This is a genomic window from Luteolibacter yonseiensis, from assembly GCF_016595465.1.
Taxonomy (GTDB): Bacteria; Verrucomicrobiota; Verrucomicrobiia; order Verrucomicrobiales; family Akkermansiaceae; genus Luteolibacter; species Luteolibacter yonseiensis.
Genome location: NZ_JAENIK010000013.1, coordinates 460,918 through 518,588, shown reverse-complemented (window position 1 = coordinate 518,588; position 57,671 = coordinate 460,918). Strand labels below are relative to the sequence as shown.

Annotated in this window: 47 protein-coding genes and 1 tRNA gene (2 of these 48 only partly in view); 18 read left to right on the top strand and 30 right to left on the bottom strand. The window is 61.0% G+C overall.

The features are described from left to right. Window positions 1-168, bottom strand: partial view of a DEAD/DEAH box helicase gene (locus tag JIN84_RS22580; protein ID WP_200353368.1) — the 5' end (the start) only. The gene continues 1,182 nt to the left of window position 1, outside the view; 168 of the gene's 1,350 nt are visible here — the first part of the coding sequence; its start codon is at window positions 166-168; the stop codon falls past the left edge of the window. Between the two features lie 317 nt (window positions 169-485). Here JIN84_RS22580 and JIN84_RS22575 point away from each other — a divergent pair, with 317 nt between their 5' ends. Then, the gene (locus JIN84_RS22575; protein ID WP_200353367.1) at window positions 486-7,472 is read left to right on the top strand and encodes a hypothetical protein; all 6,987 of its coding nucleotides are present in this window, start codon (window positions 486-488) and stop codon (window positions 7,470-7,472) included. Window positions 7,473-7,561: 89 nt separating this feature from the next. Here JIN84_RS22575 and JIN84_RS22570 read toward each other — a convergent pair whose 3' ends face one another. From JIN84_RS22570 to JIN84_RS22555, 4 genes are all read right to left on the bottom strand, one after another. Next, a complete protein-coding gene (locus JIN84_RS22570; RefSeq protein WP_200353366.1) occupies window positions 7,562-8,368 on the bottom strand; it encodes an ABC transporter ATP-binding protein in 807 nt (268 codons plus the stop codon). A 21-nt stretch (window positions 8,369-8,389) separates the two neighbouring features. Beyond that, window positions 8,390-8,941, bottom strand: a complete 552-nt coding sequence (locus tag JIN84_RS22565; RefSeq protein WP_200353365.1) for a hypothetical protein — start codon at window positions 8,939-8,941, stop codon at window positions 8,390-8,392. 202 nt (window positions 8,942-9,143) lie between these two features. Then, window positions 9,144-11,732, bottom strand: a complete 2,589-nt coding sequence (locus JIN84_RS22560) for an ATP-dependent helicase C-terminal domain-containing protein (protein ID WP_200353364.1) — start codon at window positions 11,730-11,732, stop codon at window positions 9,144-9,146. Between the two features lie 170 nt (window positions 11,733-11,902). Further along, a complete protein-coding gene (locus tag JIN84_RS22555; protein ID WP_200353363.1) occupies window positions 11,903-12,682 on the bottom strand; it encodes a hypothetical protein in 780 nt (259 codons plus the stop codon). A 286-nt stretch (window positions 12,683-12,968) separates the two neighbouring features. Between JIN84_RS22555 and JIN84_RS22550 the strand changes: the two genes are divergently transcribed. After that, a complete protein-coding gene (locus JIN84_RS22550) occupies window positions 12,969-13,592 on the top strand; it encodes a hypothetical protein (protein WP_200353362.1) in 624 nt (207 codons plus the stop codon). A gap of 91 nt (window positions 13,593-13,683) precedes the next feature. Here JIN84_RS22550 and hemW read toward each other — a convergent pair whose 3' ends face one another. Further along, entirely contained in the window at window positions 13,684-14,769 is a 1,086-nt protein-coding gene (gene hemW / locus JIN84_RS22545) for a radical SAM family heme chaperone HemW (protein WP_234043649.1), read from the bottom strand. A 302-nt stretch (window positions 14,770-15,071) separates the two neighbouring features. Here hemW and JIN84_RS22540 point away from each other — a divergent pair, with 302 nt between their 5' ends. The 3 genes from JIN84_RS22540 (at window position 15,072) to JIN84_RS22530 (ending at window position 16,385) form a co-directional block, all read left to right on the top strand. After that, window positions 15,072-15,434 carry a hypothetical protein gene (locus JIN84_RS22540; protein WP_200353361.1) on the top strand — a complete coding sequence of 121 codons (363 nt, stop codon included), beginning with the start codon at window positions 15,072-15,074 and terminating at the stop codon, window positions 15,432-15,434. After that, window positions 15,435-15,863, top strand: coding sequence for a hypothetical protein (locus tag JIN84_RS22535; protein WP_200353360.1), 429 nt, complete (start codon window positions 15,435-15,437; stop codon window positions 15,861-15,863). A gap of 276 nt (window positions 15,864-16,139) precedes the next feature. Next, complete coding sequence (locus JIN84_RS22530; protein WP_200353359.1) at window positions 16,140-16,385, top strand: hypothetical protein; 246 nt, start codon at window positions 16,140-16,142, stop codon at window positions 16,383-16,385. Between the two features lie 75 nt (window positions 16,386-16,460). Here the strand turns inward: JIN84_RS22530 and JIN84_RS22525 are convergent, their stop codons facing one another. The 3 genes from JIN84_RS22525 to JIN84_RS22515 all read right to left on the bottom strand — a co-directional run bounded on the left by JIN84_RS22525 (window position 16,461) and on the right by JIN84_RS22515 (window position 17,746). After that, the gene (locus JIN84_RS22525) at window positions 16,461-16,802 is read right to left on the bottom strand and encodes a hypothetical protein (protein WP_200353358.1); all 342 of its coding nucleotides are present in this window, start codon (window positions 16,800-16,802) and stop codon (window positions 16,461-16,463) included. 4 nt (window positions 16,803-16,806) lie between these two features. After that, a complete protein-coding gene (gene panB, locus JIN84_RS22520; RefSeq protein ID WP_200353357.1) occupies window positions 16,807-17,586 on the bottom strand; it encodes a 3-methyl-2-oxobutanoate hydroxymethyltransferase in 780 nt (259 codons plus the stop codon). An 85-nt stretch (window positions 17,587-17,671) separates the two neighbouring features. Continuing rightward, window positions 17,672-17,746: transfer RNA gene (locus JIN84_RS22515), tRNA-Glu, on the bottom strand. Window positions 17,747-17,953: 207 nt separating this feature from the next. Here JIN84_RS22515 and tkt point away from each other — a divergent pair. The 3 genes from tkt to JIN84_RS22500 all read left to right on the top strand — a co-directional run bounded on the left by tkt (window position 17,954) and on the right by JIN84_RS22500 (window position 22,763). After that, entirely contained in the window at window positions 17,954-19,930 is a 1,977-nt protein-coding gene (tkt, locus tag JIN84_RS22510; protein ID WP_200353356.1) for a transketolase, read from the top strand. 299 nt (window positions 19,931-20,229) lie between these two features. After that, a complete protein-coding gene (locus JIN84_RS22505; RefSeq protein WP_200353355.1) occupies window positions 20,230-22,389 on the top strand; it encodes an autotransporter outer membrane beta-barrel domain-containing protein in 2,160 nt (719 codons plus the stop codon). A gap of 125 nt (window positions 22,390-22,514) precedes the next feature. Continuing rightward, entirely contained in the window at window positions 22,515-22,763 is a 249-nt protein-coding gene (locus JIN84_RS22500; protein ID WP_200353354.1) for a VF530 family protein, read from the top strand. A gap of 21 nt (window positions 22,764-22,784) precedes the next feature. On the opposite strand, the gene JIN84_RS22495 is transcribed toward JIN84_RS22500, so the two are convergent. The 4 genes from JIN84_RS22495 to JIN84_RS22480 are packed head-to-tail and all read right to left on the bottom strand — an operon-like array spanning window position 22,785 to window position 26,798. Next, complete coding sequence (locus tag JIN84_RS22495; protein ID WP_200353353.1) at window positions 22,785-23,420, bottom strand: HD domain-containing protein; 636 nt, start codon at window positions 23,418-23,420, stop codon at window positions 22,785-22,787. 10 nt (window positions 23,421-23,430) lie between these two features. Beyond that, window positions 23,431-24,393: an FAD:protein FMN transferase gene (locus JIN84_RS22490; protein WP_200353352.1), complete on the bottom strand. Its 963-nt coding sequence runs from the start codon at window positions 24,391-24,393 to the stop codon at window positions 23,431-23,433. 5 nt (window positions 24,394-24,398) lie between these two features. Beyond that, complete coding sequence (locus tag JIN84_RS22485; RefSeq protein ID WP_200353351.1) at window positions 24,399-25,508, bottom strand: formylglycine-generating enzyme family protein; 1,110 nt, start codon at window positions 25,506-25,508, stop codon at window positions 24,399-24,401. Window positions 25,509-25,514: 6 nt separating this feature from the next. Then, a complete protein-coding gene (locus tag JIN84_RS22480; RefSeq protein WP_200353350.1) occupies window positions 25,515-26,798 on the bottom strand; it encodes a Gfo/Idh/MocA family protein in 1,284 nt (427 codons plus the stop codon). Window positions 26,799-26,964: 166 nt separating this feature from the next. Between JIN84_RS22480 and JIN84_RS22475 the strand changes: the two genes are divergently transcribed. Next, entirely contained in the window at window positions 26,965-27,825 is an 861-nt protein-coding gene (locus tag JIN84_RS22475; protein ID WP_200353349.1) for an endonuclease/exonuclease/phosphatase family protein, read from the top strand. Here JIN84_RS22475 and JIN84_RS22470 read toward each other — a convergent pair. From JIN84_RS22470 to JIN84_RS22460, 3 genes are all read right to left on the bottom strand, one after another. After that, window positions 27,822-27,977 carry a DUF3309 family protein gene (locus JIN84_RS22470; RefSeq protein ID WP_345714468.1) on the bottom strand — a complete coding sequence of 52 codons (156 nt, stop codon included), beginning with the start codon at window positions 27,975-27,977 and terminating at the stop codon, window positions 27,822-27,824. The two genes, JIN84_RS22475 and JIN84_RS22470, sit on opposite strands and share 4 nt — an antisense overlap. A gap of 45 nt (window positions 27,978-28,022) precedes the next feature. After that, entirely contained in the window at window positions 28,023-28,541 is a 519-nt protein-coding gene (locus JIN84_RS22465) for a DUF6515 family protein (RefSeq protein WP_200353347.1), read from the bottom strand. A gap of 169 nt (window positions 28,542-28,710) precedes the next feature. Beyond that, complete coding sequence (locus tag JIN84_RS22460; RefSeq protein WP_200353346.1) at window positions 28,711-29,163, bottom strand: hypothetical protein; 453 nt, start codon at window positions 29,161-29,163, stop codon at window positions 28,711-28,713. 206 nt (window positions 29,164-29,369) lie between these two features. Here JIN84_RS22460 and JIN84_RS22455 point away from each other — a divergent pair, with 206 nt between their 5' ends. Beyond that, entirely contained in the window at window positions 29,370-30,818 is a 1,449-nt protein-coding gene (locus JIN84_RS22455; protein WP_200353345.1) for a cation:proton antiporter, read from the top strand. An 86-nt stretch (window positions 30,819-30,904) separates the two neighbouring features. Then, a complete protein-coding gene (locus JIN84_RS22450; protein ID WP_200353344.1) occupies window positions 30,905-32,395 on the top strand; it encodes an FAD-dependent oxidoreductase in 1,491 nt (496 codons plus the stop codon). 94 nt (window positions 32,396-32,489) lie between these two features. Here the strand turns inward: JIN84_RS22450 and der are convergent, their stop codons facing one another. From der to JIN84_RS22435, 3 genes are all read right to left on the bottom strand, one after another. Next, window positions 32,490-33,887 carry a ribosome biogenesis GTPase Der gene (der, locus tag JIN84_RS22445; protein ID WP_200353343.1) on the bottom strand — a complete coding sequence of 466 codons (1,398 nt, stop codon included), beginning with the start codon at window positions 33,885-33,887 and terminating at the stop codon, window positions 32,490-32,492. Between the two features lie 111 nt (window positions 33,888-33,998). Continuing rightward, window positions 33,999-34,931, bottom strand: coding sequence for an SRPBCC family protein (locus JIN84_RS22440; protein ID WP_200353342.1), 933 nt, complete (start codon window positions 34,929-34,931; stop codon window positions 33,999-34,001). Further along, window positions 34,928-35,272, bottom strand: a complete 345-nt coding sequence (locus JIN84_RS22435; RefSeq protein ID WP_200353341.1) for an ArsR/SmtB family transcription factor — start codon at window positions 35,270-35,272, stop codon at window positions 34,928-34,930. Before JIN84_RS22435 ends, JIN84_RS22440 begins: the two co-directional genes overlap by 4 nt. 125 nt (window positions 35,273-35,397) lie before the next feature. Between JIN84_RS22435 and JIN84_RS22430 the strand changes: the two genes are divergently transcribed. Continuing rightward, the gene (locus JIN84_RS22430; RefSeq protein WP_200353340.1) at window positions 35,398-36,258 is read left to right on the top strand and encodes a tRNA1(Val) (adenine(37)-N6)-methyltransferase; all 861 of its coding nucleotides are present in this window, start codon (window positions 35,398-35,400) and stop codon (window positions 36,256-36,258) included. An 11-nt stretch (window positions 36,259-36,269) separates the two neighbouring features. On the opposite strand, the gene JIN84_RS22425 is transcribed toward JIN84_RS22430, so the two are convergent. The 5 genes from JIN84_RS22425 to JIN84_RS22405 form a co-directional block, all read right to left on the bottom strand. Then, on the bottom strand, window positions 36,270-37,187 hold the full coding sequence (locus JIN84_RS22425) for a DUF808 domain-containing protein (protein WP_200353339.1): 918 nt from the start codon (window positions 37,185-37,187) through the stop codon (window positions 36,270-36,272). A 144-nt stretch (window positions 37,188-37,331) separates the two neighbouring features. After that, complete coding sequence (locus JIN84_RS22420; protein WP_200353338.1) at window positions 37,332-39,071, bottom strand: potassium channel family protein; 1,740 nt, start codon at window positions 39,069-39,071, stop codon at window positions 37,332-37,334. 150 nt (window positions 39,072-39,221) lie between these two features. Continuing rightward, window positions 39,222-39,869, bottom strand: a complete 648-nt coding sequence (locus JIN84_RS22415) for an HAD hydrolase-like protein (RefSeq protein WP_200353337.1) — start codon at window positions 39,867-39,869, stop codon at window positions 39,222-39,224. Between the two features lie 150 nt (window positions 39,870-40,019). Next, the gene (gene ppk1 / locus JIN84_RS22410; RefSeq protein WP_200353336.1) at window positions 40,020-42,116 is read right to left on the bottom strand and encodes a polyphosphate kinase 1; all 2,097 of its coding nucleotides are present in this window, start codon (window positions 42,114-42,116) and stop codon (window positions 40,020-40,022) included. 31 nt (window positions 42,117-42,147) lie between these two features. Then, window positions 42,148-43,620 carry a Ppx/GppA phosphatase family protein gene (locus JIN84_RS22405; protein WP_200353335.1) on the bottom strand — a complete coding sequence of 491 codons (1,473 nt, stop codon included), beginning with the start codon at window positions 43,618-43,620 and terminating at the stop codon, window positions 42,148-42,150. A gap of 210 nt (window positions 43,621-43,830) precedes the next feature. Here JIN84_RS22405 and JIN84_RS22400 point away from each other — a divergent pair, with 210 nt between their 5' ends. Continuing rightward, on the top strand, window positions 43,831-44,658 hold the full coding sequence (locus JIN84_RS22400; protein WP_200353334.1) for a PPK2 family polyphosphate kinase: 828 nt from the start codon (window positions 43,831-43,833) through the stop codon (window positions 44,656-44,658). 100 nt (window positions 44,659-44,758) lie between these two features. Here the strand turns inward: JIN84_RS22400 and JIN84_RS22395 are convergent, their stop codons facing one another. Both JIN84_RS22395 and JIN84_RS22390 read right to left on the bottom strand, forming a co-directional pair. Continuing rightward, window positions 44,759-45,913, bottom strand: coding sequence for a class I SAM-dependent rRNA methyltransferase (locus tag JIN84_RS22395; protein ID WP_200353333.1), 1,155 nt, complete (start codon window positions 45,911-45,913; stop codon window positions 44,759-44,761). A gap of 230 nt (window positions 45,914-46,143) precedes the next feature. Continuing rightward, on the bottom strand, window positions 46,144-46,845 hold the full coding sequence (locus JIN84_RS22390; protein ID WP_200353332.1) for a DUF4190 domain-containing protein: 702 nt from the start codon (window positions 46,843-46,845) through the stop codon (window positions 46,144-46,146). 148 nt (window positions 46,846-46,993) lie between these two features. On the opposite strand from JIN84_RS22390, the gene JIN84_RS22385 reads away from it, so the two are divergent. Together JIN84_RS22385 and JIN84_RS22380 are read left to right on the top strand one after the other, a co-directional pair. Continuing rightward, on the top strand, window positions 46,994-48,181 hold the full coding sequence (locus tag JIN84_RS22385; RefSeq protein WP_200353331.1) for an RsmB/NOP family class I SAM-dependent RNA methyltransferase: 1,188 nt from the start codon (window positions 46,994-46,996) through the stop codon (window positions 48,179-48,181). Between the two features lie 31 nt (window positions 48,182-48,212). Then, entirely contained in the window at window positions 48,213-48,545 is a 333-nt protein-coding gene (locus JIN84_RS22380; RefSeq protein WP_200353330.1) for a hypothetical protein, read from the top strand. Between the two features lie 50 nt (window positions 48,546-48,595). On the opposite strand, the gene JIN84_RS22375 is transcribed toward JIN84_RS22380, so the two are convergent. Continuing rightward, window positions 48,596-49,168, bottom strand: coding sequence for a biliverdin-producing heme oxygenase (locus tag JIN84_RS22375; protein WP_200353329.1), 573 nt, complete (start codon window positions 49,166-49,168; stop codon window positions 48,596-48,598). A gap of 100 nt (window positions 49,169-49,268) precedes the next feature. Here JIN84_RS22375 and JIN84_RS22370 point away from each other — a divergent pair, with 100 nt between their 5' ends. From JIN84_RS22370 to JIN84_RS22360, 3 genes are read left to right on the top strand one after another with little or no spacing between them, the layout of a single operon-like run. Next, window positions 49,269-51,569, top strand: a complete 2,301-nt coding sequence (locus JIN84_RS22370; protein ID WP_200353328.1) for an ATP-binding protein — start codon at window positions 49,269-49,271, stop codon at window positions 51,567-51,569. Then, window positions 51,566-52,009 carry a response regulator gene (locus tag JIN84_RS22365; protein WP_200353327.1) on the top strand — a complete coding sequence of 148 codons (444 nt, stop codon included), beginning with the start codon at window positions 51,566-51,568 and terminating at the stop codon, window positions 52,007-52,009. The genes JIN84_RS22370 and JIN84_RS22365 overlap by 4 nt, the downstream gene beginning before the upstream one ends. Before the next feature lie 6 nt (window positions 52,010-52,015). Next, on the top strand, window positions 52,016-53,971 hold the full coding sequence (locus JIN84_RS22360) for a hybrid sensor histidine kinase/response regulator (protein ID WP_200353326.1): 1,956 nt from the start codon (window positions 52,016-52,018) through the stop codon (window positions 53,969-53,971). Between the two features lie 9 nt (window positions 53,972-53,980). Here JIN84_RS22360 and JIN84_RS22355 read toward each other — a convergent pair whose 3' ends face one another. The 3 genes from JIN84_RS22355 to JIN84_RS22345 form a co-directional block, all read right to left on the bottom strand. Next, complete coding sequence (locus tag JIN84_RS22355; protein ID WP_200353325.1) at window positions 53,981-54,406, bottom strand: GNAT family N-acetyltransferase; 426 nt, start codon at window positions 54,404-54,406, stop codon at window positions 53,981-53,983. Window positions 54,407-54,519: 113 nt separating this feature from the next. Then, on the bottom strand, window positions 54,520-54,939 hold the full coding sequence (locus JIN84_RS22350) for a DoxX family protein (RefSeq protein WP_200353324.1): 420 nt from the start codon (window positions 54,937-54,939) through the stop codon (window positions 54,520-54,522). Next, window positions 54,936-57,671, bottom strand: partial view of an ATP-binding protein gene (locus tag JIN84_RS22345; protein WP_200353323.1) — the 3' portion only. The gene runs 108 nt beyond the window's last position; 2,736 of the gene's 2,844 nt are visible here — the last part of the coding sequence; the start codon falls outside the window, past its right edge — the gene reads right to left on this strand; the stop codon is at window positions 54,936-54,938. Before JIN84_RS22345 ends, JIN84_RS22350 begins: the two co-directional genes overlap by 4 nt.

Below are 57,671 nucleotides of genomic sequence, written 5' to 3'. Positions count from 1 at the left end.
CGCGGTTTTTCCGGTGCCGGTCTGGGCGCAACCGAGGAGGTCGCGGCCTTCGAGCAGGATCGGAATGGCCTGGGCCTGGATGGGGGACGGAGTGGTGTAGTTCAGCTCGCGCAAAACACGTTGGAGGGGCGCGGCCAATGGCAACGCCTCGAATTGATTCGGGGTCATGTTGTTTTTGAAATGCCTGCCTCGTCCCTTCGTGGGCGGCGGGCGGTGTCGATGAGCGGTTGGAGTGACCTCAAACAATCTCTCATCGATGAAGACCGGAAAAGGGCGGGTCATTCGTGAGACCCTCGACGCTGGAAACAGCGTGCGCGGCGACGCAATAGCGGAATCTCGCGGGATGGCAAGACTTTTCCATGTTGTATTTCGAATGGAACATGACACATCCGCTGAATCCCGGGAAAGGGATCGATCTAACAGGTTTAACGCCGTGTTTCGACTTCTTGCTTTCCCCTGTGTCCCGGAGGATCTAGAGATTACCCATGAGAAATCACCTCATCTGCTTCTTCCTCGCATGCGTGCCGCTGAACGCACAGGACGAACTCTTCCGGGAGCGGTTCGCCGATCCCGAGACGCGTGCCACCGCCCTGACGACCCTGGTCCCCGGCACCCGGACCGCGTATTTTTACACGGCTCTCGATCATCAGCTCGCCGGGCGTGAGGGGGAGTTCCGCAAGACGATGTCGGAATGGAAGGCGGCTGCGGAGCGTGAGGAGAACCCGGTTTCTTCCGAGGGGCTTGAGGCTCTCTCCAATCGCGGAATGCTCAAGGAGTATGCGAAAAATCCCGACGGCTCCCGTGCGGAGCTTATCCGGAAACTGGGCCTTGTCTTCACCGACACGCGGCCGGATGCGGCCGCCGCCGCGGAAAACCTGCCTACCAGGGTTGATCCCGCCCTCATTACGGAAGCAGCGTTTGAAAAAGCCACACTCGGGGAGAATCCGGAAGCTCCCTATGAACAATACAAGGGCGGACGCCTGCTGCGTGAGTTGGAGAACGTGGAGAAGTTCGATGAAACCAAGATCCGCTGGTTTTTCGAAAACATCGGTCGCGCCGATCTGCCGGGCGTGGTGCCCCTCATGGATCGCATGCTCTCGTTGAACGAGACATTCTCTTCTGCGGATGATCTGTCGTCCCGGCTCACCGCGGAGCAATTGAAAGCCCTGCTGGTCTTGCACCCGGATCTCAAACAGAACGAGTCCTTCTGCGTCGCCTACCTCGGCAAGCTCCGTCCCGGAGCGGAGACGGATTTCTCGAGCGATCCCCAGGCACATGCCGGACATCTGCGGAGGTGCCGCGACTTCGTGATCACCTTGCCGCCCGCTTTGAATTCGCTGAAGGCCCATGTGCTGTTCCATCACCTCCGGCTGCAGGCGGAGATGGGAAATTTCCCCAAGGAGGATTTCCTCGCTTACATCTCCCTGCCACGGCGGATCTCGAAAATGAATTTCTTCAAGCATCAGGATCGGTCCGCGGAGGAGGAAATCGACCTGGCTTCGGATTTTTCCTCCGCCACCGGCTGCGGGACGGTCGACAACGACAACCGGGTGGTGAATGAATATCTCCATCATTTCCTCAGCAGCTCGGACTCCGCCGCCGATTTCGCTCCCTTCATCGAGGAGATGTTCCTCAAACCCATCCACGCCCGCGCCCGCCTGCTCGGTGGCGGAGACCCGGCGGTGTGGGGGAAGTTGCTGGATCCCTCGGAATTCAATTCGCTTCAGGAGGAGGCGGAAATCGCCGTCGCGAAAAACGCGCCTGTCCAACTCTCCGCCGATGCCGCCGTCGCTCTCACGCTGGATCTCAAGAACACCCCGGACCTCCTCATCCGCATCTACGAACTGGACCTGCCGGCCCACCTCGCAAACCAAGGCGTGGAGCCGGAGGTAGGCATCGATCTCGACGGGCTTGTGCCACATCACGAGCGCCGCATCTCCTATGCCCAGGCCCCGATCCTGCGTCATCGCGAGACCATCACCCTGCCGGAGCTTGCGGGTCCTGGCGCGTGGATCGTGGACTTCACCGGCGGCCAGGTTTCCGGTCGCGCGCTCATCCGCAAGGGCCGGCTCATCGCCTACCCAGAACGCAACGCCACCGGACAGAGCGTGCGTGTGTTTGATGAAAAACACCATCCGGTCCCTACCGCCAGTCTTACTCTCGGTCGGGAGAAATTCAGCGCGGATGAGAACGGCCGCATCGTCATCCCCGATGCGGCGAACCAGCCGGTCACCCGTGGCGTCCTCAGCGCGGGCAAGCTCGCCACGGCGGTTTCGCTCGAATCCCGCGGCGACGAACTCGCCATGGACGCCCGTTTCCATCTGGACCGCGAGCAACTCCTGGCTGATCAGGAGGCGAAACTCCACCTCCGGGTCCGCCTCACGAACCACGGCCACGAACTCCCTCTGGACCGCATCAAGGACCCGGCCCTCGTTCTCAAGGCGGAGCTGCTCGGCGGGATCACCACCGAGCGGGTCATCGCGGAAAATCTGAACCTCACCCCCGTCATGGAGATTCCCTTCCAGGTCCCGGCGGGCTTGCTCAAGCTCACCCTCGCCCTGCGTGGTACCGTCACCCCGGCGACGGGAGGCGAGCCGCTCAAGCTGAGCGGGGAGACCGGCTATGAAATCAACTCCGAGCTGCAAAAGAACAACATCGGAACCGCCTTTTTTTCACCGACCACGGAAGGACACCGCCTGGAAATCCGGGGCCGGAACGGCGAACCGTTGCCTTCGCGCGAGCTCGCTCTGACGTTCATCCGCGAGGACTATGAAGAGAGAGTCCGGCTTCAGGTCCGCACCGATGCGGAAGGCCGCGTGGATCTGGGAAAACTCGATACCATAGATTTCATCAATGCATCGGGCAGTGGCATCACCGGTACCGCCTACTCGCCCAGGTCACAAGACCTGTTCCTCTCCCGCAGGCTTCAGGTTCCGGTCGGTCAGGAAATCCGGCTGCCGCTGGAACAAGCGGCCGCCGTGCTGGATCACGAGCGGATCTCCTTCCTGGAAACCCTGGAGGGAGAACCGATCCGCGACCACTTCGACAAGCTGGCCATTGAGGGAGGGGATCTCGTGATCCGCGGGCTTCCTCCCGGGGACTTCCGCTTGCAGATCTCCGGGCGGACCACTGGAATCTCCGTCTCGTCCGGAGTGGTGAAGGACGGTCTCATCCTGTCGCAAACCCGAATCCAACCGCTTCACGCGCCATCCCAACCCACGGTGGCTCATGCCGGGGCCGGGAATGGGGAACTGCGGCTCCAACTCCGTGGTGCGGGACCGGACACCAGCGTTTCGGTGGTGGGCAGGCGTTACCAACATTGGCAGTGGGGAATCGTGGCGGATTTCCGGCCGTTTTCTCCCACGGTGTCCGACACTGTTGAGCCCGGTTTCGTCGGCTGCGGCTACCTCACCGAGCGTCGGCTCAGTGATGAGATGCGCTACATTCTCGACCGCCGCGCGGCCATGACTTTTCCCGGTTCATTGCTTCCGCGTCCCGGACTCCTGCTGAACCGCTGGACGGATGCGGAACTGGCCCAGGAGCAGGTAGATGGCGGTGAAGGCGTGAGCGGAAGTGCCAGAGGTGCCCTGATCCGCGGCGGCCGCCGCACCGAAGACACGGATGCCAGCGAGTCCCGGGGCGATGCGAACCGCTTGGAAACGATCTGTGATTTCCTGCAATTTCCATCCACCGTGCGCTACGACCTCAAGCCGGAAAAGGACGGCTCCCTCAAGCTGCCGCTCGCGGATTTCAGCGGAAGCCAGTTCATCGAGATCATCGCCGCGGACAAGTTTGCCAGCGATTCGGTGATCCTGCCGCTGCCGGCGGATGACACGCCGTTGCGCGACCGCCGCATCGCCCGGCCGTTCGATTCGAAAAACCACTATCTGGCGAACCGCAGTGCCGCCGTGCTTGAGAAAAACGCCGAGGCGGCGATCGAGAACGTGCTCGATGCGGATTGGCGTGCCTTCACCACGCTCACCGAAGCGCATCAGTTCCTCTATGGCATGACCGGAGATGACCGGCTGCGCGAGTTCGTCTTCCTCACCGAGTGGCCGAATCTGACAGAAGAGAAAAAGCTCGAATTGTTGAAGGAGCACGCGTGCCACGAACTGCATCTTTTCCTCGCCCGCAAGGACACCGCGTTCTTCGGGAAATTTGTGAAACCCCTGCTCGCCGGAAAACCGGAGCCGCAGTTCATGGACGACTACCTGTTGGAGCGGGATCTCACCACCTATCTGCGTCCTTACGCCTGGGCACGGCTGAACGCAGCGGAAAAAGCCCTGCTCGCCCGGGCCATGCCCGCCGCCCGCGAGCGCATCTCCCGCGAACTCTCTCTGCGCTGGCAATTGGAAGTTCCCGCACCCGATCAGGAAACCAGGCTCTTCACCCAGACATTGCAGGGAAGCGATCTCGCACTACAGGACAGTCTCGGACTGGCGAAGAGGGATCTGAATGAAAAAGTCATCCCGGATTCCCAATTGGCGGAAAAGCTCCGGCGCATGATCCTTCCTCGCATCGACTTTCAGGATATCAGTTTGCGGGATGCCGTGGGTTTCCTGCGCGAGGAGTCGGTGAACCTGGATATCACGGAAAAGGACCCTGCGAAAAAGGGAGTGAATTTTGTCATCAATGATGCCACCGGTGTCGTGGGTCGGTTGCGTATCAGGGAGCTGAAAGTAAGGAATATCCCGTTGGATCAGGCGCTCAAATACATCTGCGACAGTACGAAATTACGTTATCGTGTCGGGGACTCCAGAGTCACGTTTGGGATCGCGACGGAAGCGGGCGACGAAATCATCACCCGCACCTTCAAAGTCGAGCCGGATTTCGCTTCAGTACTCGACGGCGGGGAGGATGCTTCGACGGATCCCTTCGCTGAGGCCGCAAGCGGCGGCGGTGCGAAAAGACTGACCGCCCGGAAACCCATTCAGGAACTGTTGAAAGCGAATGGCATTGTTTTCAGCGAAGGATCATCAGCCACATTGTCAGGCAATGGCACGCTGATCATCACCAACACTCCTGATGAGTTGGAGAAAATAGGGGTGCTCACCCAGTACATGGGGAGTGACCGGACTCACATGCCGGAACCGATGGCGGGTGGTTTTCCAGATGACGGTTCTTCGCTTCTGTCTCCATTGCCGGAACCGGCGGAGGAATCAGGCAGGTCTGGGGAGGATTTCATCAGTCCCGTGAACGGAACCTCCATCGATGGCATTCCTGCCGACCCGGCACAGGGTTACACTGATGGCATTGGTGCCGCCAATGGTATCACCAACGGTCTCCGCAGTGGTGACCAGGCGATCAACCGCAACAACATCGACGCGATCCTCAACAATCCGAGCCGGGCCGCCGCCGATCCGTTCTCGGAGGCAAGCAATGGCGGGGCGAAAAAACTCGTGGTTCGAAGATCCCCTCCGGTATTCCCGAACGGCACGAAGCTCTGGCGTGAGGCGAACTACTACCACAGCACGAAGCCCACGGACGAGTCGCTGATCCCGCTCAACCGTTTCTGGCTGGATCTCGCGGCATGGAATGGCGAGGGGCCGTTCCTCTCACCGCATTTCAATGCGTGTCACACCAATGCCAACGAGTCTCTGATGTGTCTCGCTCTGTTGGATCTTCCCTTCAAGGCGGATCGTCCGGAGGTCGCGGTGGATGGAAGCACCCTGCGCGTCAAAGCTCGTGAGCCGATGCTGCTGTTTTACAAGGATACGCGGAAGACGGAGGATGTCGTGCCTGAGTCACCACTGCTGGTCCGCCAGACCTTCAGTCCGCAGGGGGAGCCGTTCCGCAAGGTGAATGGCCGGCAGGTGGAAAATCCGGTCACGGGGGATTTCCGTCCGGGCGTGGCGTATGTCGCATCGCTCATCGTGACGAACCCCACCGGCATCGGCCGCCGCATCGATGTCCTGGCACAGATTCCCGCTGGAGCGATACCCCTTGGCGGGAAACCCGCCACCGAGTCGTCCACCCACGAGCTGCAACCCTACGGTGTGGTGACGGAGACGCTGGCATTTTATTTTCCGGCAGCCGGGGATTTCGCGGTGTATCCGCTTCATGTCAGTGAAAACGGCCGTGTGCTCGCGCATACGGATTCGCGCGCGTTGAGGGTCTCGAACGATCCCGCACCCCAGGACTCCGCTTCCTGGCAAGTGCTGGCCGCGGAAGGAACCGATGCGGAGGTGCTGTCCCGCCTCGGCACGGAAAACCTGGACACCATCCATCTGAAAGCGATCCGCTGGCGTCTGAAGGATGCCGTGTTTTTCCAAAGCGTTGCGAAACTGCTGCGTGACCGGTTGCACTTCTCCGCGGATGTCGCGTCATACGGATTCCATCACAATGACGTGGCGGCGATGCGTGAGTACTTGGAGAATTCCGACGCGGTGAAACAGCTTGGCGACTGGCTGGACAGCCCGTTGCTGGAAGTGCGGCCACGCGTCCATCTGGCGTGGGAGACATTGGAATTCGACCCGCTGGTGAATCCACGGGCACACCGCTTCGCCACGGAGTCAAGGCTGACACATGAGGCCGCCCGCGGTCATTATCTGAAATTCCTCGCCCAACTCGGGTGGAAGCCGGTGCTGGACGATGAAGACGAGCTCAACCTCGCCCTGCTGCTTTTCCTGCAGGACCGCACCGGGGAAGCATTGGCGAGATTCGACAAAATCGACCCCGCGAAACTTCCGGGCCGGATGAATTACGACTACCTGCATTCCGTCGTGCTTTTCCATCGGGAAAAGCCGGCGGAGGCCAGGGCCATCGCCGAACGCGTGCTTCCGGACCTGCCTCCGGGTATATGGCGTGACCGGTTCCAGGCTGTCATCGATCAGGCGGAGGAAATCGCCGCACTTGCTGAATCCGGGGCGGAGGAGACATCCGTGACGGAAACCGCCGCGCCGGAACTGGACCTGTCGCTGGCGGACGGTGGGAAGCTGACCATCAAACATCGCTCGCTGGAAAAGGCCACGCTGCGTTTGTTCAGTGTGGATCTGGAGGTGCTGTTTTCGAAAAATCCCTTCCTCAAGGGCGAGGGTGAGCAAGGGGGACTACCCGCGATTCTGCCGAACGGCAGCTTTGATATCGAGTTGGCGAAGGATGCCTCCGAAACCGCCGTCGAGCTTCCCGAAGGCTTGAGAAAGGGAAATGTGCTCGTTTCCGCGGATTCCGGATCAAGGAAACTGCTCAAGGTTCTCGACTCCAAAGCCATCGAACTCCGCCACATGCCGCAGGACCGCATCGTGCAGGTGCTTGGTTCGGATGATCACAAGCCGCTGCCGAAAACCTATGTGAAGGTCTATGCCGAGACGAACTCCGGCCAGGTCGTTTTCCACAAGGACGGCTACACGGATCTGCGCGGGAAATTCGACTATCTCAGCCACACCGGCATCGACACCTCGACGATCAAACGTGTGGCGGTGCTGGTGACCCACCCGGAAGAAGGCGCGAGAACCGTGATTTACGACCGCTGAGTGGCGGGCGGGATTTCATCATGCCGGCCTGATGGAGCGATCGTGAGATCGCTCCTCCCGGGGGTTCGTGTCCCCGGACCCCCGTCACCTCAAACCGGTCTCACGTCGCACCAGCCATGCGACCAGGAGACCTTCAGCGGGACATCGTAAAGCTCGCTGAGCAGGGCGGATTTCAAGACATCACGCTTCCTGCCGTCGGCGAAGATCCGACCGTCCCGCAACAGGATCACGCGGTCGATCTCGGGAGGGATTTCTCCCGGATGGTGGGTGACGAGCAGCAGGTCCCGGTTCTCCTGCAGGAGCTTCCGCAACATCCCGGTGAGCTGGATGTTCGCGGCGAAGTCCAGCGCGGTCGAGGGCTCGTCCAGGACCAGCACCTGGGGTTGATGGACCAGGGCGCGGGCGATCAGGATGCGCCGCCTCTCGCCGGAAGACAAAGTACCGAAGGCCCTGTTTGCCAGTTCCGCCACGCCCATCAGTTCCATGGAGACCATCGCCTGCTCCTTTTCCGCTTGGGAAAAGCGCATGTCCCGCGTGCGGCCGTAGGCGCCGCGCAGCGAGGAAAGCACGGCGTCACGCGTCAGCTCGTCCGCTTCGAAACGCGCGACCTCCTCCGGCATGATCACGCCGATGCGGTGGCGGATTTCCTCCAGCGACCAGAGTTCTTCTCCAAACAACCGGCAATGCATTCCCTTATCCGCAGCCGGACGCACCTCACCGGTGAGCAACTTGAGAAAGGAGCTTTTCCCGGCACCATTCGGTCCGAGAATCGCCACGCTTTCACCATGGACGAGTGTGAGGGAGAACTCCCGCAGCGCGAGCGTGTCGCCGCGCCAGACATTCGCGTTGGCGATTTCAAAAATCGCGGGTGTTTCCGGAGAATCTTTTCTTGTCATGAGAGAGGGTGGGGGAGGGGATCATTTCTGGATCAAGGAGAGCACCGGTGGCAGTGTCTCTTTCCATGCGTGGGCGATGGCGCAGTTCACCACCGCGTCCTCGTCATCCCTTCTGGGGAAGTTCTTGTCGGTGCGGAACCGTCTCGCTGTCACGGCGATGGCCCGCAGCTCGGGTGCCAGGGACAACAGTCCGAACGCACAGGAGATCGCTGTCGCGGAGGCGAAGATGGTGAAGCCACCCATCGGGATGACCCGTCCCACAATCACCGCGAAGATGGCGATGATTCCGCTCATCGGCGGCACGGCCATGCCGAAACGGCGGGAGTTCTCACGCGAGTTCGCAGCCTTCAGGTCCCGCTCACGCCATTCCTCGAGTGCGAGCAAGCGCAGTTCCCTGCCGAACTCCGCCGCGGATTTTTCCGTATCCGCATCGCCGGGGGACGGGCCTTTCCCCGCGATGCAGCGGCACTGGCGTCTGCCTTCGTCCGCAAGCACGCGCAGCCCGAACCACCATCGCGAGGCCATCGCGGCGAGGATCGGGAGGACTGAAAAAATCAGCAGCAATTTCCACATGTCAGGGAATCTGGGTAATCATCGGCGGATGACAAAGAAAATCCCGTGGGATTTGGGTTTGGAGGGAAAAAAGGAACCGTGGAATATACGGAAAAGAAGAGAATGAAGAATCGGTCTTATAGGTCCTATGGGACTTATTCTGAACGCCCCACGGAGCGGCCGTCGTCCGCCCTCCGGAGCCTCCGTGGTTACAATTTCACATTCATTTCCTCGGGCTGCCCGCCGCCACCCAGCCTTTGGGATCATCCGGCCATGGATGCCGTGGATACCTGCCCGCGACCTCTTTTTTCATCTGGGCGTATCCACCCGCCCAGAAGCCCTTCAGGTCTTTCGTCATCTGCCAGGGTTTTTGACCGGGGGTGAGGATGTGGACCAGCAGCGGCACGCGTCCGCCCGCGACGGTCGGGGTTTCCCACATTCCGAAAAGATGTGACACGCGCACGGAAATGAACGGGTCCATGCCATCGGTGTAGGTCACCTTGGCGGTTTGTCCGTTCGGCAGGTTCACGCGCTCCGGAGCATAGGAATCGAGTGCCGCACGCTGGGTGTGGCTCAGCCATTCGCGGAGGACGCGCCAGACGTTGGCCTCCTTGATTTCCTTGTAGCTCACCGCGCCATGGCAGATCTGGGCGATGGCATCCGCCCGGTCTTCATCGGACCAGCCGGGCAGTTCCAGTTCCGGCATCCAGCGGCCCAGCGAGGCCAGCCGTGCGGTCCATTGGTTCACCGAGTCATCCCAGTTCTTGAGGATCAGTTCGCCCGTGAGCACCCTGGCAGCGAGGAGTTCCGCCGCCGCGTCCAGGTTCACGCCGTGGTCGCTCTCCTTCGCCTCCAGCACGAGGTCGCGGAATTTTGTTTCCTTCCGCGCCACCACGCGCCGCCGGACATCGTCCCACGAGGCTCCGTCGCTCACCGTCAGGTCGTCGGGGAACAATTCCGCCAGCCAGGCCGGGTCGGTCGCGGTGGCCCGCCGCAGGTGGGTGATGATTTCGCGCGCCTCCACCTCGGTGATCTCCGCCGCGACGAAGGCCGGGGCTTTCCTCACGCACGAATCCTCGTCCAGCTTGCCCTTGCGGTTGCCCACCAGCTTGCAGGCGAGGGTGCCCTGGCTCAGCCGGATCGCCAGCTGATCGCTGAATGCCGCTAGCATCGCCTTTCCGACCGCCTCGTGATTCGAATGAAAATCCACCCCGCGCCATTCCCAACCGAAGCGCCGGGCCATCGAGCCCAGCCGGTCGAATCCCTGTGAGATTTCCCGCGCTCCGCGTGCCATCACGCCCACCTGGTCGCAGCGCCGGGGATCGAAGCCCATGGCACCGGCGGACTCGAAGGCCCGCCATTCTCCTGCGAAATCCGTATCATCATCAGGGAAAATGAAGTCCTTCCGGCCCGGCCCGCCACGCTTGGTGGTGAAGATCCCGTCGCCCTGCACCGTAGCGGCGATGAACGCGGTCTCCGCCACGCAGCCGTGTTCGTGCCCGGCGAGCATCAGGCGGGAGAATCTCGGCTCCAGCGGCAGGGATGCCATTTTCCGGCCTTCGTCTGTCAGGTTTCTGTCGGAATCCAGCGCGCCGAGGTCATGGAGCAACCGCTCCGCCCGGGAGAGCGACAGCTCCACCGGAGCGTCGAACCATCGGAAATCCCTTACTTCCGGAACCCCCGCCGCCTTCAACAGCAGCACAGCCTCCGCGAGATCCACGCGATGCACTTCGGGTGATTCGAATTCAGCGCGTCGCCCGTGCTCCGCCTCGCTCCACAGGCGGAAGGCGCGTCCCGATGCGGTCCGCCCGGCCCGGCCCGCTCGTTGCTCGGCGGCGGCGCGGGAGATTTTTGTGATGAGCAGGGTGTTGATCCCGCGCCGTGGTTCGAAGGACGCGGTGCGCGCCAGTCCGCTGTCGATCACGGTGCGGACGCCGTCGATGGTGAGCGAGGTTTCCGCCACGTTGGTCGCCACGATGATCTTCGGCCTCGGTCCCGGAGAGATCGCCTCCTCCTGTGCTGCGGGAGGAAGGGACGAATAGAGCGGGAAAACGTCCCAACCTTTCGCGATGCCGCTGTTTTCCAGCAGTTCCACCGTGCGGCGGATCTCGTGGGTGCCGGGCAGGAACATCAGGATGTTTCCCGGCTCCGGCATCGCCATCGCCTCGCGGCAGACGTTCGCCATTTTTTCCCAAACCGGCGTCACCTGGGGTGGTCCGCCGCGCCGGTCGTTCTGCGGTGGACGGTCCGCCCGATAAAAAACCTGCACGGGAAACATCCGTCCGCCCGCTTCCAACGAAACCGCCGGTGCCAGATAGTCCGCCAGTCCCGCCGTTTCCAGCGTGGCGGACATGACGACCACCCGCAGGTCGGGCCGTGCGGATTCCTGCAGGTCCAGACAGCGCGCCAGAGCGATGTCCACCGTCAGGCGGCGTTCGTGGAATTCGTCGAAAATCACCGCACCGACGCCCTTCAGCTCGGGATCGTCCTGGATCCAGCGTTGGAAAACCCCGTCCGTGAGATAGATGATGCGCGAGTCCTCACGGTATTTCGTATCATAGCGGATCGCATAGCCCACCTCGTGGCCCAGCGTCGCCTTCCGCAGCTTCGCCACCCAGCCCGCGAGCAACCTTGCCGCCATGCGACGTGGCTCGATGACCAGGATTTTCCCGGGAATCCCCGCATCCACCAGCATGCCCGGCACCGCCGTGGATTTTCCCGAGCCGGTCGGAGCCTTCAGCAGCACCCGGGCACGCTTCTCCTGAAGCGCCAACCGCAGCGCCGGTTCGATTTCATAAGCTGGCAACGTCACGCCGGAGGATTTGACGGAAATCAGGTGGACTGGCTATCTTAGAATCGTGGGAATTTGGTTGCTGAACGGGTGCGGGACGATACGGCGGGTGGAACGCCCCGACCGCATTCCAAACAGGGCCGGAGGCGGACCACTTTTTCTTGAGCCGGGCCTTCGGCCTGAGGGTGAGGTCAACGGGCTCGTCTCCGCCGGGCGATCAAGCCGGTCGCGCCGCAGGCGGCCAGCAAGAGCGAAGTGGATTCGGGGATGGCCTGGATTCCTTCGAGGGTCAGGTTGTCGATGAAGACCTCGCGCCTGGCGGTGGTGCCCTGGCTGTCCATGTAGAAGTAGAATGTCACGGGAGAGCCATTGTGGTCCTGGAATTCGTCAAAGCCGGTGAGGTCGATGTTGATGCTCTGGTATTGTGCGAGCTCGGCATAGGCGTTGATCATGGAGGTGGCCGCGAGGTTGGCGGTTCCGGTGAGGCTGGAGCGCACGGTGATGCCCACGGGGAGTTCGAAGAGCGGGTTCAGCGTCCCGACGCGGGCGGCGGCCTGGAAGCTGATCCGGGTGAAGGAGGTGGCCACCGTGGGATTGTAGGTGAAGGCGAAGTAGGAGGCGTTCGTCACGGCGTCGGCCAGATTCGCGCTGCCGGCATAGACGCCGGGGCCGCTGGCGGGACCGTGGTTTTTCACGCGCATCATGTTGCCGTCCCAGCCTTTCCAATAGTAGTTGGCGGGGGAGTCGGTGGCGTTGTCATATTCCTTCTTCACCCGCGGTTCGGCGGTGCTCGCACCAAAGCTGATGGAGGGGTAGACGGTGCTGATGACCGGACCGTTCGTGCCGCCGGTCGTGCTGCCGGTGATGGTGTTTCCGAGATGATCCTTGTCGAAGTCATACTTCACGAGGACGGAGGCGGAGAGGGATGTGGCGAGCAGGGGGAGGAGCGGGATGAATGTGTATGGTTTCATGTTGGCATGGGGGTCGTGTGACGGCGCCCATCCTGGGATATCCGGGGAAGATGTGCTGCGGGGTGGTTGCGTTTTATTGTCGGCGGATTGCCCGGGTGAGGATGGTTCGTGAGGGGGCGGACTCTCTTCGATGCGGTTTTGTGAAAAACAGATGAAGATCCCGAAACCGCTCGCGATCGGGAATGGACGATGCTTGGCTTGTCTGATGATACCTGGAGCCCGATCAAACAATGCCGCTCCGCCTGACGCCGGACTTCCATCCCGTCATTTGTGGAGAGGTGTCCTGATGGTGGTCATCACGCTCATCCTCGCGCCTGTTCTCTGGCTGCTGCCTGACATGATCAAGGTCAGGAACCGCCGTGGAAATCATCTCATTTCGGAAGCTGTTAATAATATGAGGCAGATAGGTCTGGCGATGTTCGAGTTCCAGTCCGAATACGGGAAATATCCTGATGCGGACACCATTGATGCGGTGGAAAGCACTGCCGGGACTGATCTCCCCGCGACCATTCAATCATCGAATGATGTCTTCCGGCAGCTGATTGTTTCGGGAATCGTTCAGAATGAAACCATGTTTCATGTCAGGACCCGTGACGGAAAAAAGCCGGACAATGTCATGACCGGTTCCCGGGCGTTGGAGAAAGGGGAAACGGGATTCTCCTATGTTTCAGGGCTTTCTGCGACGGGGAATCCGTCACGACCGTTGATAGTCGCTCCCTTGATTCCGGGAACGGATCGTTTCGATCCCGGACCGTTGGATGGCAAGGCGGTCATTTTCACAACGGGTGACTCTTTCAAAATCCACCAAATAGAAAAGGACGGACATGTGATGCTGGACGGAATGAATGTGCTGGACCCGAAACACCCGGTCTGGGCGGGTGAGGGGTGGAAGCTGTTGTGGCCGGAGTAAGGAGGGCGATGGAAGGTCCGGCGGGCAGTGTCTTCTGATTTCCAGGCGTTGAAATTTGGCAAGCCGGAGCGGGACCCTTCGTCAAGTTTTGTCAAACCAGCTCCGCGGCGATGGGGTCCACGAGCGCGCGGCCGTGGTGGATGAGGATGAGCTGGTTCCCGGTGATGCGGGCAAGACCTTCGGTGGAGAGGTGGCGGGCGCGCTCAAGGGCGTCCGGGCCGAGCAGGTCGAGGGAGATGCCGTCTTTCGTCCGCAATCCGAGGGCGATTCGTTCGAGGCGGCGGGCTTCGGCATCGAGCGTCTCGGACTCGGTGAGGGCGTTGCCGATCGCTTCCACCTGCGAAACGTAGCTCGCGGTGTCCGCCACGTTTTTCCAACGCACTCCATCCAGGGTGGAGACGGCGGAGGGGCCGAGGCCGAGGTAGTCTTCCCCGCGCCAGTAGCCTTGGTTGTGGGTGGAGTGGTGACCGGGTTTTGCGTAGTTCGAGGTTTCGTAGTGGTCGAATCCGGCGGCGGTGAGCAGGTCGTCGGCGAGGTGGAAGAACTCGGCGTCATGGTCCTCGTTCTCGCGCATCTCGCCACGGCGGAGGGATTCGAAGAAGGCGGTGTCCTCCTCGTAGGTGAGGTTGTAGGCGGAGATGTGGTCGGGACTGAGGGACATCGCGTGCTCGAGCGTCGCCTGCCAGTCGTCCTTGGACTGTCCGGGAATGGAGAACATCAGATCGATGTTGATCGAGGGCATGCCCGCGTCCCGGAGGATCTTCACGGCTTCGCTCGCCTGGGCCACGGAGTGCTCGCGGCCGAGGATTTCCAGCACATGCGGGGTGAAGGACTGGATGCCGAGCGAGATGCGGGTGACACCGAGGTCGCGGAAAAGTTTCGCCTTCCCGGCGTCGAAGGTGGCGGGGTTCGCCTCAAGCGTGACCTCGTCGAGCAGGGAGAATTCGAACGTCTCGTGCAACGAGGTGAAAAGCCGGGTAAGATGGCCCGGCGAGAGCATGCTCGGTGTGCCTCCGCCGAGGTAAACGGTGCGTGGCTGGGCGGTCAGCCGCGATTTCATCTCAGCCGCCATGGCGTCCACGAACCGGCCGATGGGCGTGGTGCCGGGCGTGTGCTTGTAAAACGAGCAATACGGGCAGACACGGTGGCAGAAGGGGATGTGGAGGTAGAGCAGCAAAATGTTTTCCCGACTGTCTCCGCGTGTGGAGGGCGGGCAAGTCTGAAGTGGGGATGGTTCAACCGGGCGGAGGAGCTGGGGCGGGTTTCCTCAGGTGGGACGAAAGCGGATCTTGTCCTGGAGGACACTTCACCTGCCGCAGGTTTTCAGACATCGGCGGTTCTAACAAAATTCCGCACGATGGCGGAAAGAATTCTATCGCCAGATCCTTCCTATGTGATCAATCTGCAGCGATAGCGGACCGTGGTTTTCCAATCGAATATGAAGCTTTCGGAAAAGATCAATTTCTCCCAACCGGAGGAATGCCGGACAAGTCCGGCGGACCATGGGGGATGGTCTCGGCTCCCGCAATCGACATCGCAGGGACAATGAAATGCAAAACCACACATGCCCATGCGGTTTCTGCGATCGCGGTCGGTGCGCAGGCGCTCGGCACCCTGGCCTTGGGGTCGGTCGCGCTTGGTGCCTGCGCCGTCGGTGCGATAGCCATCGGACGACTGGTCGTCGGCCGGGCCAGGGTCCGTCGTCTGGAGATTGACGAACTGGTCGTTCGCCGCCTGCATGTCGCGGAACGGCTGACCCTGCCACCGGAATCAGGCAATGGCCTGGAAGCCGGGGATTCCGGGCTGTCCTCCTTACGTGAATCCACACATACGTCCGCCTGAATGAAATTGATCCTCCCCCTTCTGACCGCGGCTTTCTGTTCCCTTCATCCTGTCGCCGGGGCGGACGCGCCGTTGCCGTCGAAGAAGCTGGCCCTGGATGTGATCGAATGGGCCCGGCACGGCAGCAACCGGTTCACTGCCAGATACTCCGACCAGTCGTTGTTCGCGAAGAAAAAGAATTTCGTCCTGTATGGGGAAATTTTCGAGAAAATGGCAAGGAACGGTGAACTGCCGGAAGGTTATTCACTCGTCACGAATGAGACGCTGGGAAAGGTTGATTGGTCCGCGACCGGAATGATCTCGGTGGGAAAGCAATCTCCGGAAGGCGGATTCGAGGTTAAGCTGGCACTTGGTCCTTTGGGAATGTGCGCATACCGCATCATTCCCCAGGAAGGTGGCTACAAGGTCAGGAGCGATGGAGGAAGCTGATGATGCCGGACAGCCTTTGGCGGGATCATGAGGATTACTGAAATCGTAGTAGGATTGGCGGCCACGCTGATTGTCCTTGGTCCGCTGGTCGGCCCCGGACACCCGGGCAGGGTCGCGAGATTGATTGCTGCCACCCGGGAAAGTGGTTGAAAGGTTCGGGAAGAATCAAGTCGCCAGAAACCGCCTGCCCGAAATGGGATCAAGACGCCAGCCATTTGAGCAAGAAGTTCCTTCACTCATGGAGAATTGCGTTTTAATTTTCATCGAAACCGCATCATGAACAACGAATCCGAAATCCTTGCGAAACTGGACCAGATCGCGCGACTCCAACTGGAGAATCAGGCAATCATGAAGGAAAGCCAACTGATCCAGAAGCAAGCTTTCGAGCTTCAGCAGAAGGCGGTGGACAACCAGCTACGTGCTGTCCAGAACCAGTTGTCGAACGGACGCCTTTATCGGATTTCGCTGGTAATCCTGATAGTGCTTATTCTGACCGCAGCCCATTTCCTGTCGACTCTTTGAGCTGGAAAAGCTGAGAAACGCACAATGTGCCGCTTGTCACCGGGAATATTGTCACCCGAGGCCGGAGGAGGGATTTTACAGTGGCTCGGGAAGGTCCATCCCTTTCTGTCGTTCGTTTCCCGTACTGAAAAAAGCATCCAGGTAATCGTCCGTTTTCAAACCGCTTTCCCGCATGAGTGAGAAGACCTCCACTCCATCCAGATCCGTTTTGGTGAACATCCAGTAGGCTTGGGCCAGGCCCGTATAGGAAAGGGAGTTTGAATCCGCGTAAATTTCAGCTTCTTCAGCCGCCTTGTCGATCGCTTCGTCAATGTCCTTCGCGCGCCAGATGGTGATCCGCTCCTCGTAGAGGAATGCCGATTTGTTGGAATGTTCTTTCGGAACTTCAAAAATACAACGCACGGAATAGCTGTTCATTTCGCTACTGCGGGTGTGAGGGATTTTCCACGTTTTTGACATAACGCCGGACCGCTTCCCTTGTCGCTCCGGCCACATCGGCCTGCGGTTTGGCGAAGGGCGGGACGAACCAGGGATACGAGCCGAGCAGGTCCGTGATGACAGCGACTTCCCCGTCGCAGGTGTGGTCTCCGCAACCGATGCCGATGGTGGGGACGGAAAGGGTGGTGGTGAGGAATCGCGCGGAGTCGGGGACTACGGATTCCAGGACGATGGCGAAGACTCCGGCGTCGATGATGGCTTGCGCGCCTTCGCGGATGGCTTCGGTTTGCTCGGGGGTCCTGCCTTTCTTGCGGTAGCCGCCTTCTTCGAGGACGCGCTGGGGAAGCATGCCGAGGTGGCCCATCACGGGGATGCCCGCCGAGGTGATGGCGCGGACTTTTTCCGCCTCGCTCACACCGCCTTCCAGCTTCACCGCCCCGGCTCCCGCTTCAACGAGGCGGCGGGCGGTTTCCAGCGCCTGTTCCGGCGTGTCGTAGGTGTGGATGGGAAGGTCTCCGACGACGAGCGCGTTTGGTTTCGCCCGGGCCACGGCGGCCACGTGATGGAGCATGTGTTCCAGCGTGACATGCGTGGTGTCGGGAAATCCGAGCACGACCATTCCCAGCGAGTCCCCGACCAGCAGGACGTCCACGCCGCTTTCATCCAGCAGGCGGGCGGTGGGGTAGTCATAGGCGGTGAGCGCGGCGATGGCGCGTTTGCCTTTCCGGTCGCGGATGGCTTCGACTTTTTGGAGAGCGGTCACTTGTTGTGGTCCCGGTTTTGATGAGCGGAAGGTGGAAGTTCGCCTAAACAAAAAAGCCCCCGCAGGGCGGAGGCTGAATGATAAATGGCGACCCGTAAGGGAGTCGAACCCTTCTTGCCAGGATGAAAACCTGGAGTCCTAACCGATAGACGAACGGGTCGTTCGCGGCGACGGCGGAAAGGAACTCCACCGGCCGGAGAGTTGCAAGAATTTTTTGGCTAAAATTTTCATATTGCTGAAATCATGCGGAAAATGAGCGGTTTTCAGCACATCAAGATGCCTTACCCCGAATGGTGGCTTGTCAATCAGGGCGGGATTTCTACGGTTGCACCCATCCGCCCCTCATAACCATTGCGGAAAAAATCTGATGAACACGACACTGCTTGCTCAAGCTGCCAATGAAGCCCGTGGCCTCGCCATGGATGCCGTCCATGTATGTAACTCCGGCCACCTCGGTCTTCCACTTGGCTGTGCCGAAATCGGTGCCGTGCTTTTCGGCGAGTCCCTGCGCTACTATCCGGACGCGCCGAAGTGGCTGAACCGCGACCGCTTCGTCCTTTCCGCGGGTCACGGCTCCATGTTCCTTTACAGTTGGCTGCACCTTTCCGGTTTCGCGGTCTCGCGTGACGACGTGAAAAAGTTCCGCGCGCTGCATTCGATCACTCCGGGCCATCCCGAGTATCATGAGACTCCCGGCGTGGAGGCGACCACCGGCCCACTCGGCCAGGGTGTGGGAAATGCCGTGGGCTACGCGCTCTCCGGCAAGCGTGCCGCCGCCCGTTTCAACACGGCGGAGCACACGATCTTCGACCAACACGTTTTCGCCATCCTCGGCGACGGCTGCCTTCAGGAAGGTGTCGCGAAGGAAGCGATCGCCTTCGCAGGCCACAGCGGCCTCGACAACCTCATCCTCATCTATGATTCGAACGACGTGACGCTGGACGCCATGGCGAAGGTCACCCAAGGCGAGGATGCCGAGCAGTATTTCCTTTCCCAGCGTTGGGACGCCGTCACCATCGACGGTCACGACCTGGGTGCCATCGCTTCCGCCATCGAGACGGCGAAGTCCGCGAAGAACGGCCGCCCGAAGGTCATCATCGCGAAGACCCTCATCGGAAAAGGAATCCCCGAAGTCCAGGGCACCGCGAAGGGCCATGGCGAAGGCGGAGCGAAGTTCATCGACGGCGCCCGCGCCGGACTCGGACTGCCCGCCGACGAGCATTTCTATGTTTCCGCCGAGACCGTCGCGTTTTTCGCGGAAAAAAAGGAGGCTTCGAAGGCCGTGTTCGAAAAGTGGCAGGCCACCTACGACGCGTGGGCCAAGGCGAATCCCGAACTCGCCGCCGAGCTGACCGCCGGTGTGGCGCTCTCGGTTCCTTCCGATCTCAGCTCGAAGATCCCGGCATTCGCCGCGGACTACAAGGATGCCACCCGTTCCGCAGGCGCGACCGTCATCAACGCGGTGGCGAAGGAAGTGCCGCAGTTCCTCACCGGCAGCGCGGACCTCTTCGGCTCCACCAAAAACTACATCAAGGACGGCGGCGACTTCTCCGCTGAGAACGCTCTGGGCCGGAACATCTGGTTCGGTATCCGCGAGCACGCCATGGGCGCGATCTGCAACGGCATCGCCTACGACGGCCTGTTCCGCGCGAGCGGCGCGACCTTCCTCGTCTTCGCGGACTACCTGCGCGGCTCCATCCGCCTCGCGGCGCTGTCGAACCTGCCGGTCACCTACATCTTCACCCACGACTCCGTCGGTGTCGGTGAGGACGGCCCGACCCACCAACCGGTCGAGACGGTCAGCGGTCTGCGCGTCATTCCGAATCTCGATGTCATCCGCCCCGGCGATGCCGAGGAAACCGCCGGTGCTTTCGCCGCCGCCCTGCTCCGCACGGATGGCCCGACCGCGCTGATCCTCACCCGTCAGGCGATCCCGCTGATGAACGATCTCTCCGTGGAAGCCCGCCGCGACGGCGTGCTGCGCGGTGGCTACATCGCCCGCAAGGAAACGGGCGGGCTCACCACCATCCTCCTCGCCACAGGCTCCGAGTTGCAGTATGCCATCGCGGCCGCCACCGAACTGGGCGACGGCGTGCGCGTCGTTTCCCTTCCATGCTTCGAGCGCTTCGAGCGCCAGAGCGCGGAGTATCGCGAAAGCGTGTTGCCGAAGGCTGTCACCAAGCGCATCTCCATTGAGGCGGGTGTCACGGACCTCTGGTGGAAGTATGTCGGAACCGAAGGCAAGACCATCGGCATCGACCGCTTCGGCATGAGCGCTCCGGGAGACGTGGTCTTCAAGGAGCTCGGCATCACCAAGGACAGCGTCATCGCCGCGGCGAAGTAAGCTTGCCCCCGGGTATTTTGGAAAAGGTCCGGCCAGGAATGGCCGGGCCTTTTTTATTGGGGGGTGGAATGGAAACCGGGCGATTCGCAGGGGCGATGGCACGGATGCGTCCCATGGGTGATTCCGGCCGGGTCCTGACTGCTCGGGCGGGTCGGACCCTCCGATGAAAATTTTCTGAAAATTTCTGGCGGGAAAAGATCCGCGACGTCGCATCGCTATTCCGACTCCCCATGTCGTTGGGGGGATCCAACCCATAAAATACCCAACCAGGAAATCAGAAAGCCCCTCATTCAAAACCCATGAAACCCAACAAGAATCTCTTCAAACGAGTGTCCTCCTCCACACTTGTTTCCTCCCTCGCCGTCATTTCCGTGGCGGGCATGCCGCTCGTGCGGGCCGCCAACAATATTTGGAGCGACAGCGGCACCACCGATTGGAATACCGCGACGAACTGGAGCCTCGGCCGGGTGCCTGAAAAAGCCACTTTCGGTGACGAGGTGGTCATCAATACCAACACCGGCTCCATCGCCACCATTTCGGCGGACATTTCGCTGACACCATCCGGCATCATTGTCGGCAACGGGGCCTCGACCAATGGCCGGTTGGACCAGACCGCCGGCATCGCGGCGACAGGCGGCGGCAACTGGATGAAAATCGGGCACAATGGCGGAACCGGTGTTTACAATCTCGCGAATACCGCGGCAACGGGCGGCACCCTGACGGGATACGGCCAGGGAACCGGCAGCATGACGGTCAACGGACATCTCCGGGTGGGCGGCGGCGACAACGGCTCCGGCGGCAACGGGACCGCCAACATCAACACCTCCGGCACGCTTGCCGTCACCAGCGAATTCCACGTCGGAACCAATTCCAGCACCGGCGTTTTCAACCTGGACAGCGGCACGGTCAACATCGGAAACGCCACCGTCATCGGCAATGGGTCCGCCGGTGGAAATCTCGTCACCGGCACGCTGAACATGTCCGGAGGCACGTTGAACAAAGCCACCGGCAATCAGTTCCGCATCGGGCAAAGCGCGGGCAATGGTTTCCTCAACATCTCGGGCGGAACCTTGAACAACAACGGAACCAGCGAATTCCAGATCGGTGATGGTGCGGGGAGCCACGGCACCGTCACATTGAGCGCGTCCGGCGCGATCAATACCAACAGCTGGCTTTCGATCGGCCGCAGTACTGGGACGGGTGTCCTGAACGTCAATGGCGGAACCCTGACCAAAACCAACGGCGGAACCGCATTCATCGTCGGAGACGGATCGACAGGGACTCTCAACCAGACCGCCGGAGCGATCGCTACGAATGGCGAGTTCTGGATCGGTTCCGGTACATCGAACGGCAACTACAACATGAGCGGCGGCACGCTTTCCGCCGATTCCTGGTTTGTCGTCGGGCGGAACGCCAACGGAGTGGGCAAGCTCACCATGACGGGCGGAACCATCACCAAGGCGGGTTCGGGCGATTTTGTCGTGGGCGGTGACTCCACCTCCAATGGAACGGTGCTTCTGAGCGGCGGACTCATCAATGTGACCGGCGGCATCACCAACATCGGGAAAAACAACACCGCCACCGGCACCCTCACCATTTCCGGCACGGGGGATTTCCGCACGAGCCGCTTGGTCGTCGGGGTGGGCACCGGTACCGGCACCGTCAACCTGAACGGCGGCACCATCCGGACCACGGAACTCAGTGGTGCCGCGGGCACCGCCACCGCCAATTTCAACGGCGGCGTGCTCCAGGCGACGGGCGACTCCGCCACCTTTATCGCTGGTTTCGACACGGCGGAAATCCTTTCCGGCGGGGCGAAGATCGATACCCAGAATTTCACCTTGACCGCCTCCCAGTCCTTCACCGGCAGCGGATCTTTCACCAAGTCCGGCAGCGGTACGCTCGCCCTGACCGGGAACAGCAGCACCTACACCGGAGCCACAGCCGTCACCGCCGGTACGCTTCTGGTCAATGGTTCGCTCGCCTCCTCCAATGTCACGGTGAGCAGCGATGCGAAAATCGGCGGCAGCGAGGGAACGGTCGGAGGATTGGTCGTGAATTCCGGAGCCATCGTCGCACCGGGCAACTCCATCGGCAAACTCACCGCAGCCTCCGCCACCATCAGCGGCACCCTGCAGGTGGAATATGACGGCACGGGAACCGGCACGGTCGACCTGCTCGCCGTTTTGGGAAGTCTGGACATTACGAATGCCACGCTGGATCTCAGCCAGCTCGGAGAGGCCGCGAATGACGGAGCCTACGTGTTCGCCAGCTATGGATCGCTTGTCGGTGCCGCCTTCGCCGGGATCACCGGAATCATCCCGTCGGGCTATCACATCGACTATGCCTACAACAATGGCGTGAATACGAACAACATCGCGCTGGTCATTCCGGAGCCCGCCACCGCATTGCTCGGTGGTCTCGGTCTGTTCGCCTTGCTGCGCCGCCGCAGGAACTGATCGCCGTTCCTGCCCTGAGCGGGCCGGTTGTCCGGTGCATTTGGCCCGGCGGATATCCTGTCCGCCGGGCCATCCTCCATATTCCCCACTCGACTCTTGAAAGGCCGTTCACTAGGCTGCCCGCGATGTCCGACCCGATTCCCCATCCGAACGATCCTCTCCACGGCATCACGTTGGAGAAGGTCCTCACCCGCATGGTGGAGGCCCATGGCTGGGAGCGGCTTGCGGACCAGATCCAGATCCGCTGTTTCATGTTCGATCCCACCATCAAGTCCAGCCTCACCTTTCTCCGCAAGACCCCGTGGGCGCGGAAGAAGCTTGAAGATTGGTATGTTTACGAGGTGACACGCGGCTGGATCAGCCGCGAGGGGTGATCCGGCGGTTTCTCCGTTTGTTCAGACCTCGTCCTTCATCTGATCCAGAAACTGTCGTAAGAATTCGGTTCTCCTCACCGCTTCCTTTCTTCCTGATTCGGTTTTCATCGTTCCTTCCAGGGTGAGCAGTTTCTGGTAGATGTGGTCCAGGGTGTAAACCGAATCATCCGGCGGGCGGTCTTCACAGAACGGATCCTCGGGGTGGTAGAACTCCCGTTTCATTTCCGCACCGAGCATCAGCGTGCGGGCCAGCCCTACGGCACCGAGCGCGTCTAGGCGGTCCGCATCCTGCAGGACCATGGCTTCCAGCGTGCGGGTTTCTATACCGGCGGAAAAGCTGTGGGCCTCGATGGCGTGGCCGATCTCCGCCAGCTTCCCATGCGGCCAGGCGTTTTCCTCCAACCAGACCACGGCCTGCCGCGCGGCGAGTCGGGAAGCCTGCTTCCGCTGTGGCGATGATTTGGGCACGACCACACAGTCGTGCAGCCAGGCCGCGGGCATCACGATCTCCCAATCCGCTCCTTCCGCCAAGGTGAGCCGCCGGGCGTTCGCCACGACGCGGCGGATGTGCTGCATGTCGTGGGCGGCGTCCGCGACGGAGTGGTTCTGCAAGAGATTGGAAAAAACAGCGGGCCAGCGGGAATCGGTGTCGGGCATGGGAATGACGTCACTCTGAAAGGATCACGTCGGTGGCACCAGCCGCGAGGGCCATTTTTTTCGCGATGTCGGGAGGGGCCACGCAGCAGGCGGTGGCCAGCGCGTCGCTGGTGGTGGCGTCCGGAGCGATGACGGTGGCGGCGGTGGTGCGGGTGAGACCGAGTCCGGTCGCCGGATCAATGATGTGTGAGTAGCGCGTGCCATCGATCTCGATGAACTGGTGCAGTTCCCCCGAGGTGGAAACCGCGCAATTGGCAAGCGTGAGGGATTTCTCCGTCTCTTTTTCCCGGGTATGGACTTGGATTTTCCATCCCGTGTCATCCGGGGGAGCATCCCCGAGACGGACGTCCCCGCCGGCGGTGATGCAGCAGCGTGAAATGCCATGGGTGGCCATCACCGCGAGCATGGCATCCGCGGCCTGACCTTTGGCGATGCCGCCGAGATCGAGGCGCATGCCTCCTTTCATCAGGGCGATGGTGGAAAGATGGGGATCGAGGACGAGGCTCTTCCAGCCCACTGCCTCACGGGCTTTCGTGAGTGTGGCCTCGTCCGGCAGTGTTTTTCTCCTGCGCGACTCCCGCCAGAGTCTGGTGAAAGGTCCGAGTGTCGGGTCGACGCGACCGTCGGTTTTTTCCGCGAATCCCCGGGCTTCAGAAATGAGCTTGAAGAGCAGGGGGGACGTGGCGACGGGTTCTCCGGGAAAGTGCTTCGACAGGTTCAGTAATTCGCTGTCCGCGATGTAGTCCGAGGCGACCTGGTTGATTCTCTCCGCAGCGTCGAAGGCGGCATCCGCCGCTGCTTTCGCTTGCGCGGCGTCGTCGTCATAGCAGGTGATGGCGAAGCGTGTGGCCATGATGCCGCGCTCGAAGGTGAATTTCTGAAATGGACTTCCGGCCTGTAAGAATGGTGCGAGCGATGCCGCAAGAATGATCAGCGCGGCGGAGAGTTTGCATGGTGGCACCGGTCTGTTCATCCGCATCACTCGGTTGGTCCCGGGCCCATGTTCCAGTAGCGGTGCATTTCCTCCACCGGCGGGGTTTTCAACGGTCTTACCACGCGGAAGCCGAGCCATGGGGCGCTGGTGAAGAACCAGATGGATTTCGGGATCTGCGGGTCGATGACCTTCCAATCCTTGCTGCTGGCAAGACGTGCCGCGCTGCGGAGCATGACGGCGTCCGCATCCCAATGGCCGCCGCGCACGACGGTGGGATAGCGGAGGGGGGCGGGCACCCAGGGATTGCTTTCGCCATCCTTGAATTTCGCGTAGCTATCCGGTAAATATTGATCAAGCACCAGTTCGGCCACGTTGCCATGCATGTCATGGAGTCCCCACGGGTTCGGCTTTTTCTTGCCCACCTTCTGATATTGGAACTCCGAATTGTCCGCGAACCACGCGTAATCCGGCAGTTGGGCCGCATCGTCCCCGAACGACCACGCGGTGGTGGTGCCGGCGCGGCAGGCGTATTCCCACTCGGCTTCGGTGGGCAGCCGGTAGAAATGCCCGGTTTGCTCGCTGAGCCATTCACAGAACTTGCCCGCCGCGTGCTGGGTCATGGAAATGGCGGGGAAATCCTTCGCATAGCCATCACCCATGCCGAGGTTCATCGGCATGAAGGGCGGGGTAGGCTGGGTGATGGTGTCGTTCAGCGTCTCACCGGCCTGTACGGCGGGTGCCTCGCTGGTAGTGAGGTTCGAATCCCGGTTGAGCGTGCCGTCCTTGTTGCGGGCCTTGCCGTTTTCCATGAACGGACGGTAAAGTTCCCAGGTAATCTCAAGTTTTCCCATCCAGAACGGATCGATCCTCACTTTCCGCTGTGGTCCTTCATCCGGCTTGCGACCCGCTTCGGTTTCGGGCGAACCGAGGGAGAATTCACCGCCTTGGATGGCAATGAGGTCGAGGTTCGCGTCGCCCGCCAGTTTGACCTTTTCCACGTAGGATTTCATTGCGGAAGCCTCCGGATCGGGAGTCTTCGCGATGATTTCGGAAATGGCGCGGGTGGTCGGCAGCAGTTGGGGATTCGGCAGCTCCGCGAGCAGGTGCGGGGCGATGAGGCATCCCGCCAGGGAGACGATGGCAGCGGATTTCATCGGCGGTCAGGCGAGCGTGTATTTGCCCGGAGCGGGGACGGCTTCCTTGGGAAAACTGTCGGTCATTTTCAGGTCGTCCGGCGCGAAGTCCTGTTTGGAATTCCACAGTTCGTCCCAGGTGATCCGTTGTCCCGAGTGCGCGGCCTCGCGTCCGAGGATTCCCAGCATGGTGCTGTTCGCCATATAGACTCCGGCGTTGAGCGGCTCGCCCTTGCGGATCGCGGCGAACCACTCGTTGTGGCAGACCTGGTACATGTCGGTCGTTTCCCCCCGGTAGGCCCATGTCGTCTTGCCGGTGATGTCCTTGGTCATCACGCGCGTCGGGGCTTCCAAAGTGCCTTTCTCACAGAAAACCCGGTCGACCACCTCGCTGAAGGTTCCCAGCATCTGGCGTTGGCCCACGTGGCAGAAGACGTTGTTGGGATATTCGAAGGTGACGCTGTAGTTGTCCCACACGTTTCCATCGTCGCCGCGCTGGGTGCGTCCTCCGGAACCGCGGGCCGCGATGGGGGCAACATCGTTCATAGCCCATGCCACCTTGTCCACGGTATGGATGGCCTGTTCCAGCAGCGGGCCGCCTGAAAGCCATTCGTGGGCCATCCAGTTGCGGATGTGCCACTCCACATCCGCCCATTCGGATTTCCGTTGGTCGATGGAGGTGGAAGGCTTGGGCACGCCACCCAGATAGGTGCCGTAAACGGAGACCGCGCGACCGAGTTCTCCTGAGAGCAGCTTGCCGTAGCCCGCGCGGGTGTTCGGTGAGAATCGCCAGCAGAAGCCGTGTTGCAGGGTGAGTCCTTTTTCCTTGGCGATCCGGGCGGACTCCAGCACGGATTTCACGCCCGCGACGTCCACGGCCATCGGTTTCTCCGCGAAGACATGCTTTCCCGCTTCCACCGCCGCACGGAGGTGTTGGGGGCGGAATCCCGGAGGGCTGGCAAGAATGACCACGTCCACACCGCTCTCGATGACTTTTTGGTAGGCGTCCAAGCCGGAGAAACGGCGGTTCTCCGCCACTTCCACCCGGTCGCCGAAGGTGGCGAGGTTCTTCAGGCTGCTGCCGATCTGGCTTTCGAACGCGTCGCCCACGGCCCACAGCTTCACATTCGGATCCGCGGTGAGCGCCTGGCTGGCGGCTCCGGTGCCGCGCCCGCCCGCACCGATGAGGCCGATCTTCAGGACCGCGGCGTTCGCTCCTTCCGCGCGGACGATGTTCGGAAATCCCGCGATGGCCGTGGTGGCTGCGGCTGTGGCGAGGAACTGACGGCGTGTGGAGTCGGTGGGATTCATGGTTTTGGGAAAAGGAGTGGGTGAATGTTACACGGGATAATTGCCGCCATTCATACCGGGATCACGGTGTGGAATGTTTCACCGAAAATTTTCAGTACCGCGGGCTTTCCCGCTTTTGGAAGACCTGCTTGCTTCATTGCGTTTCCAAAAAAGCACCCATCGATCCATGCGTCACTCCATTTTTTCCGCGCTAGCCCTCGTGATGACATCCCTTACCCTCCAGGCCCAGGAACCGCCGCTGGCGGTCCGTGTGATGAGCTTCAACCTTCGTTACATCAATTCCGGAGACACCGGTGAGAAGACGTGGCTGGCACGCCGGGACCAGGCGTCCCAGGTGATCCGCGAGGACAAGGCGGATGTCATCGGCCTGCAGGAGGCGTTCCGTTCGATGTTGGATGACATTGCGATGAGGGTCCCCGGCTACCAGGAGATCGGGGTGGGCCGCGAGGATGGGAAAACCGTCGGCGAATATGCGGCCATCTTGGTTAGGAAGGATCGCTTCAACGTGATCGAGTCCGGCACCTTCTGGCTGTCCGACACGCCCGCCATCCCGAATTCCACCACGTGGAAGAACCACGTCACGCGCATCTGTACCTGGGCGAAGCTGGAGGAACGCAGCACCAGACGGGTTCTTCATTTTTACAACACGCACCTCGATCACGAATCCCAGGAAGCGCGGGAGAAAGGGACGGCGCTCATCCTCGAACATTTCGCCGCGCTGCCCGCCTCGACGCCCGTCATCATCACGGGAGACCTCAATGCGAATGAAACCAATCCCGCGATTTCAAACATCAAAAACAGCCCGCGCCGGTTTCTGGATACCTGGCGCGAGCTGAATCCGGCGGTGCCGCTGGTCGAATCCGGGACCATGAGCATGTTCACGGGGGTTCGCGACACCGCCAAAATCGACTATATTTTTGTCCCGGCCGGAACACGGATCATTGATTCGGAAATCATCAGGAAAAACCGCGATGGGGTTTATCCGTCGGATCACTATCCGGTCCGGGCGGGAGTGGAATTCCACTAGATCCGCCCCATCAGCATGAGGATGACAAGAATCAGCAGGATGAGCCCGAGCCCGCCGCTGGGACCGTAGCCCCAGCTTCTGCTATGGCCCCAGGTGGGAAGCGCTCCAAGCAATGCGAGAATCAGAATGACTAACAAGATGGTGGTCATGATCGTGGGTGGTTGGTTGTTGAATGAAAATGGTTGTTGAATGAAAGATCAATAGGGGCGGGTGACGACCACGTATCCGGTGCCGCGACGTTGGTAATACACGTCCTTGGATTGGTAATAAACCCCGCCTCTGTAGTTTACCGTCCGATAACCCGAGGGAAGCCTCGTGACAATCACATCACGGCCTCCGCGGGGAGGACCGTCATAGCGGCCTCTGTCGCGGCCGTCACGGTCCCGATAGTCATGTCCATCACGGCGGTCCCGGTCACGGCTGCCGTATTTGCGATCGTCGTAGCGGTTGTCATATCCCCGGCGCGGTGCCTCCACAACGACATAGCGGCCGGACCGTGACTGATAGTAGGTCCCGTTATGGCTGTAATAGCGTGAGCCCCCGATGGTTTCCGTACGATAGCCTGATGGCAGGCTGCGGACTTCATAGCCCGTGCGATAGGTGGTGGTGACCGTCGAGTGGGTGGGTCCGGTGGCATAAGGGTCGACACAACTGGTGAGCAGGGCTCCGAGTGCGACGCAGCCAGCGAATGCGGATTTTTTCATTATGGAGTTCATGGTATTAACGGTTGATTAACTGAAGGTGGTTGTTCTATCGCAGGGTGCGGGCCAAGTGGATCGGATGTATCTATTTTGCTATGTATCAAAAGGTTGTTGTGAATATTGCCGAGCTGGCGAGGAGAAGCGGGAGGGGGAATGCACGAGAAAACATGCAATATGCATTGCTTCAGTGGGGAAGAATGGAAAGTTGCTGGACAGCGCCTTGATGATCCTCGCGCGCTATCTGTGGCTGCCTCGGGTTCGGGCGGAAACTGACCTCTTCCTTATGCCGGACCAGATCGAGGTGTTTTGAAATGAGCAATTCGATCTCTGTTTCCCTCGCGGTGACCTTCGCCATGCCGGCGTTCAGGACAGATTTGAATTCCGGATCATTCACGGAGCCTCCATATCTCGACTCGATGCCTCGCAGGGTGGCGAGGTCATGATTCCTGACAGCGGTATCGATGCGGGACAGCACCTCGTTGCGGGATGAATCATATTCCCGCGCGATGGCGGCCTGTGCGTTGTCGTCAAGATGGCTCTTGATGAGGATGGGGGTAATGGCAATGGCGGCCGCAAGAGCGACCTGGATGATTCCCCTCGGATGGCGGGATTCACGGGTTGGTGGTGTGGAGTTCATGGCGGTGGCTGGTCGATGCCGCCTTGCGCAGGATGAATGCCGGATCTGGTCGGGATTGAATTATTGATAAATCAATGTTTTATGAAGATGTTAATGAGGTGGAAACATTGCGAAACGCATGCACAAACAGGTGGTTTGTGCAAATTGCAAATGGACGATCCGGGAGCTTGAGTTTTGCCGGGGGCGAGGGGATTCTGTCCGCCGTCATGAAGAACAGCGCCCTTATTTACACGCTCATCCTGGCCTTCGTGGGTCTGGGTATTTTTGGAGTCCTTCATCAAGGGGCGTCTCTTCAAGGTCCTACCGCCACCGCCAGCGAACTCGCGGCAGGCGCGCCTGTCGTGATGAAGGCAAACACGGCCGGAAATGGTTCGCTATGGGACGGTGTCCGGCAGCACGCGAACGAGCCGCTCAGCCATTTGTTTGTCCAGATGCTCGTCATCATCGCCGCCGCGCGATTGATGGGCGGCCTGTTCACCCGGCTGGGCCAGCCGGCGGTGGTCGGGGAAATGGTCGCGGGGATATTGCTGGGGCCGTCGCTCCTTGGCCTGCTGGCTCCGGATTTTTTCGCGTTCGTGTTTCCCGCCACCTCGCTTGGCACCTTGAAACTCCTGAGCCAGATCGGAGTCTGCCTTTTCATGTTCACCGTGGGGATGGAGCTGGAGGTGGGAAAGGTGAAGGAAAGGGCTCACACGGCGGTGCTGGTCAGCCATGCGGGGATTGTGATCCCGTATTTTCTCGGTGTGGTGCTGGCGTATTTCCTTTATGAAACACTCGCCAGATCGGGCGCGGGATTCACGGCTTTCGCCCTTTTCATGGGGATTTCCATGAGCATCACCGCGTTTCCGGTGCTGGCGCGTATCCTGCAGGACCGGGGACTCACAAAGACCACCCTCGGCAGCACCGCCATCACTTGTGCTGCTGTGGATGATGTCACGGCGTGGAGCATCCTCGCCTTCGTGGTCGCCATCGCCCGCTCCACCAGCATCGCGGCGTCCGCCTTCAACCTCTCGCTGGTGGTGGCGTTCGTGACGGTGATGCTCTACATCGTCAGGCCGGGCCTGCCGCGCTGGATCGGACAGAAGAATCTGGAAGCCGAGTCACCCTCGCGCGGGTTGCTGGCGCTGACGATGTGTGTCGTGCTGGGGGCCGCCCTGACCACCGAGATCATCGGGATTCATGCGCTGTTCGGCGCGTTCCTCGCGGGAGTCATCATGCCGCACGCGGGGAACATCCGTCACAAGCTCAGCGTCCGTGTTGAGAATTTCAGCACCGTGCTGTTCCTCCCGCTCTTCTTCGCCTTCACGGGCCTCAGGACGCAACTCGGGCTGCTGGACGACTTGCGTGGATGGTTGATCTGTCTCGGCATCATCGCGGTGGCCACCGTCGGAAAGCTGGGTGGCAGCGCCGTCGTGGCGCGCATGACGGGCATGAGCTGGCGGGATTCTTTGCAGCTCGGCGCTCTCATGAACACCCGCGGACTGATGGAACTCATCGCCCTGAACATCGGCTACGACCTGGGCATCCTCTCCCCGCAGATCTTCACGATGCTCGTCATCATGGCTCTCGTCACCACGATGATGACCGGACCACTCCTCACCCTTTTCGGGAAAAAGGTGGAGGTGCCGCATCGCGGAATCCCCGCCGCACCGTGACGGAATAACGTGAATACGTATGTATTTTGTAATATTTCCGATTGATCTAACGAGGGCCATCCCGATAATCCGGTTACCCAAACCCAATGATCAAAAACCTACTCGTCCTCGGTGCGGGAAGTGCCGGTCTCGTCTCCGCCATTTCCCTCAAACGCAAGATCCCCCAGCTCAACGTGCGCGTCGTGCGCAGCAAATCCATCGGCGTCATCGGTGTCGGTGAGGCAACCACTCCGAATTTTCCGAGACACATTTTCGAATACCTCGGGATTTCGAGGAAAAGGTTCTACGAAATCGCCCGGCCCACGTGGAAACTCGGCATCAAGTTCCTCTGGGGACCGCGTGGTCGTTTCGATTACACATTCAATCTCCAGCTCGATTCCCATTGGTCGGACCTCGCCAAACCCACTGGATATTATTGCGACGACAGCTTCGACAACGCCGGTCTTCCGGGTGCCCTCATGCGCCAGGAAATGGCGTTCCCCCGTCAGGCGAACGGCGCTCCGGACATCCACGAATGGCATGCGTTCCACATCGAGAACAAGAACTTCGTCCAGGTGCTCGAGGTCGTCGCCCGCGAGCACGGCATCGAGTTCACCGATGGCGAGGTGGAGGGAGTCGAACGCGGGCCGAACGGCATCGCCGCGATCCAGCTCCAGGACGGCCAGCGGCTTGAGGCGGACTTTTTCATCGACGCCAGCGGTTTCCGCAGCGAGCTGATGGGCAAGGCGTTGGAAGAACCCTTCGTCAGCTTCAACAAATCCCTCTTCTGCGACCGTGCGGTCGTGGGCGGTTGGGAAAGGACCGACGAACTCATCCAGCCCTATACCACCGCCGAGACCATGAACGCCGGCTGGGCGTGGCAGATCGATCTGGAGAAAATCATCAACCGCGGCTACGTCTATTGCTCGCAGGCCATCTCGGACGATGACGCCGCCGAGGAATTCTACCGGAAGAACCCCAAGATCAAGTCCGACCCGAAGATCGTGAAATTCCGCTCCGGCTGCTTCCGCCGCCAGTGGGTGGGCAATGTCGTCACACTGGGGAATTCCGGTGGCTTTGTCGAGCCGCTGGAGTCCACGGGACTGATGATGCTCTGCTCCCACACCCAGACGCTGGTGGATTTCCTGATCCACACCAATCTCGAGCCGACGGATACCATCCGAGATCTGTTCAATGATCTCACCTACAGGGGGTGGTGCGACGTGAAGGATTTCCTCGCCATCCACTACAAGTTCAACACCCTGCTGGACACACCGTTCTGGCGGCAGGCGCAGGAGGACACCGATGTCTCGGGCGTGGCGGAACTGATCAGGTTCTATCAGGAAAACGGACCCACCGGTTTCTGCCGCTACCGTTTGCCGAACACGCAGACGGATTTCGGCCTGGAAGGGTTCCTGGTGATGCTGGTCGGCAACAAGGTTCCCTACAAGAACCGCTACAAGCCCACCGAGAAGGAGCTCGAAATCTGGAACAACCGCAAGGCGGGCTTCATTCAGGAGGCAAGCCGCGGAATCCGTTCGGAAGAGGCACTGGCCTACGTCCACCACCCGGGCTGGAAGTGGAATTCCGACGCATGAGAAAATTTGGGAAGAGGCGGTCGCACGACCGCCTCTTCTCGTAAGGAATGGGGAGGGAACTGAAAACCCTCCTTTCACCCTTATCTCCGGTTGCTCAATGCCCTTGGGGCTTTTGCCTCGGTTCCCATTCCTTCCGTGACCGCGAGCGGACGGACAGGATGACGGGAATTCCAGGCGCGGGGTGGGCGGCGCGGTATTTGTTGACGATGTAGGACTCGTAGCTCTGGGCCATGAGGCGCTTGTCGTTGACGAAGAGCACGATGGTCGGCACCGGAATGACGCTGTATTTTTCCTCCACCGCGGCGGTGGCGTAGTAAAGCTTGAGGCGCTTGCGGAGCTTGTTGTCGATGGGAGGCGGGGTGGCTTCGAACGCTCCTTGGAGGATGCGGTTGAGCTGGCCGGTGCCGGGGATGTTCTGGGCACCCTTCTTGATTTTCAGGGCTTCGCGGAGCACGTGATCCACCGAGCCGCCCGTTTTCGCGGAGCAGGCGACGAAGGGCGCGTAGTGGAGGAAGAAAAGTTCGTTGCGGACGTGGGTGGTCGCTTCCTCAAGGCGCGCGCTGCGGTTGGCACCGGGGTGGAAGAGGTCGAACTTGTTCAGCACGATGAGGCATGGCTTTTTCTCCTCCATGATGAGCTGGGCCACCTTGCGGTCCATGGCGGTGATGCCTGCGGCGAGGTCGATCACCAGCACGCAGAGATCGGCCCGGCGCACGGCTTTCTCGGTGCGCATGGCGGAGAAAACCTCCACCGAGTTGTCCCGCTTGGCGCGGGGACGGAGGCCGGCGGTGTCGATGAGCGTGAATTTCTCTCCCTCGAAGGTGTAGGGGAGATCAACCGCGTCGCGAGTGGTTCCGGCGATGTCGGAGACGATGGTGCGCTCGTCCTTGAGGATGGCGTTGACCAGCGAGGACTTGCCGGCGTTCGGCTTGCCGACGATGGCGAGCTTGATGCCGATTTCCTCCGCGACGACGGCTTCCGCTTCGTTTTCCGAAACCAGCGGGGAGATGACCGCGTCGATTTCGTCGCAAAGCACGCCGAAGTTCCGGCCGTGTTCGGCGGAGACGAAAACACTGTTCCCCAGGCCGAGGCGGGTGAAATCGGAGTAGGAGCGCTCGTGCTTGTCGTCGTCCACCTTGTTGATGACCAAGAGGACGGGAGGCTTGGCCTTGCGGAGCTTTTGCGCGAGCGCCTGATCGGTGGCGGTCAGGCCGGCGTGGGCGTCCACCACGAAGAGGATGAGATCCGCCGTCTGCATCGCGATGTCCGCCTCGATGGTGACCTGTTCGTCGAAGCCGTCCTCGATGCCGCCGCCGATGCCACCGGTGTCGATGAGGGTGCAGGGGACCTGGGTGGCCTTGGACGGCGCGGCGATGCGGTCACGCGTGACGCCCGGTTGGTCGTGGACGATGGCGATCTTCCTCCCGGCAAGGCGGTTGAAGAGGGCGGACTTACCGACATTGGGGCGTCCGACGATGGCAACAGTAGGCATGCCGAGGGGTGTAGGGGGTGAACGCGGGAATGGCAAGGTCGGAGAAATGGCGGGCGGAAGGGCGCGGATTGGAACCACGCCGCCGGGTGATCGGGGGACGGAATGATCCTCTCAGTCGTGCGCGGCCGCGGATGCTCCGGAACCTTCCACGTAGTTCTTCAGACCCCTGCCGATGATGTCGGTCCAGCCCATTAGGAAATTGCCACGGGCGAAGTCCAGGATCGGCGGGAAGGTTTCCAAGCCGGTGTGGGTCACCCTCAGACGGGTTTTTCCGGCTTCAGGAGTCAGGGAAAAGGTGACGAGCGAATCCCCCTCGTGGCCGGCGTAGCGCCAGGTGTAGGCCAGTTCCCTTTCAGGAATGACGCTGGTGATTCGGCAGTGGTGGAGGAATGTCTTTCCTTCCTCGCCCGCGTCGAAATCAAATTCAAATCCCACTTCCGCCCGGAATTCCGCGAGGTCGAAGTACCAGTGTTTGAAGTGCTCGCGATCTGTCAGCGCCTGCCAGACCTTTGAAACGGGCGCGTCGAGCAACCGCTCCACCACTACGGGAGGGTGTGTTTCAAGCAAGGTGGTGAGCCGTTCGAGGCTCTGTGTCCAGCCATCGATGTGGCCATCCCGGGATTCCTCGGATTTGAAGTTCCGCTGTTCCAGCGTGACGCGGGTTTTTCCTTCTTCATCGGCGAACCTGACGGCGAGGTAGGTTTCGTGTTCGGGGTTTCCGTCCTCGTCCTCCCAGCAGTGGGTGGTCACGAGCAGTTCCTCCGGGATGACTTCCTGATAAATTCCGTGGAGGGGGTGACGGGTGCCATCCGGCGCGATCATGAGGCAATTCCATCTTCCACCCACTTCCAGCTCCCCCGAGGTTTCGGGAATGGTGAATCCGTGCGGTGCCATCCAGTTCACGATGTGTTCAGGCCTGGTCCAGACTTCGTAAACGAGGGAACGGGGCGCGTCGAACACCCGTGTGATCAGGAGCTCCAGCAGGCTGGTCGGGTCGGTGGTGTTGACGGCGTTGACGGTTTCGGTGGGATCTGTGGAATTCATGGTTTTTCGTGGTTTTGGAGTTGTTTGAGATAATCATCGAGGCGGTCGAACCGGTCCTCCCAGAAGCGGCGGTAGTCTTCGATCCATTGTTGGGCCTGCTTCATCGGAGCGGCTTCCAGCTTGAGCGAGTGGACGCGTCCTTCGCGCTGGCGGGAAATGAGTCCCGCGTTTTCCAAGACTTTCAAATGCTTGGAAACCGCGGGTAGGGACATGGCGTAGGGCTTGGCGAGGTCCGTGACGCGACGCTCACCGCCCGCGAGATCCTCCAGGATGCGCCGCCGCGTCGGATCCGCCAAGGCGGCGAACGTGAGATCGAGGTGCTCCGGTGGAAAGTTAACCATATGGTTAACTAATAGCAAAAATCGGATCGCGCAACCCAAAGTTTCGGCGAATTTTTCTGAGTGCATCCGTCGCCGCCAGCCGCTTGAGTTCCGCCGGGTGGAAAATCCCCGCCCCACGTGGAATCATGGAGCATTGGCAAGAAGAACGGCGCAGGCTGGAACTGGAACTGAACGAACGGATCACACTGGACGCCCTGACGGGACCGATCGGGTTGGCGGAGCGGGAGCCGTGGCGTGACGACTCCGGCAGCCCCGCAGGCTGGCTCATCGCCCAGCGCAAGGGAGGGCACCGTCATTCCATCGACGATGTCCTGACCGCGTGGTACGCGCTGCAGGTGTCACCCGAGGTGGCCGAACATCTGGATCTGGGAACGGGTATCGGCACGGTCGGGCTGCTGACGCTGTGGGGCATGGGTGCGGAAGCGCGCCTCACCTGCGTGGAGGCGCAGGAGATCAGCTACCGTTTGTTACAAGCGAATCTGGAATGCAATGGGTTGAAAGGTCGGGTGGAGGACTCGCTGGGAGATCTGAGGGATCTGGCACTGGATAAGAAATTTCCGCTCATCACCGGCAGTCCGCCGTATTTTCCGGAAGGCTCGGGCGTGATCCCGCAGGATTCGCAGAAGGCTCATGCGCGTTTCGAGCTGCGTGGGGATGTCTCGGACTACGCACGTGCCGCGGTGCGGCACCTCACGCCGGATGGCTGGTTCGTCCTGTGCTTTCCTTCCCGTCAGAAGCAGCGTGCGGTCGATGGGATTCTCGCATCGGGATTGAAGATCGTGAAGCTGAGGGATGTGATTCCCCGCGAGACCCTGGAGCCGCTGTTCACGTTGTTCGCCTGCCGTTTTCCGGAATTTTGTGAAGAGGAGATGGTGGTGGAGGAACCGCTGACGGTAAGGGAGCAATCGGGAAGGCTCACTGCGGAAATGGCTTCAGTCAGGCGGGTTTTTGGTTTTGAGGACGGAGAAGCGCATGGCGGGCATTGATCCGTGGGCCATCAATGTGCGGTTTTCCCTCGCATTTTTTGAATCCCGGTGAATGCGAGCAGCACGATGGTTCCGGCGATCAATCCACAGATGCCATTGAGTATGGGACCGGCAACGATCGATAGGGCCCCGGCGGTGTGTGCCACGTCTTCAATGGCGTGGTGGAGAGGCGGGATACCGTGTGTGACGATTTCTCCCCCGACAAGGAACATGGCGGCGGTCCCGAGGATGGACAACGTCTTCATGAGATAGGGGGCCGCCCACAGGATGGCGCGTCCGATGCTTTGCTGGGCGGCGGCACGGCATTTGGTGAGGTAGAGGCCCGCGTCATCCAGCTTCACGATTCCCGCGACCAGTCCATAGACGCCGACCGTCATGAGGAGGGCGATGGCGGAGAGCACGCTGAACTGCCGCATGAGATCCTGGTTCTCCACGGTGCCGAGCGTGATGGCGATGATCTCGGCGGAGAGGACGAAGTCGGTCCGGACCGCGCCTTTGATCTTCTCCGCCTCGGATTCCACCTTGGCTTCCGGAGTGGTGGCCGCGAGTTCCGCGATGTCCCGGCCGGCCTCCGCCTCTGATTTTTCATGGCGGTGGGAAAAGGCGTGGTGGAGTTTCTCCACCCCTTCGAAGCACAGGTAGAGTCCGCCGATCACCAGCAACGGCGTGATGGCCCACGGCACGAAGGCACTGATGAGAAGCGCCAGCGGGACGAGGATGAGCTTGTTGATGAACGAGCCTTTCGCGACGGCCCAGACGACGGGCAGCTCGCGGGAGGAAACGACCCCGCTGACCTGCTGGGCGTTCAGCGCGAGGTCGTCGCCCAGGACTCCGGCGGTCTTGGCCGCGGCCTTTTTGGTGAGGATGGAGACGTCGTCGAGGATCGTCGCGATGTCATCAAGGAGGGTGAGAAGACTGCCAGCTGCCATGGGGTATCATTCGCCGAAGGGCGGGCGACGAGGCAAGCCGTTAGTGAGTCATTGGAATCGTCACCTGAAATTCCAACTCCTCTTCCGCCTCCCCTGTTTTGGACACACTGCGGGAGTCGTTTCCGCCGGCCGTTGGCTAATGGATCATGCTTTTGCCGAACGCTTCCAATACCGGCGCAGTCCGACAGGCGCGAGTTCGGATTGGAAGGCTTTCAGAAATTTTTCCTCGGCTTCCAAGGTGCCGATGAGCAGCAGTTTTCCCTTGGCGGGAAGGATGAGATCCGGCTCGGGGTTCACGGTGCGCGCGCCATTGTTTTCCACGGCGATGATCGTGCAGCCGGTCTCCGTCCGTACGGCGCAATCGGCGAGGCGGCGGCCGGCCATCCTGCGGGGCACGGGGGATGGGAAGATGAAGACACCCTCAGCGAGCAGGAGGTTGTCGTCCTCGCGGATCATGTTGAAGATCGTGTTCGCGCCCATGGATGCGGAGGAGAGCACCAGGTTCGCCCCGGCGCGGTGGAGTGTCTGGACGTTCCGGTCCAGCGTGCAGCGGGAGATGATCTGGAAATTCTCGCGCAGCCTGCGGAAGAAGATGGTGAGGGAGATGTTCAGGTCATCATCGTGGCTGGTGATGATGATGGTGTCCGCTTCCCGCGTGCGCGCGGCCTTGAGCACGTCCATTTTCGTCGCATCCCCGACAACGGCTTCCGGGTGGTCCGTGACACGCGCGGGGAGCTTTTCAATGATCGTCGTGGAGAGGCCCGCTTCCTTGAGTATCTCGCTGGTGATCCGCCCGACGCGGCCTCCGCCAACGATGACGACGTGGGACTGCCCGCAAACCTTGAGACCGAAGGTGGCATCGTAGGCGGCGATCTGTCCGGCGGTGCCCGCGAGGACAAGCACCGTCTGGCGGCGGATGACCATCTCCGGTTCCGCGGTGGTCAGACGACCATGATCCCAGACGCCGATGACGTTGACGCCGGTGCGGGAACGGATGCCGCAGTTCGCGAGCGTGAGCCCTTCCAGTTCGGTACCCGCGGCATTCGCCTCGGCGATCTGGAGGCCGTCCATCTCGCCGATGACGTGTGCCTCGCAGTCCTTCCCGATGACCCGGCGGGCGAGCGCCTGTCCCATCGTCCGCTCCATGCGCAGGACATGGGTGGCGCCTGCGAGTTCCAGGACATCGCGCGAGTTGTCCGATGATGCGGAGGCGACGATGGGCACGTGCTCCGCCATTTCACGGGCGGTGAAGGTGATGTTCGTGTTGAGCACGTCCGACCGCGTCGCCACCAGCATGGCCGCCTGCGGAAGGCGCATTTTCCGGTAGGTTTCGGGGTCGTCCAGATCCCCGACCGCGACGGAGAGGCCCTGTTCGTAGAGTTCCAGTCCTTCGGTGATGTTCTGGCACAGCACGACATGGGGGTGTCCGTATTTTTCCAGCAAGGGGATGAGAGCCGCGGTGATGGGGTCGTAGTTGGTGAAAATGACATGGTTCCGCCTGTCCGCAGGCAGTTCACGGGGTGTGCGCGCGGATGCCTGTGCCTTCATCCACGGGGCATAGAAGAACTCGATGAAAGTGAAGGGGAGGATGACGAGCAGGAACATCACCCCCGTCATCAGCACGCAAATTGAGAAAAACCGCCCGAGGTCGCCATGAAACGTGATGTCGCCGAAGCCGAGGGTGGTCATCACCGTAAGAGTCCAATAGACGCCGGTGATCCAGCTGAAATGCTGGCCCTCGCGCTCCATCACGAGATGGAACAAGACGCTGTAGAGGATGACCAGGAACACCAGGAGCGAGATGAGCCGCAGCAGCGTCTTGAAATTCGAGCGGCTGCTCCGGTTTCCCATGAACGCGGCGATGACGGCGACCAGTGATTTCATTCTGTCGGGAAGAATACAGCGAATGTGGCGGAGGGCGAACGGGTTTTCGAACGGGAAATGGAAGCCCTTCGCGCGCGGGGGATGGCGCGGTCCTGTGCAAGAGAAGTGCAGCGAGATCCCTCCCCAAGGAGGTTCACGGGACCCGATGGCTCATTCCAACGAGCTGATCATCTCCGGCAGCAGGTGCGGCACGCGGGCGCAGAGGGTGGCACCGGATTCCATCAATTCCTTGCCGGTGCCGTAGCCCCAGAGCGCGCCGATGGCGGGCAGGTTGTTTTTGGTCGCGCCGATCATGTCGTGCTCGCGGTCTCCGATCATCACCGCCTCGGCGGGTGATATGCCCTGCTGAAGAAGGATGTGGGCGATGAGTTCCGCCTTGTCCGCACGGGTGCCGTCGAGTTCGCTGCCGTTCACGCTGGTGAAAAAGCGGTCGAGCTCGAAGTGGGTGATGATGCGTTTGGCATAGATCTCGGCCTTGGACGTGGCGACATGCAGGGTGTGGCCGAGTTGCCGGAGTTCGGCCAGGGTGTCAACGATCTCAGGGTAGACCTCGTTTTCAAAAATACCCGTCTCGCTGTAGCGTTCGCGGTATTTCGTGACGGTCGGATCGAACAGGTGGGGCTGGTCCGGACCGACGAGCTTCCTGAAACTCTCCAGGATCGGCGGGCCGATGCACCACAGCAGCGCGTCCGCCTCCGGGACAGTGAGCTGGTTTTCCGCAAGCGAGTGGCGGATGGAATTGATGATGCCGGGGCGTGAGTCGGTGAGGGTGCCGTCCAGGTCGAAGAGGATGTGCATGGAAGAAGTGAAAATGCCGGGTGATCAGTGGGAGAGATTGAGAGAGTTTGCCGGCTTTCAGTTTTCAGGGAAGGGAAGAGTGCGATGGCTTCATAGGTCTTATAGGTCGCATAGGTCCTATTTGTCCATCAGCCCGGTCTTCTCTGCCATCTACTCCGCAGGCACGTGGGGTTCGAAGGTCATGGCACGTTCGTGCTCGCGTGCTTTCGCCGCCTTGCGGGCCTGTTGGTGGAAGTGTTCCTGGACACGGAAGGCTTTCTGGCCCTTGCCGCGGACAATTCGCTGGGAGGTGCCGTCCGGCATGAGGCGGGAGGCCTGGGTGTTGTCCTGGAAGAAGGCCTCGAGGATCCGGACGAGGCGCCTTTTCAGGGCGGGCTCCTCGATGGGGATCATGAGTTCGACGCGTTTTTCGAGGTTGCGGGTCATCCAGTCGGCGGAGGCGATGTATACTTCCGGATTGCCGCCCTGGTGGAAGTAGAACAGGCGGGCGTGCTCGAGGAAGCGGTCGATGACCGAGATGACTTCGATGTTTTTGGAATACTTGGGATCGCCGGGCTTGAGACAGCAGATGCCGCGGATGTTGAGCTTGATCTCAACCCCGGCCTGGGAAGCCTTGTAGAGGGCGTTGATGATGTCCGGATCCTGCAGGGAGTTCACCTTGCCGATGATGCGGGCCGGGAGTCCCTGCTTGGCGCGCTCCGCTTCGCTGGCAATGAGGTCGAGCAGGGTGGGTTTCATCGCGGTCGGGGCCGGGACGAGACGCTGGAAGCGGAGGAGCTTGGAGCGGCCGGTGACGGCGTTGAAGAAGAGGGAGGCGTCGTTTCCATACTCCGGTTTGCAGGTGAGGTAGGAAAGGTCGGTGTAGAGACGGGACGTGGTCTCGTTGTAGTTTCCGGTGCCGAGGTGGGCGTAGCGCCGCAGGCGTCCGGCCTCGCGGCGGACGATGAGGCAGATTTTCGCGTGGGTTTTCAGTCCTTTCACGCCGTAGACGATCTGTGCTCCGGCGCGCTGGAGTTCGTCGGCGCGGTCGAGGTTGCGGGCTTCGTCGAAGCGGGCTTTCAGTTCGACCAGGGCGGTCACGTGCTTGCCGTTCTCCGCCGCCTTGATAAGGGCGTCGATGATGCGGGACTTCCTGGCGGTGCGGTAGAGGACCTGCTTGATCGCGATGACGTCGGGGTCCTCCGCCGCTTCTTCGATGAGACGGAGCACCGGTTCGAAGGATTCGTAAGGGTGGAAAAGCAGGACATCGTTCGAGGCGATGGTCTCGAACATGGATGCGCCGGGAGCGATGGCGGGGGAGTTCTGCGCCGGCCAATCGACATCCCTGAGGTGGTCGAAGCCGGGGAGGAAGGCCAGCTCCATGAACGAGGCTAGGCCGGGAGGGCCGTCCACACGGTAGATTTCCTGGGGGCCGCTGCCGGTGACGGCCTTGATGACACGGACGAGGTCGCGAGGGGCGTCCGAGCGGAGTTCGAGCCGGACGGTGTCCGCGAAGCGGCGGGCGGTGAGCACGTCCTCCATCTCGCCCGCGAGGTCGATGGCGTCCTCCTCCTGCACGGCGATGTCGCCATTCCGCGTGACGCGGAACGCGGTGGTGGAGATGACGTTCTCCCCGGGAAAAAGTTGTAAGGCCTGTGACGCGACGAGGTCTTCGATGAGAACGAAGGCATGGCCCTCGCCCTCCACCGAGACATGGATGCGGCGTCCCAACGCTTCGGGTATGGGAATAAGCGCGTAGCGGGTATTCTGGGTTTCCGGGTCCAGAAGACGGCAGGCGACGGTGATCTGAAGCGCGGGAACGACGGGAGGCGAAGAATCCGGGTCAACCGCGAGCGGGGTGAGCAGCGGAAAGATGAGATCTTCGAAGGCCGCCTCCACCTGGCCTGCCTGGCGCACGGTGAGCTGGCGGGGGTGCAGGGGTAGGATGCCTGCTTTTTCCATGGCGGGCACAAGGGTGCCGGTGAGCAGCGTGTATTGGTCCGCGCACATCTTGAGGATGCGCTGCCTGAGCACCGCGAGGTTCCGCGTGGGGGTGAGGCCGGAGGCGTCCGGTGTCTTGCGTCCGCTGCGGCGCATGAGCATGAGTCCCCCGATGCGGACCTGGAAGAACTCGTCCATGTTTGACGCGGTGATCGCGAGGAATTTCACGCGTTCCAGCAATGGCAGATCTTCGCGGAGGGCTTCGTTGAGGACGCGTTGGTTGAATTCCAGCCAGGAGAGTTCGCGGTTGAGATAGGGGGTGGACATGGGCAAATTCGAAATTTGGAAATGATAAGGGTCAGTTGTCCTCGTCGATGACGACCGCCAGGCCGAAGACCTGTTCGAAAATATCCGCCTTGGACGCCATGGCGAGGCGTTCCACGTCGGCATCGACAAGGCCCGGCAGCCGGATGCGGAGTTTTCCGGAGGCGATGCGGATTTCCAACTGGGCGATGCGCTGGGCGTGCGTGCGCTCGAGGGCGTCCGCCACACGGAGGAGCGCGGCCAGCTTGCAGACGCGGATGCGGTCGTCGGTGCTGAGCGCGGCGTAGCTCGGGTGGTCCAGCCGGGGGCCCGAGTGCCGGTGGTAGCGGGCGACGAGCGCGACAATGGTGACGTCCAACCGGTCGAGTCCGAAGATTTCCGAGTTGAGGATGATATACTCCGAGTGTTTGTGGTGGGCGCGCGGGCTGATATAGGTGCCGACCTCGTGCAGGATCGCGGAGACCTGAAGCAGCAGGGCGTCGTGCTCGGTGAGTTGGTGAAGGTCCCGCAGGGATTCGAAAAAACGCGCACAGAGATTGCCGACGTGTTCGCCGTGGCTGGGATCGGACTGGTAGCGTTCCGCGAGGATCCGGGAGGAACGCAGCACCTCGTCCGCGAAGGCCCCGGTGAGTTCCTGGGTGACGAGGAGGTCGTGGAGCAGGCCTTGCTCGTATTCGCTCGTGGGGATGTGGACCTCGTCGAGTTTCAAGGTTTCCGCGACGGCGAGGTTGATTTCCAGCGCCGGAATGAGGGCGTCCGCGGTCTGGTAGTCGAGCTGGAAACGTTTCATCAGCTCCACGTCGCTCAGGTTCGCCGCCTCCGCGGTGAACTGGCGCATGGCTTTCGTGGGGCAGGATTGGAGGGCCTTCGTGAGAGGGACGGAGACGGACTGGATTTCGTAGCCGATGAGGATGAGGCCGTCCACCTCCACGTCCGAGAAATCGAAGCGGATCTGGGCGAGATTTCCGTAGGCGTGCTCGCGGATGACCCGGAGCATCGCGCTTCCCTCCGCGTGGGTGCCCTCCACCGCCTCGCGCGTGCGGTGGGTGCCCATGCGGTAGCTGGTGTAGCGGGTGATGCGGCCGTTCTGGAACAACAGGGCGCGCGTGTTCCCGGGGCCGACGTGGAGGACGAGCGTGGTGTCCTTCTGCATGGCGGGCAGGCTGGACAGGCGGCGGCGGGTTTTCAGGTAGATGAGTCGGGTCATCTCGCCGTCGTCGATGGTGCCGACCTTCAATCCGCAGGCGATGCGGATGCGGTTCATGACGGTCTCGTGGTTCGCCGCCTCGCTGAGGATGTTCGTCGCCACTGCCCGTGTGACGGCGTGGGGGTCGAGACCCATCTCGGCGAGGGATTCCTGATAACCCTTGATGATCGAGACGATGCGTTCGGTGGTGGAGGCGCTGACATTCCCGCTGCGGAAAATGTCGCCCGCGAGAGGAACGGGCTGTTCGAGGAAATCCACCGGAGTGAGCGTGCCGTCCGCCTCCTTTCCCGCGACCATCATGGAGACCGAACTCGCCCCGATGTGTAGGGCTGTGAAAAGATTGTCCGCGATCAGTGCGTTTCTCTCAGGTGGGACGGAGTTCGGCATCGCCCTAAGACAACGCGCAATCGGCCCGGGTTCAATCTCCAAAATGTGGTAAAACCGTGACGGACCCGTCACGGGACCAGTCGGGACTTGTCATGTGGCTTTTTGAGGGTGATAACAACCTCCATGCCTGTAATTGGAGCGTTGGAACGATATGGAGTGAGGCCCGGCACGAGACTGGACCTCCAGAAGGTCGATAGCAGCGAAAAATCCCTTTACCTCGGGGCGAACAAGTCGGAGAGCGAGATGCAGTTGGACGAGCTCCAGGTGCAGCTCCAGGGGCTCCAGAAAAAGCTCTACGCGCAGAACAAGCACCGCATCCTGGTGGTGATGCAGGCGATGGATACGGGGGGCAAGGATGGCTGCATCAAGGACGTCTTTTCAAGAATCGACCCGCAGGGCATCCACGTGTGTTCTTTCAAGAAGCCGAGCGAGGAGGAGCTGGCGCATGATTTCCTGTGGCGGGTGCATGCCAAGGTGCCGTCCACCGGGCAGCTTGTGATTTTCAACCGCAGCCACTACGAGGACATCATCGCGGTGAGGGTGAAGAAGATCTACCCGGAACAGGTGTGGAAACGCCGCCAGCGCCATGTGGTGGAATTCGAGCGCATGCTGGCGGAGGAGGGGACCACGATCGTGAAAATTTTCCTGCATATCTCCAAGGACGAGCAGAAGAAGCGCCTGCAGGCCCGCCTGGACAATCCGGCGAAGCACTGGAAGATCCACCCGGACGATCTGGTGGACCGCGCGCGCTGGGACGATTTCATGGGCGCCTACGAGGACATCATCACCGAGACCTCCACGGAATACGCGCCATGGTATGTGGTTCCGGCGGACCGCAAGTGGTACCGGAACCTCTGCGTGGCCCGCATCATGCTGGATACGTTGAAGAAGCTGAACATGGAGTTCCCTCCGATCAACTGGGACCCCGCGACGGTAAGGATCCAGGATTGAGAGTGCCGCCCTGCGGCCGGGAGTGAGAGAAGCGACAGCAAGGTCGCTTCACTTCGAATAGACGCGGTGTGAATTCCAAGATGTCGTTTATTTCACCAGATCAGATGACCCGCGACCAGAGGACCTTGAGGTAGCGGGATTCCGGGTAGTTCGAGAGGGTGGGATGGTCGGGGCCGGCTCCGGTGCGGTCGAACATCTGCATGCGCTTGTCGCGGCGGTGGGCCGCGCCGATGACGATGCGCTCGAATTCACCGGCTCCAAGCATGCCGGAGCAGGAGCAGGTCACGTAAAGTCCTTCCGGTGCGACGAGCTGGAGGGCGAGCTTGTTGAGGTCCGCGTATTTGGCGGTGCCGATCTCGTCTTCGCGGCCGTGGATGAACTTCGGCGGATCGGCGATGACGAGGTCCCAGGTGCGGCCGTTTTCGATCATGGTCCGGGCCCAGGTGAATGCATCGGCGTGGGTGTGTCTCACCTTCACGTTGTTGAGGTTCGCATTGCGCTTGGCCATGGCGATGGCGGTCTCGTCCAGGTCCACGCCGGTGACTTCCTCCGCACCCGCGAGGGCTGCGGAGATACCGAAGCCGCCGGTGTAGCAGCAGAGGTCCAGCACCGTGCGGCCTGCCGCGAGCGCGCCGAATTTCCGGCGGTTGTCGCGCTGGTCGCAGAAGAAGCCGGTCTTGTGACCCGCGGAGAAATCGACCTCGTAGCGGATGCCGTGCTCGCGGATTTTTACCGAGCGCACGTTGTCGGATTCCACGCCGCCACGGTGCGGGATGCCTTCCACGCGGGCGAGATCCTGGTCGACACCCACGACGACGCGTTTGGTATCGAAGCATTCATGCAGCAGAGGCAGCCATTTCGGCAGGCGCTGCCATGCGGCGAGGTTGGTGATTTCCACGGAAAGAACATCGCCGAACTTGTCCGCCACGATGCCGGGCATGAAGTCCGCGTCGCCGTGGATGGCGCGGTAGCTGTCCGTCTCGCCGTCCAGCCTGAGCATGTCGCGGCGCAGCTTGGCGGCGCGCCGGATGGCGTTTTCGAAGAATGTTTCGTCGTCGATTTCGTCGAGCGAGTGGCTGACGACGCGTAGCGGCATGCGGGATTTCGGGTTCCAAAGTCCCCAGCCGAAGGGCGTGCCTTCCTTGCCCAAGACGAGTACGAATGATCCCGGAGTCGCGTCACGGGAGACCTCGCCGATCATTTTCGGCCAGATCGAGGGATGGAACGTTTGATACTTGAGTTGGACAGTCGGCACGGCGGAAATACGAAGCAGACGGGGGGAAATGTCGATTGATTTTAAATCCGGGGGGACTGGTCCTGTGGAAAAGGGAAGGGGGACCACGGAATACGTGAAAGACAAGGAAGGCAGGAATTGGAGAGATTTCTCGGAAAGATGAGGACCGGATGCTGCCTTTTCATTTTTCGTGGATCTTGCCGTCATTCACCTTTTCTCCGGTTTGTGAGGAGGACGGAGGCGGGATCTTTTCACCAGGATTTGATGTCGTCGCTGGTCCCCGGTTTTTGATCGGGCCCGTCGCTCCAAACCGCAACTCTCCGGTTGTCCACAACTTCTCCGTTCACCTCGATTTTTCCGTCTTCATCGAGATCCAAGCGGATTCTGAAGGGGCCACCCCATACATCGCGGAGACTCTTCACACTAAGGCGATCCGCACTGAAGGTGATGCCGCTTTTTTCCGGCTCCATGAATGAGAGAAACCTGATTTCCTTCGGATTCAGAATGTTTTCGTATGCCATCAGGGTTTCCAGCACTGTGGTGTCCTTGTCGGATACGAAGGTTGTGTCGGTGGCGCCATTGGCCGGCATTCTGCCATATTCCTCCACAAAAGCATCCACGGTGGATTCCAGCGACGTGGCATGGGCTTGGGTGATTGAGATTTGGTAGCCTCTCATCAGATTCGCATTGAATTTCATGGAGGCGACGAGGACCACCGGAATTGCGATTGAGAAAACGTAACCCATGATCAGGCCGTTCTCCGCGCGTCCACGGCCCTTGATGGAGTCACCGGATTCCCTGATTCGTGCGATGGCCATGTGGCTGATGACGATGGCGGGAATCCCTGTGACGGGACCAAGGATGAGACTGAAGATCCCGAGGGCCAAGGCCGTCGTTGCCAGCCCGCTCGTGCCTGCCGCATCATCCGGTGATCGGGGTGGCTGATTTTCCATGGCGTGATGATTTTCTCCATGGTCTGGAGGGAAAAAGCCGATCCGGCCAGATCATTCCGCTCATTTCAGGGGAGACCGCCAGCAAGCTCAGTCTTTTTTCACAAAGCAGGTTTGCCACGCCGCCGCATTTAGGGAACGGTCCGCCTTCATGAAAATGCACCGCATCCTCGCCGAGGCCGCCTCGACCATCGCAAAGTCCGTCTTCCGCGAGCACAAGGTCCTCGATCACGAGCTCGCCACCGCCTTTGAGGAGAATCCGAAGTGGGGCAAGCGGGATCGTGCTTTCATCGCCGAGACGGTGTTCGAGGTCGCCCGTTGGCGGCGTGCCCTCGGCTTTCTTGTGGATAGCGAGGAAACCACCGCCCTCTGCGCCGCGCAGTGGGTCCGGATGGGGTATGAGATTCCCGAGTGGTGGACTTACAACGGCAGATCCGCGGAAGAGATCAAGGCACGCGAGGCGGAGCTGGCGGACCAACCGCGCGCCGTGCGTGAGTCGATCCCGGACTGGATCGATGAACTGGGCGTCGCGGAATTGGGCGACGCCTGGGATGCGGAGCTTGCCGCGCTGAACCAGCGCGCGTCGGTGTTCCTCCGGGTAAACACGCTCCGCACCACGCGACCCGCCGCCATCGAGTGGCTGGCCGGTTTCAACATCACCGCCACCGAGGTTCCCGGGTTGCCGGACGCGTTGGTACTCGCTCCGGGGAAAGCCCTGCCGAAATCCCTGCGGTTGGACGGCAGGGTGGAGATCCAGGACGCGGGTTCCCAAACCATCGCGCCGCTGGTGGATCCCCAGCCGGGCGAGCGCGTCATCGACGCCTGTTCCGGTGCGGGTGGGAAATCGCTTCATCTTGCCGCCCTCATGAAGGCGGATGGCCGGGTGTTCGGCATGGACATCGATTCAAAAAAACTCGCTGAACTCGACCGCCGCGCCAAGCGTGCGAACGCCAACAAGTGTGTGAAGTCCAAGGAAATCGTCGCCACCACCACCACCGATTTCGCGGAGGTCGCGGACCGTCTGCTGATCGACGCGCCATGCTCGGGCCTCGGCACGCTCAAGCGCCAGCCGGATCTCAAGTGGCGTCTCAAGCCCGCCCAGCTCGACCGCCTGCGCGGCATCCAGGCGGAGCTGCTGGACAAATACCCCGCGATGCTGAAGCCGGGCGGACGTCTGGTGTATGCGACGTGCTCGATCCTGCCCTCGGAGAACCGGGCGGTGATCGACAGGCTTCTGGCAAAGGGTGGTTTCACCTTGCTGGAGGAAAAGCCGGTGTCGCCTTCCGCCACCGGGTTTGACGGATTCTACGCGGCGTCGTTGCAAAAGAACCCGGCTTGAACCATTCATTGAACGACCCGCTTCCAAAATGATGAAACCCATTTCAGCCGCAACCCTGGTCATCCTCCCGTTGATGTTTTCCGCCTGCTGCTCCAATGCCAGACCGAGATTTTGGAAGGTGCGCGACGGTTCGGCGGGTGGACTTGCTTATACGGTGGATACCATAGGTGTTCCCACCGGTTCCCTCCAGCCTCCCGACATCCGTTACGTGGATGGAGCCGGTAAATATGTCGATGTCCGCAAACCCAAGGTGGTTCGCGAGATCACGGAGCAGGAGTGGAAGACCGCGACTTCCGGCGCCCGCTACTCGCTCTTCTACTGTGGCCTGAGGCGCGCCTGCTGGGCAAAGACCAGAGAACGGTAACCAGAGGGGGAATGGAATGCCCGGTTGGCCGCCTGGCTCGCACAAGGGCGTCACCCTTGTGGGTGATGCCGGAACCGCTCCTCAAACCAATCGAATGTCCTTACCGCCGCCTCACAAGCGGAGATCCGTTCTTCCGGCTGGGTCACCCTTGTTTCCAGCCATTCAATGAAGCTTTTCCACGCCGTGATCGTGTCGTCACCGTAAGCCTCGTAAAAGCGGCCCGCGCCGCCGGGAAACCCTTTGCCCGATTTCGACAGGTGGAGGCCTCCGAGCGTGGACCCCTCGACGACATACAAACACCCCGCGACGCCTGCCAGGGAATCCGGAATTTGAAAAGTGCTGCCGGCATCCACTCCGGCGTCCCTGCCGAGGGTTGAGAGATCCTCCCGCAGCCAGCCGGTTTTCGAAAAACGGAAGTCACCCAGTTCGTCGACAATGTCACGATGGTCCTCCCGCATCTTGTTTTCGAAATGGGAGAAAAAATCATGGTAGATGCCGAGCAGCTTCGCATAGGAGGTTTCCGAGAGGGTTCCTCCGGCGAGGCCCTTGACCGGTTCCGTTTCGTCGAGACGGCGGTGTGCCTCCGACGTGTGATCTTTGAGCGTGTCCCGGGTGAGTCCCATGGCGGGAGTTACGCCGGATTCCGGTCCGCATCAAGCCGATATGAGGTGCGATAAAGAACAGTTGTTGCGGCTTGGGGGTTGTGCTTCCTTTCAGCTGTTAATGAATATCGAGAGCAACGCAATTCCACCGTGGCAGTCCGGCCCTTACAGTATCAAGAGACACGGCGTCACTATCTCCAATTGCGACAGCGAACCTGTCCAGACACCGGGGTGCATCCAGTCACGCGGTGTGATGGCGGTGGTGCGTTACGAGGATCTGACCATCGTCCAAGTGAGCGAGAATGTCGTGGATCACTTCGCGTTGCGTCCGGAATCCGTTTTGGACAAGCCCGTGGCCTCGCTCATCGGGGTGGAAGGAGAGAATGCCTTGCTCGGCTTCACCCGCAGGGAGTCGATCGAACGGAACCCGCTCTATTTCATCACCCTCCCGGTGATGGATTCCGGCTCCTATGATCTGCTGGTGCACCGGCAGGGGGACTTGCTGATAGTGGAATTCGAACCGGCTGCGGATGCCGCGGAGGCATTTCCCGATTACTATGGCATGGTGAAGACATCGGTGTCGCGTCTTCAAAACGCTCAAACGGTGGGTGAATTCTGCGGCATCGTCGCGGAAGAGGTGCGGAGGCTGACCGGTATCGACCGTGCGATGGTCTATCACTTCCATCCGGATTTCCATGGCGAGGTGGTGGCGGAAAGCAAGAGGAAGGACCTTTCTCCCTGGCTGGGACTGCATTACCCGGCGGAGGATATTCCCAAACCCGCCCGCGACATTTTTAAGAAAATATGGGTGCGCCCGCTTCCCGATGCCGCGTCGCCGGTGGTCGAAATGGTGCCGCTGACGAATCCGGACACCGGCAAGCCGCTCGACATGACCCACTGCGCGTTGCGTGGAGCGTCCGTCATGTACACGGAATACCTCGCGAACATGGGGGTCGCCGCGTCGTTGACGATGTCCCTGATGGTCGACGGGGAGTTATGGGGACTCATCGCCTGCCAGCATGAGACACCGAAGGTTTTTCCCCACCAGATGCGTGCCGCCTGCGAGTTCCTCGCTCAGGTGACCTCGCTGCAATTGCGGTCGGTGGAGCAGCGGGAATCGTTCGAATACCGGTTGCGGATCGAGGAAATCCAGAACCGCGTCATCACGAACGCCTCCCAGGAATCGAGCCTCGTCCCGTTGACGGATTCAACACCGAATCTCCTGGACCCGATGGATGCCGCCGGTGTCGCGGTGTTCCATGGCGGCCGCTGGTGGCGGCTTGGTAGTACCCCCGCCGAGACCGAACTGGATGGCCTGAAAGACTGGCTGGGCGAACGTCCCGAGTTCTCATCCTCGGCCAGGCCGGTTTATGCGACGGATTCGCTGGTCCGCGATTACCCGCCTGCGGAATCATTCGCGGACGTCGGCAGCGGCCTGCTGGCCATCCCGCTTTCACGCCAGAAGAACGCCTATGTGCTCTGGTTCCGTCCGGAAACCATCCAGACGGTGAACTGGGGGGGGAATCCCCATGACAAGCCCGTCGTCACCGGTCCCCATGGTCCGAGGCTCACCCCGCGCAGGTCGTTCGAGATCTTCACGGAGTCCGTCAAGAACCGGTCGGCGAACTGGAAGCGGGTGGAGATCGACTCCGCGCTGCGTTTCCGCATGCTCATCATGGAACTCGTCGTCTCCCGTGCCGAGCAGATCAGCGAACTCAACGAGAGCCTCATGAGGACGAATGAGGAGCTGGACGCATTCGCCTATGTGGCCAGCCACGACCTCAAGGAACCGCTCCGGGGCATCTCGAAATACGCCCATCAACTGATGGAAAGCGGCCAGATGGAGGAGACCGAACGCAGGGCGAAGCTGGAAAGCGTGCAGCGGCTGGCCGTCCGGATGGATTCGCTGCTGGACGCGCTGCTGCATTTTTCCCGCGTCGGCCGGTCCACGATCGCCGTTTACGGCGTCGATCTGAACGAGGTGCTGGACGAGGCGCTGGAAATGGTCAGCGCTCGCCGCCAGGAGATTCCCACCGAGGTAAAAGTTCCCCGTGCGCTGCCGACCATTCCGTGCGATAGAATGAGGATTCGCGAGATTTTCGTGAACCTGCTTTCGAACGCGATGAAGTATAACGACAAACCACGGCGCGAGATCGAAATCGGTTTCAGCGAAATGGAGGACGGGATCACCGCCTTCCATGTGGCTGACAACGGGATCGGCATCGAACCCCGGCACCATGCGGTCGTGTTCAAGATATTCAAGCGCCTGCACGGCACCGACGCCTTCGGAGGAGGCTCCGGCGCCGGTCTGGCGATCGTCCACCGGTTGGTTTCCCAACACCGTGGAAATGTATGGGTTGAATCAACTCCAGGAAGTGGTACCAAGTTCTCGTTCACCCTCTCGGATGTCCCCTTCCCATGAATGCCACCAGCACTTCCCACAGCTATCTTCTCGTTCTGGAGGATTCGGACGAAGACTTCGACACCGTCATGAGGGCGGCACGTGAGGCGAATCTGCCTTACGAGATCCGCCGTGCCGCGACGGGCGATGAATGCGTCCGTTCGCTTACGGAGCCGCCGCAAGGATGCCCCGAGAGGCCCCTGCTGGTCATCCTGGACCTGAACACCCCGCAAGGGGACGGAAGGCAGGCCCTCCAGATCCTCCGGAAGGACAAACGGTTCAAGACCCTGCCGATCGTCATTCTGAGTTCCTCCGGAAATCCCCAGGATCTCGACTTCTGCTATGGGGAGGGAGCCAATGCCTATCATACGAAGCCGGTCCATTATCCCGCCCACCTTCAAACCCTGCGCCAGATTTTCGACTACTGGCTGGAAGGGGTCGTCCTACCTGCCGCCCCCTGAATCGCAATGGAACCCGAAAAACCTTTTCACATCGTTTTGGTGGAGGATTCTCCGGACGACAGCGCCGATACCCGGAGGATGCTGCTGCTGGGTTCCATGCAGCGTCTGAAGTTCACCGAGGCGCGCACGGGACGCGAGGGGCTGGCCATCATTTCCGGTCTTGAAGAGCCGCCGGACTGCATCCTTCTGGATTTCTGTCTGCCGGATATGAACGCCATCGAGATCATCACCGCGCTGCGGGATGGCAGGGAGCTGACACCTTGCCCGGTCCTGGTGCTGACCGGCTCCGTCACAGGCGGGCAGAACGTGATCCGTGCGGGTGCCCAGGACTACCTTGGCAAGGGCTGGGCCACGCCGGAGGTGCTGACCCGGGCGGTGCAGAACGCGGTGGAGCGCTATAGCCTCGGCAGGGAACGCATGATCGCGATGGAGCAGCTCCGTGAGACGAGCGACCGGCTCACACTTGGCCTGGAGGTATCCGGATTCACCCTCGCACACGTCGATTATGTCGAGGGCCTGACCCATCTTTCCGCGGAGGCCGCCCGGATGTATGGCATCGGCGAGACAGAGATGACGGTTTCCAGGGAAGCGGTGCACGCCACCCTGCACCCTGACGACCGGAAGGAGTTTTCTGAAAAAATCGAAGAGTCATTGAACCCGCAGGGTACGGGCTATTTCGAAATGGAACACCGGGTGGTCGCCGCCGATGGCCGGGTGCGGTGGCTGCGGGTTCACAAGAGGGTCTTTTTCGCAGGGAACGGCGCGTCGGCCCATGCGGTCCGCTCGATCCTGGCCGCCTTGGACATCACTGACAAGAAAACCGCGGAAATCAAGCTGGCGGAAACGTCGAAGCGGAAGGACGAGTTTCTGGCGATGCTCGCGCATGAGCTGAGAAACCCCCTCGCTCCGCTGCTTACCGGTATGGAATTGCTGCTCTCCTCGCCAGGGGATGGGAATCTCATCGCCAAGGTGGGCGGCATGATGAAGAGGCAGGTGGGCCAGATGTCTCATCTGATCGACGATCTGTTGGACGTCTCGCGGATCACCACGGGCAAGATCGAGCTGCAGAAGACGAGGGTTCCGCTGGTTTTGTTGATTTCAGAGGCGGTGGAATCCGTGCAGCCGTTGTTGGATCAATTCCAGCACGAGCTCGTACAAGGGGTTATCGATCCCGGTCTTGAAGTGATTGCGGACAGGCACCGTCTCACCCAGATCATTTCCAACCTGCTTTCAAACGCCGCGAAATACACTCCCTCAGGGGGAAGGATCTCCGTGGAAGTGGAGGCCACCCCGCACGGCACCGTCGTAATCACGGTTGCCGACAACGGGAACGGGATCACGCCCGAACTCCAGGAGCGGATTTTCGACCTCTTCGACCAAGGGACCAATGGTGCGAAGGACGGCCTCGGGATCGGACTCACGGTGGTGAGGTCGCTGGTCGAGATGCATGGCGGAACCATCGCCGTCAGAAGCCCGGGCAAGGGACTGGGGAGCACTTTCACGGTAGAGATCCCATCCGGTGCGGTGATCGGAGAACCCGCCGCACCGGCGGGCGAGTCTTACATGCTGTCTGATCGCGGGATCAGGGTGGTCGTGGCCGATGACAGTCCATCCGTAGCCGACATCATGGGGTTGTTTTTCAAGATGGAGGGGATGGAATGCAAGGTGGCTTATGACGGGGAACAGGCGGTCGAGGCCACGGCGGAGCTCAATCCCCACATCGCTTTCCTGGATCTTGGAATGCCCCGTGTGGACGGATACGAAGCGGCGAAAAGAATCCGGATCGGCAATCCGCAGACCTACCTTGTCGCGCTCAGTGGCTGGGGGAGTGAGGACGACCGGCGCAAGACCACGGAAGCGGGGTTTGACGAGCACATGGTGAAGCCCGCGACGCCCCAGGATCTGCGCCAGCTCGTCGCCAGGGTGACGGAAGTACACCATGCGACGCTCCAGACGCCGTGATGCGGTGCCTCACGCGAGTTCCATCAGGGCGTAGTCGCCGAGCGGATCGGAGCCTGTGGCGATGTCCTGCCAGCCGTGTTTCGAATAAAAGCCACGCGCCGCCGAGTTCGCGGTGAGACATTTCAACCGGTAGGGCAGGGGCAGCCACGGATGAAGGCTCCGCAGCAGTGATGTTCCGATTCCCTCGCCCTGCCGTTCCTTCACCACATAGAGATGGTGGACGAATCCATCCGCCTCCCACACGGAGATGAATCCCAGTATCCGTTCATCCGCGTCATGGGCGAGGTAGATCACCTCACCGGTGGTCTGGATGGAGAAATCCTCCAAGGCGAACGACGAGGGATCGCACCAATCGAACGTTTCCCTGCGGACGGACAGGAAGATTCGTGCGAGTTCCGGGTGATCTGATGCGGTGGCGCGGCGGATCTGGATCATGAGTCTGCGGGGAAAGGTGTCAGGAAGCCAAGGGGCTGTGATGAACATCCGCTTTTGGAAGGACGAAACGACCGCCGGAATGCATGAAATGTTCCACCTTCGTGCGGGAAAGGTCACTTCGCACCGCCATCGTCCTCAGGCCGGTGGATGCAGCCCGCCCAGACCCACCAGATCATTCCGAACTGGAGCAGCAGGCGGAAATTGAGGATCCATTGGGGAACCGGACTTCCGTTCACGATCAGGCCATCCATCGCAATCTGGATGTTCGCGGGGTAGATCGCGATGAGCGTGGCGATGAGCCACCAGCCTGAAAGTCTTCGCAGCTTGGGTATCAGAACCCCGATGCCACCGGCGCTTTCCGCCACTCCGCTGAGGTAGATCAACGGCAGATGCCACGGGAGCCAGGGCGGCATGATGGGGAGATAATACTCCGGCCAGATGAAGTGGCAGATACCGGCGATGGTGAAGAAGACTCCGAGTATCCAACGGGACGCCGGAGTGGCCAGCCAGCCGCTGCCTTTGGGAAGTTTCATGGCAGATTCGCCAACCACTCGCGGAGGGTCGTGAGGTTCGCGGGTTTGACCAGATGGCGGTTGAATCCGGCGGCGATGGCCCGCTTCACGTCCTCATCACTTCCATAGCCGCTGACGGCGACGATGAACGTGCCGGCCATGGACGACATGGAGCGCAGGCGGCGGGCGATTTCATAGCCGTCCATCTCCGGCAGGCCGATGTCCAGCAGCACCACCTCCGGCAGGAAATCCCCGGCGGCGGCAAGTGCGTCAGGGCCGTTGTAGGCGATGTATGTGGTGTGGCCGCGCATGCCTTGCAGCATGGCCATCGTGTCCGCGGAGTCGCGGTTGTCATCCACGATGAGGATTCTCCTGGGAATGTCGGAGGACGAGGCGGGGGCAGGGGATTTCACCCGATTCCGCGAAGCCTCCAGCACCGGCAGGCTGACGACGAACTCGCTGCCGCGGTCGGGGCCTTCGCTGAAGGCTTCCACCGTGCCGCCGTGGAGTTCCACCAGACGCCGCACCAGCGTCAATCCGATGCCCAGCCCGCCGGACGCGCGGTCCAGCGAGCGGGTCGCCTGCACGAAGAGGTCGAAGATATGCGGCAGCAGCTCCGGAGCGATGCCCATGCCTTCGTCGCGGACCCTGATCACCACTTGGGCGGACTTTTCCCAGTCGGCGGGAACCAGTTCGGTGAGGATCGAAATATTCGACCCCGGCGGGCTGTATTTCGAGGCATTCGTGAGCAGGTTGCCGAAAACCTGGTCGAGCCGGGTGGCGTCCGCCTCGAGGAAGACCGGTTCCTCCGGCAGGGTGAGTGTGAACCGCTGGTTGCGGGCTTCCATGCCGGGACGGGCAAGGCTGGCGGCGGCATTGAGCACGGTTTCCAGCTCCACCTTTTCCATCCGCAACTCGATCTTCCCTTGCGTGATGCGCGAGACGTCCAGCAGGTCGTCGATCATCTGGCTCATGTTCTCGATCTGCCGCGTCATGATGCCGTGGGCCGTGGAGTGTGCGGGGGTTCCCGGTGCCGAGGTTTGAAGCACTTCGCAAGCATTGCGCAACGGGGCGAGCGGATTCCGCAGTTCGTGGGCGAGCATGGCGAGGAATTCATCCTTGCTGCGGTCCGCGCGGGCGAGTTGCTCCGCACGGGCGACGAGCGAGGCCTCCAGCTCGTGGCGGTCCGTCACATCCCGGGAAACGACGAGCAGGCGCGAGGTCGTGCCCGTGTCATCGTGGATCGGGGAGATCGCCACGTCCCACCATCTGGGTTTCCCCCGCCTGTCGTGGAAGAATCCGCGGAACTTGCCCTCTCCGGTGCGCTTCGCGGACTCCACCGCCGCAAACGCGAAGTCCCGGTAGATGCCTTTCCAGAAGTCGATCCACGAGGTGTTCAAAAAAGGACCGATGTCCTCGATGCCGGGCATTGTGCGGCCGGTGCGTGTCGAGAGCAGGTTTCCCTCCAAGTCCAGGATCTCGATGCAATCGGGGCTGCTGTCGATGATGCTGCGGTTGAAGCTTTCGCTCTCCCGCAGCGCCTGGTCCGTTTTCTTCCGCTCGGTGACATTATTGAAAAGGGCGGCCACCCTGCGGCTGCCTTCGCCGCCGACCCGGAAAGCATATACGTCGAACCAGCGCCCATCCAGGCCCTTGGCCTCGTTTTCAAAACGCACCGGCTCGCCGGTGGAGGCGACCCTGCCATAGATCTCGAACCAATACTCCTCATGGTCGGGAGAGAATTCACTGACCCGCCTTCCGACAGAATCATGGAGTCCTGTCTGGACTTCGAAGGATGGATTCACCTCAAGGATCAGGTAATCATACGGTTTTCCCGTCTCATCATAAATCATCTCGATGACGCAGAATCCCTCGTCGATGGAATCGAACAATGTCCGGTAGCGGATCTCGCTCAGTCGGAGGGCTTCTTCCGCCCGCAGCCTTTCCAGGCGCTCCCAGAGCCGGGTGGTGATCTCCCGTATCAGTTTGAGCTCGTCCTTCCGCCAGTTCCACGGCCGGGAGTGGTAGATGCTGAGATGGAAACGCCAGATGCCGTTCTGGGTCATCGGGACGTTGACGAAGGAGCGTATTCCGAGTTTCGCAAGTCTCGCAGCATCGGTCCTCGGGTCGGTTTCCGTGTCACTGACGACGAACAGTTCTCCCGCCCGCCCGGCCTCGAGGTATTCCTGCGTCAGATATTCCGAGATACGGTACAAGCCGATGAGGCTTGCCTGTTCCCCGAGATACCAGTCATGGGTGACGGTCGCCTCATCCGCCGCCTCGTCGATCTCGACGAAGGCACACCGCGAGAGTTGGAAATGCGCGGCGATTTTCGACGATATCGTCGCGATCATCTCATCGACTTCCGTCAGGTTCGCGAGGTCCTGGCTGATCTCCGCGAGGAAGGTCAGGTTCAGTTCCGCCTGCTTGCGAGGGGTGATGTCGGCGGCCGCGCCGAACCATGCGGTGATCTCGCCCCGGTCGTCGAAGATGGGAACCGCCTTCGAATAGGTCCACCCCACCGTGCCGTCCACCCGGTTCACGCGGTGCTCCAGCTCGAACACGCTTTTCGTCCGGATCGCCTTCTGGATGAAACCCATGACCATTTCCTGGTCGCCCGCATACACGTTGTCGTTGAACCAGGTGGTGCTTGGCGAGTAGGCGTCGAGGAGAAAATTCCGTCCGTCCAGCTCGGCCATCACCGTCCAGTCGGCGTTGAGCCGGTAGACGACGTCGGAGGTCGCCTCCACATA

What these genes read in the sequence shown, in the direction of transcription:
- JIN84_RS22370 (WP_200353328.1), top strand. Translation starts at nt 49,269, where the DNA reads ATGAATATCGAGAGCAACGCAATTCCACCGTGGCAGTCCGGCCCTTAC.
- der (WP_200353343.1), bottom strand. Translation starts at nt 33,887, where the DNA reads ATGCCTACTGTTGCCATCGTCGGACGCCCCAATGTCGGTAAGTCCGCC.
- JIN84_RS22375 (WP_200353329.1), bottom strand. Translation starts at nt 49,168, where the DNA reads ATGGGACTCACCCGGGACACGCTCAAAGATCACACGTCGGAGGCACAC.
- JIN84_RS22460 (WP_200353346.1), bottom strand. Translation starts at nt 29,163, where the DNA reads ATGAACTCCACACCACCAACCCGTGAATCCCGCCATCCGAGGGGAATC.
- JIN84_RS22430 (WP_200353340.1), top strand. Translation starts at nt 35,398, where the DNA reads ATGGAGCATTGGCAAGAAGAACGGCGCAGGCTGGAACTGGAACTGAAC.
- JIN84_RS22350 (WP_200353324.1), bottom strand. Translation starts at nt 54,939, where the DNA reads ATGAAACTTCCCAAAGGCAGCGGCTGGCTGGCCACTCCGGCGTCCCGT.
- JIN84_RS22475 (WP_200353349.1), top strand. Translation starts at nt 26,965, where the DNA reads ATGCGTCACTCCATTTTTTCCGCGCTAGCCCTCGTGATGACATCCCTT.
- JIN84_RS22425 (WP_200353339.1), bottom strand. Translation starts at nt 37,187, where the DNA reads ATGGCAGCTGGCAGTCTTCTCACCCTCCTTGATGACATCGCGACGATC.
- JIN84_RS22380 (WP_200353330.1), top strand. Translation starts at nt 48,213, where the DNA reads ATGAAACCCATTTCAGCCGCAACCCTGGTCATCCTCCCGTTGATGTTT.
- JIN84_RS22435 (WP_200353341.1), bottom strand. Translation starts at nt 35,272, where the DNA reads ATGGTTAACTTTCCACCGGAGCACCTCGATCTCACGTTCGCCGCCTTG.
- JIN84_RS22550 (WP_200353362.1), top strand. Translation starts at nt 12,969, where the DNA reads ATGGTGGTCATCACGCTCATCCTCGCGCCTGTTCTCTGGCTGCTGCCT.
- JIN84_RS22535 (WP_200353360.1), top strand. Translation starts at nt 15,435, where the DNA reads ATGAAATTGATCCTCCCCCTTCTGACCGCGGCTTTCTGTTCCCTTCAT.
- JIN84_RS22555 (WP_200353363.1), bottom strand. Translation starts at nt 12,682, where the DNA reads ATGAAACCATACACATTCATCCCGCTCCTCCCCCTGCTCGCCACATCC.
- JIN84_RS22390 (WP_200353332.1), bottom strand. Translation starts at nt 46,845, where the DNA reads ATGGAAAATCAGCCACCCCGATCACCGGATGATGCGGCAGGCACGAGC.
- JIN84_RS22440 (WP_200353342.1), bottom strand. Translation starts at nt 34,931, where the DNA reads ATGAATTCCACAGATCCCACCGAAACCGTCAACGCCGTCAACACCACC.
- JIN84_RS22495 (WP_200353353.1), bottom strand. Translation starts at nt 23,420, where the DNA reads ATGCCCGACACCGATTCCCGCTGGCCCGCTGTTTTTTCCAATCTCTTG.
- JIN84_RS22480 (WP_200353350.1), bottom strand. Translation starts at nt 26,798, where the DNA reads ATGAATCCCACCGACTCCACACGCCGTCAGTTCCTCGCCACAGCCGCA.
- JIN84_RS22575 (WP_200353367.1), top strand. Translation starts at nt 486, where the DNA reads ATGAGAAATCACCTCATCTGCTTCTTCCTCGCATGCGTGCCGCTGAAC.
- ppk1 (WP_200353336.1), bottom strand. Translation starts at nt 42,116, where the DNA reads ATGTCCACCCCCTATCTCAACCGCGAACTCTCCTGGCTGGAATTCAAC.
- JIN84_RS22490 (WP_200353352.1), bottom strand. Translation starts at nt 24,393, where the DNA reads ATGAACAGACCGGTGCCACCATGCAAACTCTCCGCCGCGCTGATCATT.
- JIN84_RS22355 (WP_200353325.1), bottom strand. Translation starts at nt 54,406, where the DNA reads ATGATCCAGATCCGCCGCGCCACCGCATCAGATCACCCGGAACTCGCA.
- JIN84_RS22525 (WP_200353358.1), bottom strand. Translation starts at nt 16,802, where the DNA reads ATGAACAGCTATTCCGTGCGTTGTATTTTTGAAGTTCCGAAAGAACAT.
- JIN84_RS22455 (WP_200353345.1), top strand. Translation starts at nt 29,370, where the DNA reads ATGAAGAACAGCGCCCTTATTTACACGCTCATCCTGGCCTTCGTGGGT.
- JIN84_RS22385 (WP_200353331.1), top strand. Translation starts at nt 46,994, where the DNA reads ATGAAAATGCACCGCATCCTCGCCGAGGCCGCCTCGACCATCGCAAAG.
- JIN84_RS22570 (WP_200353366.1), bottom strand. Translation starts at nt 8,368, where the DNA reads ATGACAAGAAAAGATTCTCCGGAAACACCCGCGATTTTTGAAATCGCC.
- JIN84_RS22365 (WP_200353327.1), top strand. Translation starts at nt 51,566, where the DNA reads ATGAATGCCACCAGCACTTCCCACAGCTATCTTCTCGTTCTGGAGGAT.
- JIN84_RS22540 (WP_200353361.1), top strand. Translation starts at nt 15,072, where the DNA reads ATGCCGGACAAGTCCGGCGGACCATGGGGGATGGTCTCGGCTCCCGCA.
- JIN84_RS22565 (WP_200353365.1), bottom strand. Translation starts at nt 8,941, where the DNA reads ATGTGGAAATTGCTGCTGATTTTTTCAGTCCTCCCGATCCTCGCCGCG.
- JIN84_RS22450 (WP_200353344.1), top strand. Translation starts at nt 30,905, where the DNA reads ATGATCAAAAACCTACTCGTCCTCGGTGCGGGAAGTGCCGGTCTCGTC.
- JIN84_RS22485 (WP_200353351.1), bottom strand. Translation starts at nt 25,508, where the DNA reads ATGAAATCCGCTGCCATCGTCTCCCTGGCGGGATGCCTCATCGCCCCG.
- JIN84_RS22360 (WP_200353326.1), top strand. Translation starts at nt 52,016, where the DNA reads ATGGAACCCGAAAAACCTTTTCACATCGTTTTGGTGGAGGATTCTCCG.
- JIN84_RS22465 (WP_200353347.1), bottom strand. Translation starts at nt 28,541, where the DNA reads ATGAACTCCATAATGAAAAAATCCGCATTCGCTGGCTGCGTCGCACTC.
- JIN84_RS22530 (WP_200353359.1), top strand. Translation starts at nt 16,140, where the DNA reads ATGAACAACGAATCCGAAATCCTTGCGAAACTGGACCAGATCGCGCGA.
- JIN84_RS22415 (WP_200353337.1), bottom strand. Translation starts at nt 39,869, where the DNA reads ATGCACATCCTCTTCGACCTGGACGGCACCCTCACCGACTCACGCCCC.
- JIN84_RS22400 (WP_200353334.1), top strand. Translation starts at nt 43,831, where the DNA reads ATGCCTGTAATTGGAGCGTTGGAACGATATGGAGTGAGGCCCGGCACG.
- JIN84_RS22500 (WP_200353354.1), top strand. Translation starts at nt 22,515, where the DNA reads ATGTCCGACCCGATTCCCCATCCGAACGATCCTCTCCACGGCATCACG.
- JIN84_RS22420 (WP_200353338.1), bottom strand. Translation starts at nt 39,071, where the DNA reads ATGAAATCACTGGTCGCCGTCATCGCCGCGTTCATGGGAAACCGGAGC.
- tkt (WP_200353356.1), top strand. Translation starts at nt 17,954, where the DNA reads ATGAACACGACACTGCTTGCTCAAGCTGCCAATGAAGCCCGTGGCCTC.
- JIN84_RS22505 (WP_200353355.1), top strand. Translation starts at nt 20,230, where the DNA reads ATGAAACCCAACAAGAATCTCTTCAAACGAGTGTCCTCCTCCACACTT.
- JIN84_RS22405 (WP_200353335.1), bottom strand. Translation starts at nt 43,620, where the DNA reads ATGATGGTCGCGGGAAAGGAGGCGGACGGCACGCTCACTCCGGTGGAT.